Origin of the sequence: Pseudophaeobacter sp. EL27, assembly GCF_900313025.1 — a bacterium.
Lineage (GTDB): Bacteria > Pseudomonadota > Alphaproteobacteria > Rhodobacterales > Rhodobacteraceae > Pseudophaeobacter.
On record NZ_OMPQ01000009.1, the window covers coordinates 115,343 to 173,013 of the forward strand.

48 protein-coding genes and 1 riboswitch (2 of these 49 running past the window's edge) are annotated in these 57,671 nt (G+C 59.2%); of the genes, 16 read left to right on the forward strand and 32 right to left on the reverse strand.

The window, feature by feature from the left end:
* The 5 genes from ED661_RS08285 to bioB form a co-directional block, all read right to left on the reverse strand.
* Nucleotides 1-304, reverse strand: partial view of an ABC transporter substrate-binding protein gene (locus tag ED661_RS08285; protein WP_122073459.1) — the 5' portion only. The gene continues 656 nt to the left of window position 1, outside the view; only the first 304 of its 960 coding nucleotides appear in the window; it begins with the start codon at nt 302-304; its stop codon lies beyond the left edge, outside the window.
* Between the two features lie 426 nt (nt 305-730).
* The gene (gene bioA / locus ED661_RS08290) at nt 731-2,029 is read right to left on the reverse strand and encodes an adenosylmethionine--8-amino-7-oxononanoate transaminase (protein ID WP_122073460.1); all 1,299 of its coding nucleotides are present in this window, start codon (nt 2,027-2,029) and stop codon (nt 731-733) included.
* Nucleotides 2,029-2,652 carry a dethiobiotin synthase gene (bioD, locus tag ED661_RS08295; protein ID WP_122073461.1) on the reverse strand — a complete coding sequence of 208 codons (624 nt, stop codon included), beginning with the start codon at nt 2,650-2,652 and terminating at the stop codon, nt 2,029-2,031. The genes bioA and bioD overlap by 1 nt, the downstream gene beginning before the upstream one ends.
* Entirely contained in the window at nt 2,649-3,818 is a 1,170-nt protein-coding gene (locus ED661_RS08300) for an 8-amino-7-oxononanoate synthase (protein ID WP_122073462.1), read from the reverse strand. Before ED661_RS08300 ends, bioD begins: the two co-directional genes overlap by 4 nt.
* A complete protein-coding gene (gene bioB, locus ED661_RS08305; protein ID WP_122073463.1) occupies nt 3,815-4,855 on the reverse strand; it encodes a biotin synthase BioB in 1,041 nt (346 codons plus the stop codon). Before bioB ends, ED661_RS08300 begins: the two co-directional genes overlap by 4 nt.
* A gap of 204 nt (nt 4,856-5,059) precedes the next feature.
* A riboswitch (TPP riboswitch) is annotated at nt 5,060-5,186 on the forward strand.
* 122 nt (nt 5,187-5,308) lie between these two features.
* Here bioB and thiC point away from each other — a divergent pair.
* From thiC to ED661_RS08340, 7 genes are read left to right on the forward strand one after another with little or no spacing between them, the layout of a single operon-like run.
* Nucleotides 5,309-7,135, forward strand: coding sequence for a phosphomethylpyrimidine synthase ThiC (thiC, locus tag ED661_RS08310; protein ID WP_122073464.1), 1,827 nt, complete (start codon nt 5,309-5,311; stop codon nt 7,133-7,135).
* On the forward strand, nt 7,132-8,097 hold the full coding sequence (locus tag ED661_RS08315) for an FAD-dependent oxidoreductase (RefSeq protein WP_122073465.1): 966 nt from the start codon (nt 7,132-7,134) through the stop codon (nt 8,095-8,097). The genes thiC and ED661_RS08315 overlap by 4 nt, the downstream gene beginning before the upstream one ends.
* The gene (gene thiS, locus ED661_RS08320; RefSeq protein WP_122073466.1) at nt 8,094-8,291 is read left to right on the forward strand and encodes a sulfur carrier protein ThiS; all 198 of its coding nucleotides are present in this window, start codon (nt 8,094-8,096) and stop codon (nt 8,289-8,291) included. The genes ED661_RS08315 and thiS overlap by 4 nt, the downstream gene beginning before the upstream one ends.
* A 3-nt stretch (nt 8,292-8,294) precedes the next feature.
* The gene (locus ED661_RS08325; RefSeq protein WP_122073467.1) at nt 8,295-9,062 is read left to right on the forward strand and encodes a thiazole synthase; all 768 of its coding nucleotides are present in this window, start codon (nt 8,295-8,297) and stop codon (nt 9,060-9,062) included.
* A gap of 14 nt (nt 9,063-9,076) precedes the next feature.
* Nucleotides 9,077-9,667 carry a thiamine phosphate synthase gene (locus ED661_RS08330; RefSeq protein ID WP_122074070.1) on the forward strand — a complete coding sequence of 197 codons (591 nt, stop codon included), beginning with the start codon at nt 9,077-9,079 and terminating at the stop codon, nt 9,665-9,667.
* A complete protein-coding gene (locus tag ED661_RS08335) occupies nt 9,667-10,635 on the forward strand; it encodes a HesA/MoeB/ThiF family protein (RefSeq protein WP_122074071.1) in 969 nt (322 codons plus the stop codon). The genes ED661_RS08330 and ED661_RS08335 overlap by 1 nt, the downstream gene beginning before the upstream one ends.
* Nucleotides 10,632-11,369 carry a hydroxymethylpyrimidine/phosphomethylpyrimidine kinase gene (locus ED661_RS08340; protein ID WP_122073468.1) on the forward strand — a complete coding sequence of 246 codons (738 nt, stop codon included), beginning with the start codon at nt 10,632-10,634 and terminating at the stop codon, nt 11,367-11,369. The genes ED661_RS08335 and ED661_RS08340 overlap by 4 nt, the downstream gene beginning before the upstream one ends.
* Before the next feature lie 27 nt (nt 11,370-11,396).
* On the opposite strand, the gene ED661_RS08345 is transcribed toward ED661_RS08340, so the two are convergent.
* From ED661_RS08345 to ED661_RS08385, 9 genes are all read right to left on the reverse strand, one after another.
* Complete coding sequence (locus tag ED661_RS08345) at nt 11,397-13,868, reverse strand: response regulator (RefSeq protein WP_371412420.1); 2,472 nt, start codon at nt 13,866-13,868, stop codon at nt 11,397-11,399.
* A gap of 356 nt (nt 13,869-14,224) precedes the next feature.
* Nucleotides 14,225-14,758, reverse strand: coding sequence for a DUF2478 domain-containing protein (locus tag ED661_RS08350; protein ID WP_122073469.1), 534 nt, complete (start codon nt 14,756-14,758; stop codon nt 14,225-14,227).
* Nucleotides 14,759-14,833: 75 nt separating this feature from the next.
* The gene (locus ED661_RS08355; RefSeq protein WP_122073470.1) at nt 14,834-15,634 is read right to left on the reverse strand and encodes a peptidylprolyl isomerase; all 801 of its coding nucleotides are present in this window, start codon (nt 15,632-15,634) and stop codon (nt 14,834-14,836) included.
* Nucleotides 15,635-15,649: 15 nt separating this feature from the next.
* Nucleotides 15,650-16,381, reverse strand: a complete 732-nt coding sequence (narI, locus tag ED661_RS08360; protein WP_122073471.1) for a respiratory nitrate reductase subunit gamma — start codon at nt 16,379-16,381, stop codon at nt 15,650-15,652.
* Nucleotides 16,382-16,392: 11 nt separating this feature from the next.
* The gene (gene narJ, locus ED661_RS08365; RefSeq protein ID WP_122073472.1) at nt 16,393-17,106 is read right to left on the reverse strand and encodes a nitrate reductase molybdenum cofactor assembly chaperone; all 714 of its coding nucleotides are present in this window, start codon (nt 17,104-17,106) and stop codon (nt 16,393-16,395) included.
* Nucleotides 17,106-18,629 carry a nitrate reductase subunit beta gene (gene narH / locus ED661_RS08370; RefSeq protein ID WP_122073473.1) on the reverse strand — a complete coding sequence of 508 codons (1,524 nt, stop codon included), beginning with the start codon at nt 18,627-18,629 and terminating at the stop codon, nt 17,106-17,108. Before narH ends, narJ begins: the two co-directional genes overlap by 1 nt.
* A complete protein-coding gene (locus ED661_RS08375; RefSeq protein ID WP_122073474.1) occupies nt 18,626-22,354 on the reverse strand; it encodes a nitrate reductase subunit alpha in 3,729 nt (1,242 codons plus the stop codon). The genes narH and ED661_RS08375 overlap by 4 nt, the downstream gene beginning before the upstream one ends.
* A gap of 93 nt (nt 22,355-22,447) precedes the next feature.
* Entirely contained in the window at nt 22,448-24,055 is a 1,608-nt protein-coding gene (locus ED661_RS08380; protein ID WP_122073475.1) for an MFS transporter, read from the reverse strand.
* A gap of 67 nt (nt 24,056-24,122) precedes the next feature.
* Nucleotides 24,123-25,541, reverse strand: coding sequence for an MFS transporter (locus ED661_RS08385; protein WP_122073476.1), 1,419 nt, complete (start codon nt 25,539-25,541; stop codon nt 24,123-24,125).
* A gap of 225 nt (nt 25,542-25,766) precedes the next feature.
* On the opposite strand from ED661_RS08385, the gene ED661_RS08390 reads away from it, so the two are divergent.
* Entirely contained in the window at nt 25,767-26,492 is a 726-nt protein-coding gene (locus ED661_RS08390) for a helix-turn-helix domain-containing protein (RefSeq protein WP_348457064.1), read from the forward strand.
* A gap of 36 nt (nt 26,493-26,528) precedes the next feature.
* Here ED661_RS08390 and ED661_RS08395 read toward each other — a convergent pair whose 3' ends face one another.
* Both ED661_RS08395 and ED661_RS08400 read right to left on the reverse strand, forming a co-directional pair.
* Nucleotides 26,529-28,004, reverse strand: a complete 1,476-nt coding sequence (locus ED661_RS08395) for an ATP-binding protein (protein ID WP_122073478.1) — start codon at nt 28,002-28,004, stop codon at nt 26,529-26,531.
* Nucleotides 28,001-28,747, reverse strand: coding sequence for a response regulator transcription factor (locus tag ED661_RS08400; RefSeq protein WP_122073479.1), 747 nt, complete (start codon nt 28,745-28,747; stop codon nt 28,001-28,003). The genes ED661_RS08395 and ED661_RS08400 overlap by 4 nt, the downstream gene beginning before the upstream one ends.
* 302 nt (nt 28,748-29,049) lie before the next feature.
* Here ED661_RS08400 and ED661_RS08405 point away from each other — a divergent pair, with 302 nt between their 5' ends.
* The 5 genes from ED661_RS08405 (at nt 29,050) to ED661_RS08425 (ending at nt 34,196) form a co-directional block, all read left to right on the forward strand.
* Complete coding sequence (locus ED661_RS08405) at nt 29,050-30,294, forward strand: ABC transporter substrate-binding protein (protein ID WP_122073480.1); 1,245 nt, start codon at nt 29,050-29,052, stop codon at nt 30,292-30,294.
* A gap of 95 nt (nt 30,295-30,389) precedes the next feature.
* Nucleotides 30,390-31,262, forward strand: a complete 873-nt coding sequence (locus ED661_RS08410) for a carbohydrate ABC transporter permease (RefSeq protein WP_122073481.1) — start codon at nt 30,390-30,392, stop codon at nt 31,260-31,262.
* Nucleotides 31,255-32,154, forward strand: a complete 900-nt coding sequence (locus ED661_RS08415; protein ID WP_122073482.1) for a carbohydrate ABC transporter permease — start codon at nt 31,255-31,257, stop codon at nt 32,152-32,154. Before ED661_RS08410 ends, ED661_RS08415 begins: the two co-directional genes overlap by 8 nt.
* A 4-nt stretch (nt 32,155-32,158) precedes the next feature.
* Nucleotides 32,159-33,256, forward strand: a complete 1,098-nt coding sequence (locus ED661_RS08420; RefSeq protein WP_122073483.1) for an ABC transporter ATP-binding protein — start codon at nt 32,159-32,161, stop codon at nt 33,254-33,256.
* 1 nt (nt 33,257) lies between these two features.
* Complete coding sequence (locus ED661_RS08425; protein ID WP_122073484.1) at nt 33,258-34,196, forward strand: glucokinase; 939 nt, start codon at nt 33,258-33,260, stop codon at nt 34,194-34,196.
* A 2-nt stretch (nt 34,197-34,198) separates the two neighbouring features.
* On the opposite strand, the gene ED661_RS08430 is transcribed toward ED661_RS08425, so the two are convergent.
* The 5 genes from ED661_RS08430 to ED661_RS08450 all read right to left on the reverse strand — a co-directional run bounded on the left by ED661_RS08430 (nt 34,199) and on the right by ED661_RS08450 (nt 43,137).
* A complete protein-coding gene (locus tag ED661_RS08430; protein WP_162930085.1) occupies nt 34,199-38,983 on the reverse strand; it encodes a non-ribosomal peptide synthetase in 4,785 nt (1,594 codons plus the stop codon).
* Nucleotides 38,984-39,165: 182 nt separating this feature from the next.
* On the reverse strand, nt 39,166-39,954 hold the full coding sequence (locus tag ED661_RS08435; protein ID WP_122073486.1) for an SDR family oxidoreductase: 789 nt from the start codon (nt 39,952-39,954) through the stop codon (nt 39,166-39,168).
* A complete protein-coding gene (locus ED661_RS08440) occupies nt 39,954-40,892 on the reverse strand; it encodes an SDR family oxidoreductase (protein WP_122073487.1) in 939 nt (312 codons plus the stop codon). The genes ED661_RS08435 and ED661_RS08440 overlap by 1 nt, the downstream gene beginning before the upstream one ends.
* Nucleotides 40,889-41,791: a bile acid:sodium symporter family protein gene (locus ED661_RS08445; protein ID WP_122073488.1), complete on the reverse strand. Its 903-nt coding sequence runs from the start codon at nt 41,789-41,791 to the stop codon at nt 40,889-40,891. The genes ED661_RS08440 and ED661_RS08445 overlap by 4 nt, the downstream gene beginning before the upstream one ends.
* Nucleotides 41,788-43,137 (reverse strand): NAD(P)/FAD-dependent oxidoreductase, encoded by a 1,350-nt coding sequence (locus ED661_RS08450; protein WP_254054797.1) that lies wholly within the window; start codon nt 43,135-43,137, stop codon nt 41,788-41,790. Before ED661_RS08450 ends, ED661_RS08445 begins: the two co-directional genes overlap by 4 nt.
* Nucleotides 43,138-43,212: 75 nt before the next feature.
* On the opposite strand from ED661_RS08450, the gene ED661_RS08455 reads away from it, so the two are divergent.
* Complete coding sequence (locus ED661_RS08455; protein ID WP_122073490.1) at nt 43,213-43,857, forward strand: TetR/AcrR family transcriptional regulator; 645 nt, start codon at nt 43,213-43,215, stop codon at nt 43,855-43,857.
* A gap of 23 nt (nt 43,858-43,880) precedes the next feature.
* Here ED661_RS08455 and ED661_RS08460 read toward each other — a convergent pair whose 3' ends face one another.
* The 5 genes from ED661_RS08460 to ugpB form a co-directional block, all read right to left on the reverse strand.
* On the reverse strand, nt 43,881-44,834 hold the full coding sequence (locus ED661_RS08460) for a glycerophosphodiester phosphodiesterase family protein (RefSeq protein WP_254054798.1): 954 nt from the start codon (nt 44,832-44,834) through the stop codon (nt 43,881-43,883).
* Nucleotides 44,834-45,904 (reverse strand): sn-glycerol-3-phosphate import ATP-binding protein UgpC, encoded by a 1,071-nt coding sequence (locus ED661_RS08465; RefSeq protein ID WP_122073492.1) that lies wholly within the window; start codon nt 45,902-45,904, stop codon nt 44,834-44,836. Before ED661_RS08465 ends, ED661_RS08460 begins: the two co-directional genes overlap by 1 nt.
* Nucleotides 45,905-45,916: 12 nt before the next feature.
* Nucleotides 45,917-46,768, reverse strand: coding sequence for a sn-glycerol-3-phosphate ABC transporter permease UgpE (ugpE, locus tag ED661_RS08470; RefSeq protein ID WP_122073493.1), 852 nt, complete (start codon nt 46,766-46,768; stop codon nt 45,917-45,919).
* Entirely contained in the window at nt 46,768-47,649 is an 882-nt protein-coding gene (gene ugpA, locus ED661_RS08475; RefSeq protein WP_122073494.1) for a sn-glycerol-3-phosphate ABC transporter permease UgpA, read from the reverse strand. The genes ugpE and ugpA overlap by 1 nt, the downstream gene beginning before the upstream one ends.
* Before the next feature lie 103 nt (nt 47,650-47,752).
* Nucleotides 47,753-49,054 carry a sn-glycerol-3-phosphate ABC transporter substrate-binding protein UgpB gene (ugpB, locus tag ED661_RS08480; RefSeq protein ID WP_122073495.1) on the reverse strand — a complete coding sequence of 434 codons (1,302 nt, stop codon included), beginning with the start codon at nt 49,052-49,054 and terminating at the stop codon, nt 47,753-47,755.
* A gap of 135 nt (nt 49,055-49,189) precedes the next feature.
* Here ugpB and ED661_RS08485 point away from each other — a divergent pair, with 135 nt between their 5' ends.
* Complete coding sequence (locus ED661_RS08485; RefSeq protein ID WP_122073496.1) at nt 49,190-50,098, forward strand: LysR substrate-binding domain-containing protein; 909 nt, start codon at nt 49,190-49,192, stop codon at nt 50,096-50,098.
* Nucleotides 50,099-50,118: 20 nt separating this feature from the next.
* On the opposite strand, the gene ED661_RS08490 is transcribed toward ED661_RS08485, so the two are convergent.
* From ED661_RS08490 to ED661_RS08515, 6 genes are all read right to left on the reverse strand, one after another.
* On the reverse strand, nt 50,119-51,042 hold the full coding sequence (locus ED661_RS08490; protein WP_122073497.1) for a LysR family transcriptional regulator: 924 nt from the start codon (nt 51,040-51,042) through the stop codon (nt 50,119-50,121).
* A gap of 29 nt (nt 51,043-51,071) precedes the next feature.
* Complete coding sequence (locus tag ED661_RS08495) at nt 51,072-52,094, reverse strand: ABC transporter ATP-binding protein (RefSeq protein ID WP_122073498.1); 1,023 nt, start codon at nt 52,092-52,094, stop codon at nt 51,072-51,074.
* Complete coding sequence (locus tag ED661_RS08500) at nt 52,094-53,083, reverse strand: ABC transporter ATP-binding protein (RefSeq protein WP_122073499.1); 990 nt, start codon at nt 53,081-53,083, stop codon at nt 52,094-52,096. The genes ED661_RS08495 and ED661_RS08500 overlap by 1 nt, the downstream gene beginning before the upstream one ends.
* A 5-nt stretch (nt 53,084-53,088) precedes the next feature.
* Complete coding sequence (locus tag ED661_RS08505) at nt 53,089-54,033, reverse strand: ABC transporter permease (RefSeq protein WP_122073500.1); 945 nt, start codon at nt 54,031-54,033, stop codon at nt 53,089-53,091.
* The gene (locus ED661_RS08510; protein ID WP_122073501.1) at nt 54,030-55,010 is read right to left on the reverse strand and encodes an ABC transporter permease; all 981 of its coding nucleotides are present in this window, start codon (nt 55,008-55,010) and stop codon (nt 54,030-54,032) included. Before ED661_RS08510 ends, ED661_RS08505 begins: the two co-directional genes overlap by 4 nt.
* Before the next feature lie 206 nt (nt 55,011-55,216).
* Nucleotides 55,217-56,773 carry an ABC transporter substrate-binding protein gene (locus tag ED661_RS08515; RefSeq protein WP_122073502.1) on the reverse strand — a complete coding sequence of 519 codons (1,557 nt, stop codon included), beginning with the start codon at nt 56,771-56,773 and terminating at the stop codon, nt 55,217-55,219.
* 611 nt (nt 56,774-57,384) lie between these two features.
* Between ED661_RS08515 and ED661_RS08520 the strand changes: the two genes are divergently transcribed.
* On the forward strand, nt 57,385-57,671 hold the beginning of the coding sequence (locus ED661_RS08520) for a glutathione S-transferase family protein (protein WP_122073503.1). The gene runs 334 nt beyond the window's last position; only the first 287 of its 621 coding nucleotides appear in the window; it begins with the start codon at nt 57,385-57,387; its stop codon lies beyond the right edge, outside the window.

The window sequence follows — 57,671 nt, forward strand, 5'->3', positions numbered from 1 at the left end:
TGCCTTCGGCAACCTTGTTGGCATATTCATCAGAAACGTTTGAGGACCAGATTTCCAGCGTCGCGTGGATCTCACCATCGGCAATCGCCTGGAACTGGTTCATCATGCCGGCGGTGACATATTCCACCTTGTAACCAGCGGCCTTCAGCATCTCACCCGCGATATGGGTGGTCACGTGCTGCCCGGTCCATTCGTTGACCGCCAGCTTGATCGGCTGATCCACAGCCCCCATCTCTGCCGCCTGGGCCGTTCCTGCAACCAGTGAAGCCGCGCCAAGAAGGCATGCAAATGTTGTCTTTTTCATTGTTGATTTCCCTGTTTATATACCCCTGCTGATGCAAAGATCAGCTGGGTGGATTATAGTGGAGCCTGGCGGCTCAATCGGCCCAAAGGGCGCAGATGGTCTGTGCCCAGGAGTGTTGATCTGAGGCTTGACCTTAGCAATATCCCTGAGTGTGGCCGGGTATGCCACAAGTTTTTGAACGTTTTGCGACCCATTGTCGAGGGTTTGCGGCGCTTTCCGGTAAATTTCTTAATTCTTGGTTCAACTTTCTGAACGGAAAGCCAATAAACGAATCCCCGAGCACCTTCCGCCCCCTCCAACATTGGCAGCAAAGAATCCCGCAATTGAGGAAAGACTTGCCCCCACAGGAGGGGCAAGTCCCAGGCAGGGAACACCGGGCAAGGTTGCGACCTCGTCGGGGCCTGTTTCGCGTAGGAGTCGTGCCGGTTACAGCTCCTGCGCCAGATGCAGCATGCCAGCGGTAATCTCGCTCAGCTGCGCAGGCGTGGTTACAAAGGGCGGCATCGTATAGATGTTCTTGCCAAAGGGACGCAGGAACACGCCCATTTCATGGGCCAGCGCATGGGCCGTATCAGCCGAGACCACATGGTTCATTTCAATGACACCAATGGCTCCCAGCACCCGAACGTCATGCACATTGGCAAGGGCACGTGCGGGCTCCAGCTCCTGTTTCAGCTGGTCTGATATTGCCGCCACCCCTCCGCGCCAGTCCTGCCCGGTCAATAAATCCAACGAGGCCTTCGCCGCTGCGCAGGCCAGCGGATTGGCCATATAGGTGGGCCCATGCATAAAGATGCCCGGACTGCCATGGCCGATGCCCAGCGCGACGCGATCATTGGTCATGGTGCAGGCAAAGGAGATATGCCCCCCCGTCAGCCCCTTGCCAAGGCAGATGATATCCGGCTCTACGCGACAGAAATCTGTGGCAAACAGCTCACCTGTGCGGCCAAAGCCGGTGGCGATCTCGTCAAAGATCAACAGGATGCCCAGGTCATCACAAAGTGCGCGCGCCTGGTTGAGGTATTCGGGATGGTAGAAGTACATGCCGCCGGTGCCCTGGACCACAGGTTCCAGGATGAACCCGGCGATTTTCTCGGCATTGGCCTCCAGTACGGAACGCAGCTCACCCAAGCCGTTTTGTGCCGGATCTTCGTTCCAGTCCTGCCCCAGGGTGATTGGCGGGCGGGAGACAAAATGCTGCACGCTCAGCGCGCCCTGGAACAGGTGATGCATACCGGTGTCCGGGTCACAGACGCTCATCGCCTTCCAAGTGTCACCATGATAGCCCGAGCGCACGGTGGCAAACTGACTGCGCCCTTCAAACCCCTTGGCGTGCTGATATTGCACCGCCATCTTCATCGCCACCTCAACCGAGACCGAGCCAGAGTCGCAATAGAAGATCCGCGTCAGGCTGTCGGGTGAGATCTCCAGCAGCTTGCGTCCCAGATCGATGGCCGGGTCATGGGTCAGCCCGCCAAACATCACATGTGGCAGGCGGTCCAGTTGGTCATGGATGGCCGATGTGATCGCCGGGTTGCGATGACCATGCATCATGCACCACCAGGACGACATGGCGTCAATCAACCGGGTGCCGTCCTCAAGGGTGATATGCACGCCCTCGCTTTCCTTCACCACAAAGGTGGGGCCGGGTTTGGCGACATTGGTATAGGGATGCCAGAGATGCTGCTGGTCAAACTCCAGCTGGCTCAGATCCGATGCACTCATCACAACGCCTCCCTTATCAGATCCAGATTGATGTGTTCTGCAAAGGCCTCAGTCAAGGTTGCGCCGCCAAGGGTCTCGATCATCGGCAGCCGCCCCAAATGCGGCACTTTGCCAAACTGCAGGATGGTTTCCTCAACCTCGGGCTCAGCATCACCAATGAAGGCCACCCCCACCACGTCACAGCCCGCATCGCGCAGCACCTTGAGGGACATGAGTGTGTGGTTGATCGTCCCCAGCTGGGTCCGCGCGCAGAGGATAACCGGCGTGCCCCAGCGGGCAAAAAGATCCAGATAGAGCATCTCGCGGTTCAGCGGCACCATCAACCCGCCGGCCCCTTCGACCACCAGCGGGCCCTCGACCTGCGGCAGCGTGAGCCTATCGGGGTCAATCACCACCCCCTCGGCCTCGGCCGATAGATGTGGCGAGGCGGGCAATTGCAGCAGATAGCCCTCAGACAGCGGTGTGACACCGGAGAGCCGCGCCACGATCTGGCTGTCGGTTTCTTCTTCCAGACCAGACTGCACCGGTTTCCAGTAGCTGGCTGTTAGCGCCTGCACCAGACCGGCAGAAAAGATGGTTTTGCCGATGCCGGTATCGGTCCCAGTCACCACCAGGGCATTCATGCAACCTGATCCAGTGCATAGGGCCGCAGGTTTGACTGCGCCAGCTCACTCGCCAGTGTCTCAAACAGCTCGGTGATCACCGGTTTTGTCAGGGTGCCGGTCAGCGAAATCCGCAAACGCGAGGTCCCCTTGGGCACGGTAGGTGGGCGAATGCCGCGCACGTCAAAGCCCTGCGCCTGTATCCGTTCGGCCAAGGCCATGGTCGGCTTGTCCTCACCAATCACCACCGGCAGGATCTGGCTCCGATAGCCGCTGAGCCCGCAGAGACGGGTGGCCTCGCTATGGGCATGGGTAATCAAATCCCAGGCACGCGCGCGCCGCCCTGCATTTTCGGCCAGATCGCGCAGCGCCACCCGCACCAGAGCCGCATTCAGCGGCGAAGGCGCGGTGGCAAAGATAAAGCCACGCCCACGATTGACCAGAAACTCGATCAGCACCTGGGCGCCGCAGATCAGCGCACCAGACACGCCCAGCCCCTTGCCGCAGGTATGCAATGTCAGCACCCAGGGGTTCTGCGCATAGTCATGCGCCAGACCCCGGCCCAGATCACCAAACAATCCGGAGGCATGGGCCTCATCCACCACCAGAACCGCCGCCTCGCGTTCCGCCAGCGCCGCAAACTCCGGCAAGGGCGCCAATGTGCCCTCCATTGAGTAGACAGATTCCACCGCGATCCAGATCTGACCGCTGCCGCCTTCGGCGCGCCAGCTGGCGATCTGCGCCGCCGCATCTGCGGGGCTGTTATGAATGAAGCTGCGGCGTTCCGCTCGGCCCAGACGCATACCATCATGGGTGCTGGCATGGATCAGCGCATCATAGAGCACCAGATCGCCCCGCTGCGGCAGGGTCGAGAAGATCGCCTGATTGGCGTTGAACCCGCCGCCCATAAACAGCGCCGCCTCGGTGCCAAAAAACGCCGCCGCCTCAGCTTCCAGCACCACATGCTCATCCGCATTGCCGCGCAGCAGACGCGAGCCACCTGCGCCTACGGGCACACCGCGCTCCAGCGCCTCCAGCGCCGCAGTTTTCAGGGTCTGACTCTGTGCCAGTCCCAGGTAATCGTTTGAAGAAAAATCATGCCCCGCACGCGGGATCAACCGGCGAAACCGCCCCTGCTCACGCAGATCTTCCAGCCCGGTGGTATGGCGTGGGAAAACGTCGCTCATACCGAAGCCTCCTCGCGGGTTTCAGCAGAGCGCCCAGGGCAGATATTGGCCTGCGCCTCATCATGGCTGCCGTCAGACCCCACGCCCATGGCGGTGATGCCCAGCTTGTCGAACAGGATCTGGTCCTTGTCTTCCTCGGGGTTGTCTGCCGTCAGCAGCGTGTCACCAACAAAGATCGAATTGGCGCCGGCGAAGAAACACATGGCCTGCAGCTCATCGGTCATATCAGTGCGCCCAGCCGAGAGCCGCACATGGGATTTCGGCATCAGGATCCGCGCCAGCGCGATGGTGCGGACAAACTCAATCGGATCCAGCTTGGCCACATCGGCAAGCGGCGTGTCGGCCATCGGGATCAGCATGTTCACCGGCACCGAATCCGGGTGTTCCTCCAGCGTGGCCAGGGCCAGGATCATATCGATGCGGTCCATCTGCTGCTCGCCCATGCCAACAATACCTCCAGCACAGACCTTCATGCCCGCCTCGCGCACCCGGTTCAGGGTGTCGATGCGATCCGTAAAGGTGCGGGTGGTGATGATCTCGGAATAATAGCGTTCGGAGGTGTCGATATTGTGGTTGTAATAGTCCAGCCCCGCGTCGCGCAGCCGGAAGACCTGATTGTCATCCAGCATGCCCAGGGTCATGCAGGTCTCCATGCCCAGATCCTTGACGCCCTCGATCATCGCTTCCAGCGCCGCCATGTCGCGGTCCTTGGGCGAGCGCCAGGCTGCCCCCATGCAATAGCGTGTCGCTCCGCCCTCCTTGGCCTTGCGGGCCTCGGCCAGAACGCGCTCCACCTCGATCAGCTTGCTGGCCGAAAGTTTCGCACCATTGCGAGCCGACTGCGAGCAATAGGCGCAGTCCTCGGCGCAGCCGCCGGTCTTGATGCTCAAGAGCTTGGACTTCTGCACCTGATTGGGATCGTAGTGCTGGCGGTGCACGGACTGCGCCTCGAACAACAGATCCATGAAGGGCTTGTTGTAGATCTCTTCGGCTTCGGCGCGGGTCCAGTCGTTTCGAATAGGGGCAGCGTCCAGCATGGGCTCTCCTGAGGGGTCACAGTGTTGAAATTGAGGGCGCTGAGCCCGGTTGCGTTTTTATAGATAATTTAACCTCAACCACCAAGAGCTTATATTGCAGCGCGGCAATTTCACGCCTCAACCATCGTTACATACTGTTTATTATAGATTATTTTTATCTATTTAAATTCTTGTTGACCTTCCCCCCGCCGCTCCCCTAGGTCTTAGCCTACGCAGGGGAGTCCCACCGAGGGGACTGAGAGGCTGACAGGGCAGAGCAATCTGGCCGGTGACGCGACCCTTAGAACCTGACCCAGTTGACACTGGCGTAGGAAGCTAGGACGCATTGCTGCAGGACCTCGTACCCCCTGCCGCCCTCGCGTTCCGAACCGGGAGGGCTGTACATCCTCCCCGCGCCTCCCAGCCAAGCCTCATCTGGTGACTTTTTTGAGTATTGGCTCGAGGAGCACCAAAATGAACGTAGCTACCCCCAAGATCACCCCAAAGGTGACAACCGGCGCCCTGCCCGCATCGCGCAAGATCTATGTGCCGGGTGAAATCCACAGCGACATTCGTGTCCCCATGCGGGAGATTTCCACCCACCCAACGGCGGGCGAAGCGCCGCTACCGGTCTATGACAGCTCCGGCCCCTATACCGACCCCGAGCAGACCACGGACATCCGCCAGGGGCTGGCGCAGCTGCGCCGCGACTGGATCCTGGCCCGTGGCGATGTCGAGGAATATGAGGGACGCGAAATCACCGATGCGGACAATGGCTTTGTCTCAGGGGAGCGCCTGACGCCTGAATTCCCGGTCAAACCAAAACCGCTGCGCGCCAAGGACGGCAAGGCTGTCACACAGCTTGCCTATGCCCGGGCGGGCATCATCACGCCAGAGATGGAATTCATCGCCATTCGCGAAAACCAGCTGCGCGAGACCTCGCCCTGTCATCGCGATGGCAATGACTTTGGCGCCAATATTCCCGACTATGTGACCCCCGAATTTGTCCGTTCCGAAGTGGCTGCCGGGCGCGCCATCATCCCCGCCAACGTCAACCACCCCGAGATCGAGCCGATGATCATTGGCCGCAACTTTCTGGTCAAGATCAACGCCAATATGGGCACCTCGGCGGTCACTTCCTCGATGGAAGAAGAGGTCGACAAGCTGGTCTGGTCGATCCGCTGGGGCGCCGACACGGTGATGGATCTCTCTACTGGGCGCAACATTCACAACACCCGCGAATGGATCGTGCGCAACAGCCCCGTGCCCATCGGCACCGTGCCGATGTATCAGGCGCTGGAAAAGGTCAATGGCATCGCTGAGGACCTGACCTGGGAAGTCTTCCGTGACACATTGATCGAGCAGGCCGAACAGGGCGTTGACTATTTCACCATCCATGCGGGCGTGCGCCTGCACATGGTCCCGATGACCGTTGAGCGCGTCACCGGCATCGTGTCACGTGGTGGGTCCATCATGGCCAAATGGTGCCTGCATCACCACAAGGAGAGCTTCCTCTACGAGCACTTTGAGGAAATCTGCGACATCTGCCGCCAATATGACGTCTCCTTCAGCCTGGGCGACGGCCTACGTCCCGGCTCGATCGCCGATGCCAATGACGCGGCGCAGTTTGCTGAGCTGGAATGTCTGGGCGAGCTGACCAAGATCGCCTGGGCCAAGGACTGCCAGGTGATGATCGAGGGCCCCGGTCATGTGGCCATGCACAAGATCAAGGAAAACATGGATAAGCAGCTGGAATGCTGTGACGAAGCGCCCTTCTATACGCTTGGCCCCCTCACCACCGATATCGCACCGGGCTATGACCATATCACCTCTGGCATTGGTGCTGCGATGATCGGCTGGTTTGGCTGTGCCATGCTCTGCTATGTGACGCCAAAGGAGCACCTCGGCCTGCCGGACCGTGACGATGTGAAGGTGGGGGTGATCACCTATAAGATCGCCGCCCATGCGGCCGATCTGGCCAAGGGCATGCCCGGTGCACAACGCCGCGATGATGCCCTGTCGCGCGCCCGGTTCGAGTTCCGCTGGGAGGATCAGTTCAACCTCTCGCTGGACCCGGATACTGCCCGCGACTACCACGACCAGACTCTGCCCAAAGAGGCTCATAAGGTGGCGCATTTCTGTTCCATGTGCGGGCCCAAATTCTGCTCGATGCGGATCAGCCACGACATCCGCGCTGAGGCCCAGAAGGAAGGTATGGAGGCCATGGCCGCCAAATTCCGCGAAGGCGGCGAGCTCTATGTGCCTGCACCTGAAGGTAAAGCGCTGGAATCTGAGACATGATCACCATCGCGGGGGCGGGGCTTGCGGGCCTCGCCTCCGCTTACGAGCTGCTGCAACGCGGCGCTGAGGTCACCCTGTTTGAGCAAGGCGCAGGGCCCGGCGCGGCCAGTGTTGCGCGCTTTGCCGGGGGGATGCTGGCGCCCTACTGCGAGCGTGAAAGCGCTGAAGAAGAAGTGATCACCCTCGGCAGCCGCGCCTTTGAGTGGTGGGCCAAGATCACCCCCGTGCACCGGCGCGGCACGCTGGTGGTGGCACCCCGGCGCGACCGGGCAGAACTCACCCGGTTTGCCCGCCGCACCAGAGGCCATCAGCTGCTGGAGGGGGGTGAGATTGCCGAACTGGAACCCGCCCTGTCAGGACGTTTTGCCAGCGGTTTGTTTTTTGAAGATGAGGCACATCTCGATCCTCGGCGCGCCCTGTGCGATCTCAGCACCGCCGTGGAAAACCTTGGCGGAGAAATCCGCTATGACACTCCGGCCCCTACGCGGGTGGATCTCGATTGCACCGGCATGGCTGCCGCCCTGCCAAAGCTGCGCCCGGTGCGCGGGGAAATGGTGATCCTGCATTGCCCGGAGGTTGAGATCAGCCGCACCCTGCGGCTGCTGCATCCGCGTATCCCGCTGTATCTGGTGCCGCGCGATGATCAGCATTTCATGATCGGTGCCACCATGGTCGAGAGCAACTCATCCCGCCCGGCCTCGTTACGGTCGGTCACCGAATTGCTCAGCGCCGCCTTTGCCCTGCACCCCGCCTTTGGCGAGGCCAGCGTGGTTGAGCTGGGCGCCGGCCTGCGCCCCGCCTTTGCCGACAACCTGCCCCGCCTGTTTGAACGCGACGGCGTGCTTCACCTCAACGGGCTGTATCGCCACGGCTTTTTGCTGGCCCCTGCGATGGCGCAACGTGCCGCCGCGAGGCTGATGCCGCAAACTGCCCAAACCCCTGCCATGGAGCGCACCGGATGAAAATCACCGTGAATGCAAAACCTCATGATATCTCCGCCGCCACTCTGGACGCGGCCCTGACGGAGCTGGGATTGATCAGCCCGGCCTTGGCAACCGCCCTGAACGGCGCCTTTGTTTCGCGTGCGAAACGTGTTGATACACAGTTAACCGAGGGCGACCGCATTGAAGTGCTGGCGCCGATGCAGGGAGGCTGAGCCATGCAGTTCTACGGCACCGAACTGACCTCGCGCCTGTTTCTGGGCACCGCGCAATACCCCTCTCCCAAGGTGCTTTGTGAGGCGATCACCGCCAGCGGCACCGAGGTGATCACGGTCTCGCTGCGCCGCGAAAGTGCTGCTGGCGCAGGCACCGGGTTCTGGCAGATGCTGCGCCAGACCGGCGCGCGTATCCTGCCCAATACCGCCGGCTGTCATACCGTGCAGGAGGCGGTGACCACGGCCCAGATGGCACGCGAGGTCTTTGATACAGACTGGATCAAACTGGAGGTGATCGGCCATGCCGACAGCCTGCAACCGGATGTCTTTGCCCTGGTCGAGGCCGCGCGGATCCTCAGCGGGGATGGCTTCAAGGTCTTTCCCTATACCACCGAAGATCTGGTGGTGGGGGAACACCTGTTGGAGGCGGGCTGCGAAGTCCTGATGCCCTGGGGCGCGCCGATTGGATCGGGTCAGGGCTTGCGCAATCCCGATGGGCTGCGGGCCATGCGGGCCCATTTCCCGGACACACCTCTGGTGGTGGATGCCGGCATTGGCCGCCCCTCGGATGCGGCGGCTGCAATGGAGCTGGGCTTGGATGCGGTGCTGCTCAATACCGCCGTGGCCAAGGCCGGGGATCCTATCGCGATGGCGCAGGCCATGGCCCAGGCGGTGAGGGCTGGTCAGATCGGATATGCGGCCGACCCCATGCCGCGCCGCGATATGGCGGTGCCCTCGACCCCGGTTCTGGGGCTGGCGGACCTGAAATGAAGGAACAGCAGATGATGGAACAGTTTTATCTGATTGTAGGCCATGTCGGCCGGTTGGAGCTCTTGGTGCCACAGGGGGCCAAATTGGTGCAGCTGCGGATCAAGGATGAACCGGAGGCAGAGCTGCGCCGCCAGATCGCCCGCGCCCGCGATTTCTGCGCCGTGCATGGCGCCCAACTGGTGGTCAACGACCATTGGCAGCTGGCGCTGGATCTGAACTGCAACTTTGTGCACCTTGGCCAGGAAGATATGGAAACGGCGGATTTTGCCGCCCTGCGTGCCGCCGGCATCCGCTATGGGCTCTCGACCCATGACGAGACAGAGCTGGAGCGTGCCCTCAGCCATGATCCGGCCTATGTGGCGCTGGGGCCGGTCTATCCGACCCTGCTGAAGAAAATGAAATGGGGACCTCAGGGATTGGAGCGCGTCAGCCGCTGGAAAGAGATCGCAGGGAACACACCCCTGGTCGCCATCGGCGGGCTGACACCGGAGCGCCTGCCGGGTGTTTTTGCCGCCGGCGCGGATAGCGCGGCGGTGGTGACGGATATTCAGCTGGCCGATGACCCCGAGGCACGCTGCCGTCAATGGGCAAAGGCCTGCGCCTGATGTCACGCTATGCCCGCCAGATGGTCCTGCCCGAGGTCGGCGCTGCGGGTCAGGCCCGATTGGCCCGCGCTCATGTGCTGGTCATCGGCGCTGGCGGGCTGGGCGCACCGGTGCTGCAATATCTGGCGGGTGCCGGTATCGGCAGGATCACCCTGCTGGATCCTGACACCGTGGAGGAAAGCAATCTGCACCGTCAGGTGCTGTTTTCCATGGCAGATATCGGTCAGCCCAAAGTCAGTGCAGCCCGCAAGCATCTGCTGGCGGCCAACCCCGGTCTAACCCTGCACACCCATGTCGAGGCGCTCAGCGCGGCAAATGTTCAGCGTTTTTTGGCCTCGGTGGATCTGGTGGTGGATGCAGCCGATAGCTTTGCCACCTCCTACATCTTGTCGGATGCCTGTCTGGACCACGGCCTGCCGCTCATCTCTGCTTCGGTACTGGCCCAACGGGGCTATGTTGGTGGCTTTTGTAGCACCGCGCCCTCGCTGCGCGCCCTGTTCCCCGAATTGCCGGAAAGCGCCGCCAGCTGTGCGAGCGCCGGCGTCATGGGGCCTATGGTTGGTGTCATCGGAGCCCTGCAGGCGCAGATGGCGCTAAAGACCCTCTTGCAGCACAGCCCCTCGCCGCTGGGGCGGCTCATCCAGATCGAGATGACAGATATGAGCCTGAGCAGCTTTGACTTTCACACCGCCTGTGAGCCGGAAAACCCGCTGCGCTTTACCAGTCCCGAGTTGATCCAAACGCAGGCACAGGTGATCGATCTGCGCCCCATTGAGGAAGCTCCCCAGCCTGCCACCCCCAGTGCCCGGCGCATCCTGCCAGAGGACTTGGCCACGGCAGGATTGGTCCCGGAACACGCAACGGTGCTGTGTTGTCGATCAGGAGTGCGGGCCTGGCGCGCCGCGCGCAGCCTGCGGGCGCAGGGTTTTGAAAAATTGGAAATCCTTGCCCTCGGAGACCAGACATGAGCCGCATTCTGGTGGTGGCGGGCACTGATAGCAGCGGTGGCGCTGGTCTGAGCCGTGATATTGCCATGGCGCAGAGCCTGAATTGCTCTGTCTCACCTGTCGTCACCTCTGTAACCGTACAAACCAATCAAGCGCTGATCGCCAGCCATGCTATCCCGCCTAAGATCATTGCGGCACAGATCAAAGCCGCCTTTGATCCAGCTGGTCAGATCCCAAAGGCCATCAAAATTGGCATGATCGGCACCCCAGAGGCCGCAAAAAGCCTGGCCCGGTCTCTGCCTACCGGGGTTCCCATCGTGCTGGACCCCGTCCTCAAAAGCTCATCAGGGGGCGCCTTGATGTCTTTGGAGACACTCGCGCCACTATTGCCAATGGTGACGCTGCTCACGCCAAACCTGGAAGAAAGTGCCCGGCTCTGCGGCACCTGTTACAGCCCAGAGGACCCACCAGACTTCACCGTGATAGAGCTTCAGGCCCAGAGGATACTCGACAGGGGCGTCGCAGCCGTGCTGATCAAAGGCGGCCATGGCAAGGGCGCGCGCAGTACCGATCATCTGTTTACCACAAAAACCCACCGGGCCTTTACAGCGCCCCGCCTTGCCATCAACAAACGCGGCACTGGCTGTAGCCTGGCGACCGCCCTCGCCTGCGCCCTTGCCCAAGGGAAGTCTTTGGAAGAGGCTTGCGGTACAGCAAAGTCCCAACTCACCCAGTGGCTTGGCACTGTGGACTAAGCCGCCCCCCCTTTGCACCGCCAAGGGTCAGCCGGACAGGCCCGGCGTCTCGTCCTGACCGATCCGCAACATGGTCAAGGTTTGCAACAACACGGATTTGCTGATGGGTTTTTGCAGGAAGTAGTCCATTCCCGCCGCCAAGCAGGCCTCGCGGTCGGAGTCAAAGGCGTTTGCAGTCAGCGCAACGATCACCGGCTGATCCATATCAAGAGCCCGGATTTCCCGCGTCGCGGCCAGCCCGTCCAACTCCGGCATGGCCATGTCCATGAGGATGATTTCGGGGGCCTCTTGCTGACACATGTTGACCGCCTGGCGGCCATTATGCGCCTCAAGCAGGGTGATCCCCAGATCGGCCAGATATTTGCTGATCAGCAGGCGATTGGTTCTGTTGTCTTCCGCCAGCAACACCCGACAGCCTGCCAAAGCCGCCGTGTCCATTATCGCTTCGACCCGAGTAACAGTGCTGCAGCTCTCCGCCTGTTCCAATTGAATGTTCAAAATGAAGCATGATCCATTTTCCTTAACTCGGCACAGATCAATGCCACCGCCCATGCGTTTGGCCAGGATGCTGGAAATCGTCAGCCCCAAACCAGTGCCGCCAAAGGCCCGCGTGGTAGCCGCATCCGCCTGCTTGAAGCGGTCAAAAATATACTCCGCCTGACTGTCGGAGATGCCAATTCCAGTGTCTTCCACAGCAATCGTCAGGCGGTAGGGATCCTCATCATCGCAACTGACCTTGATATCTACGCCACCTTCAGAAGTGAATTTCACGGCATTGCCAATGAGGTTCACCAGAATTTGCCGCAATCGACCATCATCCCCATGCACCCGTTCCGGCAGGTCTTGGGCAAAATTCACCGAAACCCACAGGCCTTTTTCACGGGCTTTGGGCCGCAACAGATTGACCGCGCCAGCCACACAGTTGCGCAGATCAAAATCAACCGGGCTGATCGCCAGGCGCCCCGCTTCGAGACGGGACAGGTCAAGAATGTCATTAATGATCTTCAGCAGCGCATTTGAGGAATCCTGAATGGTACTCAGATATTCCTTCTCCTCCGAGCCAAGATCAAATTCCGACATCAGCTCCGCCATGCCCAGGATGCCATTCATCGGCGTTCTGATCTCATGGGACATATTGGCGAGGAATTCTGATTTGGCCCGATCAGCGCTTTCGGCAGCGGTCTTGGCGTCATTCAGATCATTGTTGCGCTGCAACAAGGCCGCATTGGCCTCGATCAGTTTTTCGCGCAGATGCACATCGCGCGTGACATCCAGATTGACCCCAATCATCCGCAACCAGCCATCGCTATCGGCATAGGCGGTGCCCATGCTGCGAATATGGCGTATTTCGCCGCTGGCCAGAACGATGCGGAATTCCGAGGTATAGCTGCCCCCGGCATGAGAGGCCTTACGGTGTTCAAAAACCGCCTGCTCGCGATCATCCGGGTGCAAACAGCGTTCCCAGGTTCCAATCTCAATCGGATCATTGAGTTTGAACCCATAGATTTCACGCAGGTTCGGATCCCATATGGTATCGTCGGATTTTGTGTTCAGCTCCCAAATGCCGATCTTGGATATATCCACCGCGATCTCAAGCCGACGGGACAGGGTTTCCAACTGACGTTCGCGCCGCTTCAGCGTCCAAATGACATCGCGCCGCGCCGCCGACAAACGGCCCGCTGTGTAAATAGGGACAACAATCAAGACACCCGCCACAAAGATCACCAGACGCCAGGGCCAGGGGTTAACCTTGCGGGCTGACCAGCCCCCCTTGGGCCGCGCTACAATCTGCCAGGATCCAACCGGCAGCGGGATATCCAGGGTCACCGGGTTATCCGTGAGAATGGACGGGTCGCCAAAGAACTGCGCCCCCTCGGCCCCCATTCCGTCCAGCCCAATCAGTCCAACTTCGATCCCCAGATCAGGAGCGTTGAATCCATGTACCTGATACAGCGGTTCGGCTTTCATCACCGAAGACAAGATACCCCAGAACCGGCGGTTTTTCCCGGATCCGGTGAACACCGGAAACCGACCAATAAAGGCCTCGCCGCCCTGTACCAGTTGCACCGGCCCGGCGAGGACCATTTCTCGGCTATCACGCACCTTATAGGCCGCTTCTCGTTGAGCGTCGTTCTTATTGTAGTCCAGCCCCAGGGCCGCCGTGTTGCCTGGCAGCGGATAGATCATCGAAATCACCAGATCCGGTGCGGCAGCAACATGGCTGATGCCGGACCGTGTTCCGAGGACCATTTCCCCCAGCTGGGTAAAGCGTTCCTGCGTCATATCCGGTTCGGTAGAAAGCACTGCAACCAATCCGCGCACCAGTTGGATATCCGCGTTCAGCGCGCCTTCAAGACTGGATTGCAGCAAACTTGCTTCGCGGCGTACATCTGCCCGCAGCGCTTGGTTGTGAATGGTCTGGTTTTGCCGTTCCGAATAATATCCGGCAGCGACAACCATGACCAAAGCAATCAAAACGGGGATATAGGCGCGTTTCAAGAGCCCACCGATAGGTTTTGTCGAAGGACCTCTCACGGAACAAACACCACGCAACCTCTCCCGTTCGACCCTACCTATAGAAGGCCAAACCCATTCACCAATACCTTGTCATACCCTCTGACATTTGCCGCACAGGTGTTCACATTCGCTTAACAAAGCGCGCATGCCGTGATTATCTTTGCAGATTTTCAGCCACCGCAGCCTGTCCCAGCTTCACTTATCATAAGAGACCAGCAGATTCTCCGGTGAATTTACCATAAAATACAAGGAGAAGGCCATGACTTACGCTGTGCAAAGCAAAGCCAGGCGCGCAGGCAACAGCAGCATGGGTCGCTAAATCACCGGCATCTGCGGTATCAAGCGGCGCTCATGGTGTGTGATAGGGGCTGACAAAGCTGAGCCCCGGCCCAGGCCTCCAGGGTGTCAACATCGGGAGCAAGCGCGATCCCAAGGTCTCCGACATACTCAAAAAAGGCCTCACGGTTGAGCTGGTTCAAGCCGACAAGAACCGGAACCTCCAGCGCCAAAGCCTCGCCGATCACCGCCCGAAATCCGCGTCCCTCAGCTTCGTGTTTGCCAAATTTGTTGATGATCAAGATCTCCGCCCCGGCTTGCAAAGCGCGTTCTGTCAGTGCAACGGCCTCCTCCAGCGCGGCTGGATCCAGGCGGCATCCGCGGGCATTTTCGCCCAGGGATTGCGAAATGCGGATCACGGGCCCCTTTGGCAGCACCTGCACATCCATGTCACACCGGCAGCTGTCGCTGCGTTCTGAGTTGACCTGTACAACGCCGCTGGGGGAATGACCGGCGGCCAGGAGGCGCTGGCTCAGTTGATGGAGGATTTGATCGGTGTCTCCGCGGCCCTGCGCCATTGTATAGGCAATCTGCATTGTCTTCTTCCTTGCACTGATCGCATGGGGCAGAGCCGCTGCCTGCCCCGTTGTTTTCCTCTTCCGACCTACGCCTCAGGTCACCGGCTGCAGATCCGCGCCGGTGATCTCGGCTCCCGCGGCCAGTTCCTGCACAAAGGCCTGCGCCGAGCGGGCCCAGGCGGCTTTTTCCATGGCGATGGTGATGGCGCGTTTGGCGGCTTCAAAGGGCAGCTCCTGCCCCTTTGCCACTGCATCCATCCGCACCAGATGATAGCCATGGCGGGACAGGATCGGCACTGGCGTGATCTCACCCTCTCCCAGGTGATGCAGAAATTTTTCAAACTCAGGCACCGTGTCGCCTGGCCCCAATTGGCCCAGGGCACCGCCCGCAGATTTGGAACCGCAATCGCTGTCAGTCTTGGCCAGCGCCACAAAATCCTTGGGGTTGGTCTTGAGGCGATCATTCAGCACATTCGCCTTTCTCAGCGCCTTTTCCTTTGCCTCCTTGTCGCGGGGATCACAGGCACAAAGAATATGCGAGACCTCCCACAGAGGTGGTGAGCGGAACCGTGAAGGATCCCGCGCCCATTCTGACTTTACCTCTTCTTCCGTCGGGGCCTCGACCTCGACAGAGGTTTCGAGAAGGCCCCGGATCAGGGCCTCCTCATCTGTTTCAAAGCGGCCCGGCTCGACCTCGGCGGGCTCCGGGGTCAACCCTTGGCGGCGCGCCTCCTGCAACAGCAGGGTGCGCACGGCAACCGCATTGGCGGCCTTGCGCCAGGCGATGCCGGGTTTACCCGTTGGGGCTTCATGGTTCTGCGTCTCTGCCGCAACCACGGCATGGGGCACACATTCACCATTGACGATGAGGTCGGGGAAAAGGCCTGCTTTCATCCTATCTACTCCAGCTTACTTGTTGGCGGACCGGCCGGGGGCAACCGGACCAGCACGGGTTGGCAGAGGTTCAGAGCGGCGCGACCGCACCACCTGATAGCCAGGGCGGAAGATATAGCGCACCGGCACCGACAGCATGTGAACCAAGCGGGTAAAGGGGAAGACCAGGAAGATGGTCAGGCCCAGGAACAGGTGCAGTTTGAAGACAAAGGCCACATCCGAGATATAGGAGGCCGCTGCGCCATCAAAGAAGATGATCCCCTGCGCCCAGGACATGAACTTGACCATTTCATGGCCGTCCAGATGCCCCAGCGAGGCAAAGACGGTCAGCAATCCGAGAACCAGCTGCGCCAAGAGCATTGCCAGGATAACGATATCCGCTGTGCTGGAGGTCTTGCGAATGCGCGGATCGGTCCAGCGACGATGAAACAGCATACCGCCGCCCACCAGCGCCATCACGCCGGCGATGCCGCCAACGACAACCGCGCCAACCTGTTTGAAACCATGGCTGATGCCAAGGGCGTCAAAAATGGCAATCGGTGTCAACAGGCCGACAAAGTGACCAACAAAGATCACCAACACGCCGATGTGGAACAAGACCGAACCCATGATCAGCTGCTTGCGGCGCAGCATCTGGCTCGAGGAGGTTTTCCAGGTGAAAGGATCTCGCTCATAACGCGCGATCGACCCGACAATCGCCACAGTAAGAGCGATGTAAGGATAGATACCAAATAGGAAATTATGCATGAGAGCCTCCGTTATTCAGCCGCCACACCGGTGGAACCGGGTGCAGGATTTTGGGGTTCATCCATGCGCGACAGCATATCGCGCACTTGGGGACAGCCCGCATTGGGATCGGGACCAAAGAGCACTTCGCTCTCCTCCCAGACCTCATCCAGGGCTTCCAGATCATTGGGGTCCACTTCCGGCTGCTCCAGCAGCTCGGCCACGGCCTCCTTGTCGGCCTCGACGCCTGCCAGCTGTAAAAGAGCGGCGAACACAGCACCATATTGGCTCTCACGACGGGAAAGCCGTTCGCTCAAAGCACTAAAGATATGGGCTGCGTCCGCCAAAGTGTCCTGTACTTCGGCAAAGGGACGCGTCGACAGGAATTCCAGTAATACAGGCAGGTGATCCGGCAGCTCGGTGGTGTTTGGCTCAAACCCACCATCACGGTAGGTCTCAATAAGCGAAACCATTGCGCCGCCCCGGTCACGGCTTTCGCCGTGCACGTGTTCAAACAGGTTGAGGCTGAGGGTGCGCGAGCGATCAAAGAGCATGACGTATTTCTCTTCGAGATCGTAGATGTCCTCATCGCGCAGCGCATCCACCAGTGGGCGCAGCTCGCGCCGTGCCGCAGCTGTCAGCCGGGTGTCGGAGGCGAGCACGCCTCCGATTTCCGACATGGCGCCCTGAAGCTCCCGGGTGGGGTAGCTCAAGAGCAATGAGATTGCTTTGAGAGTACGGTCCATTAGCGCAGCTCCTCAGGCATTTTCAGGGGTTTCTTGGAGCCGCCAAAGAGCGATCCCTTGCTGATACCGGGCGAACAGCCATTGGTATCGGTAAAGCCGCAGCCGCCGCGCAGGTCGTAGGCTTCCTCAACCTGTTCCCGGTGGGTGGTTGGGATGACAAAGCGATCCTCATAATCCGCCAAGGCCATGATTTTATACATGTCCTCGATCATTGCGGAGTCCAGACCAACCTTGGCAGCAACGGCCTCGTCACGCACACCATCGATGGTTTTGGCGCGCATATAAGAGCGCATCGCCAGCATCCGTTCCAGCGCCAGTGCCACGGGCTCCTCGTCGCCTGCGGTCAGCATATTGGCGAGGTAGCGCAGCGGGATACGCAGATTGCGCACGTCCGGCATGGCGCCGTCCATGCCAATTGCGCCGGCTTCGGCCGCGTTCTGGATCGGCGACAGTGGCGGGATGTACCAGACCATCGGCAGGGTGCGATACTCGGGGTGCAGCGGGAAGGCCACTTTCCATTCCATCGCCATCTTCCAGATCGGGCTTTCCTGCGCCGATTTGATCCAGTCCTCGGGGATGCCATCTGCACGCGCCGTTGCAATGACTGCCGGATCATTGGGATCCAGGAAGACATCCAGCTGGGCGTCATAAAGATCTTTCTCGCCCGGCGCATTGGCCGCCGCGTCGATCTTATCCGCATCATAGAGCATCACGCCCAGATAACGGATCCGGCCAACGCAGGTCTCGGAGCAAACTGTTGGGTTGCCGCTCTCAATCCGGGGGTAGCACAGGGTGCATTTCTCGGATTTGCCGCTCTGCCAGTTGTAGTAGATCTTTTTGTAGGGACAGCCCGAGACACACATCCGCCAGCCACGGCATTTTTCCTGGTCAATCAGGACGATGCCGTCTTCTTCGCGTTTGTAGATCGCACCCGATGGGCAGGACGCCGCACAGGCCGGGTTCAGACAGTGCTCACAGAGACGGGGGAGATACATCATGAATGTATTCTCATACTCCCCGTAGATCTCCTTTTGGATGCCCTCAAAGTTGTAGTCTTCCGACCGTTTCGAGAATTCACCGCCCAGGATCTCTTCCCAGTTTGGCCCCTTGTTGATCTTCTCCATCCGCTCGCCGGTGATCTTGGACCGGGGACGTGCGGTGGGGAAGGCCTCCAGTTCGGGGGCCGACTTCAGGTGGTCATAGTCGAAATCAAACGGCTCATAGTAGTCGTCGATCTCGGGCAGATCCGGGTTGCCAAAGATATTGGCCAGGATCCGCCATTTGCTGCCCTGTTTGGGCTGCAGCTTACCCCCGCGGGTCCGCTCCCAGCCGCCATTCCAGCGGTCCTGGTTTTCCCAGTCGGTGGGATAGCCTGTGCCGGGCTTGGTTTCGACATTGTTGAACCAGGCGTATTCGACACCGTCGCGGCTGGTCCATACGTTTTTGCAGGTCACGGAACATGTGTGGCACCCGATACATTTATCGAGGTTCAGCACCATACCGATTTGAGCGCGTACTCTCATTCTGCTGCCTCCTTCTGGGTCGCTTCGCGGTCGAGCCAGTCGACCTTTTTCATCTTGCGCACGACAACAAACTCATCGCGGTTGGCCCCCACGGTGCCGTAGTAGTTAAAGCCGTAAGACTGCTGCGCGTAGCCACCGATCATGTGGGTGGGTTTGAGAACAGTCCGGGTCACAGAGTTGTGGATCCCGCCACGGTGACCGGTCTTTTCAGAGCCGGGCGTGTTCACGATTTTCTCTTGGGCGTGATACATGAAGGTGGTGCCATCCTTCATCCGCTGCGACACCACCGCCCGCGCAGTCAAAGCGCCGTTGGTGTTGTAGAGCTCGATCCAGTCGTTATCCTTGATGTTGGCCTTTTTGGCGTCGTTTTCAGACAGCCAGACCACCGGGCCGCCGCGGTTCAGCGTCAGCATCAGCAAGTTGTCGGAATAGGTCGAGTGGATGCCCCATTTCTGGTGGGGTGTGATGAAGTTCAACACCAGGTTATCGCCATCGTCCTGCACATCCTTGGTGATGGTTTTCAGATCCACCGGAGGTCGGTAGGACATGAAGCCTTCGCCAAAGGCGCGCATCCAGAGGTGATCCTGATAAAGCTGCTGACGACCTGTCAGGGTGCGCCATGGGATCAGCTCATGCACGTTGGTGTAGCCGGCGTTATAGCAGACCTTCTCGCTTTCCAGACCGGACCAGGTCGGGGAGGAGATGATCTTGCGCGGTTGCGCCGCGATATCACGGAAGCGGATCTTCTCGTCTTCCTTGGGCAGCGCCAGATGGGTGTGATCCAGCCCGGTGTTCTGCGACAGAGCATCCCAGGCTTTCACCGCCACTTCGCCGTTGGTTTCCGGCGCCAGCATCAGCACGACCTCAGTCGCGTCGATGTCGGTGACGATCTTGGCACAGCCCTTGGCCGGGCCCTCTTCCCATTCACCGTTCAGCTCGCGCAGATGCTGCACTTCGTGCTCGGTGTTCCAGTTGATGCCTTTGCCGCCATTGCCCAGTTTGTCCAAAAGCGGACCAAGCGCCACAAAGCGGTCGTAGATCGCTGTGTAGTCACGCTCGACGGGCACATAGTTTGGCGCGGTCTTGCCTGGGATCAGGTCGCATTCGCCCTTCTTCCAGTCTTTGACCTGATCCTGGGCCAGTTCTGCCGGGGTGTCGTGCAGCAGAGGCAGCGCAACAATATCGGTTTCCTGACCGAGGATCTCGGGGGCAACTTCCTGCACCTTCTTGGCGATGGATTTGAAGATCTCCCAGTCGGATTTGCTCTCGTAAGCCGGATCCACAGCCGCCTGCAGCGGGTGGATGAACGGGTGCATATCCGAGGTATTGAGGTCGTTCTTCTCATACCAGGAGGCAGTTGGCAGCACGATATCGGAATACACCGCAGTGGTGCTCATCCGGAAGTCGATGGTGACCAGCAGATCGAGTTTACCCTGTGGGCCTTCCTCGTGCCATTTGGCTTCTTTCGGCAGTTGACGGCCTTCTTCGCCAAGATCCTTACCCATGACGCCATGATCAGTCCCCAAGAGGTGCTTGAGGAAGTATTCATGGCCCTTACCGGAAGACCCCAGCAGGTTAGAGCGCCACACAAAGAGGTTGCGCGGCCAGTTTTCTGGCGCATCCGGGTCTTCGCAGGACATTTCCAGCTCGCCGCTCTTCAGCTGCTCCGCCACATAGGTCGGAATATCCTTGCCAGCCTCTTTGGCCTGTTTGGCCACTTCCAGCGGGTTGGTTTTCAGCTGTGGTGCAGAGGGCAACCAGCCCATGCGCTCGGCGCGAACGTTATAGTCGATGAGGTTGATGTCCCAATCACCCTCAGGGGCTGTTGGCGACAGGATCTCATCCGCCTCCAGGGTCTCATAGCGCCACTGATCAGAGTGGGCATACCAGGCCGAGGTGGAGTTCATGTGACGGGGTGGACGACCCCAATCAAGGGCAAAGGCCAGCGGCTGCCAGCCGGTTTGTGGCCGCAGTTTTTCCTGGCCCACATAGTGCGCCCAGCCACCGCCGGATTGACCCACACAGCCACACATGACCAGCATGTTGATGACACCACGGTAGTTCATATCCATGTGGTACCAGTGGTTCATCGCAGCGCCGATGATGACCATGGACTTGCCTTCGGTCTTTTCAGCGTTCTGCGCAAACTCGCGAGCAACGTGGATGATCTTATCCCGGCTGACGCCGGTGATCTTTTCAGCCCAGGCAGGGGTGCCGGGCATCTCATCGTCGTAGTCTTTGGCAACCCAGTCACCGCCCAGGTTCCGGTCGAGACCGTAATTGGCACAGTAAAGGTCAAAGACCGTGGCGACCTGGATTTCGCCTTCAGCGGTTTTGATGGTTTTGACCGGAATATTGCGTGTCAGAACATCAGGATGGTCTGCATCTGTTGCAAAGGCTTCGGTTGCTTCGCCACCAAAGTAGGGGAAGTCCACACCCAGCACATCATCATGGTCTTCTTCCATGATCAGCGACATTTTCAGGGTGGTGTCGGCATCCTTGGCTTTTTCCTGCAGGTTCCATTCACCATCTTCGCCCCAGCGATAGCCGATCGAACCATTTGGCGCGACCAGACCACCTGTGGCCTCGTCCCAGGCGATGGTTTTCCATTCCGGGTTATTCTCTTCACCCAGTTTGCCATCCAGATCATCGGCGCGCAGGAAGCGGCCCGGCAGCATCCGCCCGTCTTTTTCTTCCAGCTTCACCAGCATGGGGAAGTCGGAATACTTGCGGCAATACTCTTCAAAATACTCGGCCTGACGGTCGAGGTGGAATTCGCGCAAGATCACGTGGCCAAAGGCCATGCCCAGCGCCGCATCGGTACCCTGTTTGACGTTCAGCCAGACATCGCCAAACTTGGCGGCCTCGGAATAATCGGGGCAGATGACAGCGGATTTGGTGCCACGGTAGCGGGCTTCGGTATAGAAATGCGCATCTGGTGTCCGGGTCTGTGGCACGTTGGAGCCCCAGAGCAGCAGATAGCCGGAGTTATACCAATCAGCGGATTCAGGCACGTCGGTCTGCTCGCCCCAGATCATCGGCGAGGCAGGTGGCAGATCGCAGTACCAGTCGTAGAAGGACATGCAGACGCCGCCCATCAGGGACAGATAACGCGAACCCGCCGCGTAAGAGATCATCGACATCGCGGGGATCGGCGAGAAGCCAAAGATCCGGTCAGGGCCGTAGGTCTTGGTGGTGTAGGAGTTCGCCGCCGCAGTGATCTCGGTCGCTTCATCCCAGGTGGCGCGCACAAAGCCGCCCTTGCCGCGGGTCTCAACATAGGAGGCACGCAGGATGGGGTCATTCTGCAGCTTGGTCCAGGCCTCAATCGGGCTCATGGTGGCGCGCATCTTGCGCCAGATCTTCATCAGGCGGCCACGGACCAGCGGGTTTTTCACCCGGTTGGCGGAATAGAGATACCAGCTGTAGCTGGCACCACGGGCACAGCCGCGTGGCTCATGGTTGGGCAGATCTGGACGGGTGCGGGGATAGTCGGTCTGCTGGGTCTCCCAGGTGACGATCCCGGATTTCACGTAGATTTTCCAGGAACAGGACCCGGTGCAGTTCACCCCATGGGTGGAGCGCACCACTTTGTCATGGCGCCAGCGATTGCGGTAGGTATCTTCCCAGTCGCGGTTTTCACGGGTGACCTGACCATGACCGTTGGAGAATGTTTCGAGTTCTTTGGACTGAAGGAAGTTTAGCCTGTCGAGCAGATGGCTCATGGGGTCTCTCCTTGAGAAAGCGGCGGATTAGCGGGCAGTTTGGCGGGCTTGCCCCGGCCAGCCAGTGGCCGGGGCATATCGGTTTCGATCAAATCAAGGGTTCTTGATGTAGGCGCCGGGGCGCAGGTAGAACCACCAGTTGATCGCGATGCAGACCCCATAGAAGACTGCAAAACCGTAGAGCGCGTACTCTGGTGTTGCGGCTTTGATCTGCTCACCAAACACTTTGGGGATGATGAAGGCGCCGTAGGCAGCAACAGCGGCGGTCCACCCCAGGACCGGGCCAGCCTGCTCTTTGTTGAAGGCCACGGCGATGGTGCGGAAGGTGGAGCCATTGCCGATACCGGTGGCGGCAAACAGGATCAGGAACAGCACCATGAAGGGGAAGAAATACTGCTCAGGTGTTGCCGAGACATAGGCCTGCTTGAGGAAGTAGGCGACGCCCAGGGCCGAGGCCACCATGACAATCGAGATCCACTGCGTAACCCGGGCACCGCCCAGTTTGTCAGCAATCATGCCACCCACGGGACGGATCAAGGCGCCGATGAAGGGCCCCATCCAGGCATACATCAGGGCAGATGGGCCGTTCGGGTTGGCCAGATCATGTGTCATGATGCCGTCAACCTCAACGTGCTGGAAGCCAAAGACCACTTTGATCGCCAGGGCAAAGGTCGCCGCATAACCGATGAAGGACCCAAAGGTCATGGTGTAGATCACGGTCATCGCCCAGGTGTGCTTGTTGCCAAAGATCTTGTACTGACGGGTCAGGTTCTGACCAACCTGACCAGGGATCAGCTTGAGCATGAACACGGTCAGCGCGATCACGATGGGCAAAACGATCCATTTGGAGATCATGAAGCCGGAGCCACCCACCTTGGCAGGCAGCATCAGCCACAGACCAATCGCAGCCGCAACAAATCCGATCAGCAGCATGAAGGTGATGGTCGAAAACGCGCCAACGGGGCTTGGGATGTCAGGGCTGACGTGCTCATCCCGAATGTTGTTCATCCCAAACCATCCGGCAAAGGCCAGCGGGATCAGGGCCAGCAACCAGACGTATCCCGCGTTGTGGATATAGGTCTCGGTGCCCGATGGGATCTTACCAATCAGGGTGCCGGAGGTGTTTTCCAGGATCATTGGCTCGCCGCCGAACAGACCAAAGGTCATCACCAGTGGGATAACGATCTGCATGGTGGTCACACCAAAGTTGCCCAGGCCCGCATTCATGCCCAGCGCATAGCCCTGCACCTTTTTGGGATAGAAGAAGGAGATGTTGGACATCGAGGAGGAGAAGTTACCGCCACCGATACCCGACAGGAAGGCCAGGATCTGGAACTGCCACAGGGGTGTATCAGGGTTCTGCAGCGCAATACCTGCCCCAACGGCGGGGATCATCAGCAGCGCTGTGGTAAAGAAGATGGTGTTTCGACCACCCGCGATGCGGATAAAGAAGGTCGATGGAATACGCAGTGTCGCGCCGGTCAGACCGGCGATGGCCGCGAGGGTGAACAGCTCGGATTTTTCAAAGCTGAAACCAAGGTTGATCATCTGAACGGTGATGATGCCCCAGTAGAGCCAAACCGCAAAGCCGCAGAGCAGCGAGGGGATCGAGATCCACAGGTTCCGGGTGGCGATTGCCTTACCCGTAGAGGCCCAATAGCTCTCGTCCTCTGGAGTGTAGTTTCTTAGGTCTTGTCCCACGTTTTTTCCCTCCTCATCATGAGGTTGCGACGGGCCGGGGAAGGCCCGTCATTTTAGAATTCAGGATTTAGGATTTCACATCGTCGGGATGCTTGGCGTTCCACTCCTCGACCACGGCGACCGACTGGGCCAGCGCTGTGTTGGCGCGTGCTGCCCGGACCCGCAGGGCCTCCAATGAGGCTGCTTCGAAGTTGGCCTTCTCCTCTTCTTCCTGCTCCTCTGTGAAGCGCACAAAGAAGGCGAGAACCGAGGCACAGGCGACTGTGACACCGATGACAAAGAAGACATCAGGCCATTCCATCGAGCCCTTGAACAGGAAGCCCGCAGCCACCGCACCGGCGTTACCGCCCGCACCAACCACACCGGCTACCGCGCCAAGTGCTTTTTTGTTGATGAATGGAACCACCGAATAGGTTGCGCCCTCGGCCATCTGAGTGAACAGCGAGAAGATGATCAGCATGGGCAGCGCCAGGAACAGCACCTGCATCTGGCTGAACACCATCAAGGCACAGCCTTCGCCCAGCAACACGATGAAGAGCCAGAAGCTGCGACCTTTGAGGCCCCACAGCGCACCAAAGTTGTCGCCAAAGATGCCGCCCAGGGTCCGGGCAAAGATGTTCATCAGACCAAAGGAGGCCGCAACACCGCCCGCAGCCACCAGGCTCAGGTCGAAGTAGTCATAAAAGTAAAGCGCCGCGACGTTGTTGACGGTCAGCTCGATGCCAAAGCAGGCGCCGTAGATCATGAACAGGATCCAGACCCGGTAGTCTGCCATGGCGCGGAAATAGTCAGCGGTGACCGATTTCTTGGGCGGCAGTTTACCCTGTTCACGCAGCTCCTTGTAATTCCCTTCGGGAGCATCCTGGGTCAGGAAGTAATAGGCGATACCAACCACAAAAATCACACAGCCAACAACCATCATCGACAGGCGCCAGCCAACGGCCTCGGAAAACCCAAAGCCAACCACAAAGACCGAAAACACCATGGGCATGGCAAATTGGGTGACACCGCCACCTAGGTTCCCCCAACCGGCGGAGGTCGCATTGGCGGTCCCCACCACATTGGGCGCAAACATCACGGTGGTATGGTACTGGGTGATTACAAAGGCCGCGCCGATGATGCCGATCAGCAGGCGGAAGAACAGGAAGGTCTCAAAGCTGTCCGCCAGGCCGATACCAGCCACCGGGAAGGCGCCAAAGATCAGCAGGTAAGTATAGGAAAGCCTTGGACCAATCCGGTCACAGAGCCAGCCGATAAAGAAGCGCGCAAAGACCGTCACCGCCACCGAGGCGATGATCGACCAGCCCACTTGTGATTTGGTCAGTTGCAGCTCGTCGCGCACGATGATCATCAGCGGCGCAATACCGAACCAGGCGAAGAAGCAGGAGAAGAACGCAAACCAGGTCATGTGGAAGGTGCGGATCTGCACCATCTTCACGTTGAAGAAGTTCCCCCAGAGACTGGTTGCCTTGTTTTGAATTTCCATCGGTGTCCCTCCGAATTTTACGAAAGACCCGCTTAGGCGAGTTTGGATGCAGACCTGCGCCCTTATTGCTCAAGGCAGTTTGATCCAGATCATGAAAACAAAATAAATGTAGCAAAATAAATGACTTAACAAAATTTGTCAGTTCAGATTCATCTATTGATCAAGGGAAGTCCGGATATATCGCAAGCGGGGAGTTGACATTTATCAAGTGGATAGGCGATCAACATGCGAACAAATACTCAGCTGGTGACGCTAGGCATGCCCGATTCATACACAAAAGAAATTCGGGATCTGCACCTGTTTTCCGACATGGAGGACCAGCATTTTCAGAGCCTTATCCGGGCGGCCTATGTGCAGAACTTTCCGCCACAGATCGAATTGATTTCAGAGGGCGACCCCAGTGATTTCCTGCATATCCTGCTTACCGGGTCTGTAGATCTGTTCTCCAGCTGGAACGATCGTGAAACCAGCATGGCAACAGTCCGGCCCATCACAACATTTATTCTGGCGGCCACCGTGCGTGATGCGCCCTATCTGATGTCGGCGCGCACCATGGAGAAAAGCCGGATCATGCTGATCCCCAGCCAGAACGTGCGTGAGGTGTTTGATCAGGACGGCGGATTTGCCCGCGCCATCGTGGATGAGCTGGCCCAGTGCTACCGTGGCGTGATCAAGAACACCAAGGATCTGAAACTGCGCACCTCGCTGGAACGGCTGGCCAATTATCTGTTGCGTCAACAGCATCGCTGTGGCGGTGGAGCAGTGTTTACGCTGGATGCGGAAAAACGTCGGCTGGCTTCGGTTCTGGGGATGACCTCTGAAAACCTGAGCCGCGCCTTCAAGGGCCTGCGCCCCTACGGGGTCACCGTGACCGGCAGGCAGATCACTGTCACCAATCAGCAAGACCTTGAAAGCTTCGCCAAGCCTGATCCGCTGATCGACCAACGATAGAGCAGCCTCCATCCCCTCAGTCTCAATATACCGGAGCTAGTGGCGCGGAATTTCAAGCTGCGCCCGCAGCCCCTGCCTGCCCTGCTCAAACCGCAGTGCCCCGCCATGTTGTTCGGCAACGGTGGCAACAATGGTCAGCCCCAGACCAAAGCCATCTATGGCACTGCTGTTGGCGCCACGCTGAAACGGCGCCAGCACCTCTTCGATCTCGACCACGGTCAATTCCGACCCCTCATCCTCGACGGTGATCAAGGCGCGCTGCGAGTCTGCTTCCAGCCGCACCACGGCGCGGCGTCCATACTTCAAGGCATTGTCCACCAGATTGGTCAGCGCGCGCTGCAACAGGATGGGCCGGGCCGTCACCAGAACCCGGCGCGCATCCGGCAAAGCGCCCTGCCCTGCGCGCGCCGAAAACAGCGATTGCCCGCCCTGCACCACCTCTGGCTCCCTGCGCTGATAGCTCACCGGCCTGTCCAGATCCTGATAGTCCGCCACCAGGGCCTCTACCAATGCCGTCAGCGAGATCTGACGAGGCACCTCGAGGCTGAGTTCCGAGCGCGTATAGGTCAGCACGCTCTCGATCATGCCGGTCATACCATCGATATCGGCTTCCAACTTGTGGCGCAGGCTCGGATCCTGGATCAGCGCCGCGCGCAGCCGCAGCCGGGTGGCAGGCGTGCCCAGATCATGGCTGACCCCGGACAGCACCGTGGCGCGTTTCTCAATCTGCGCCCGCGCCCCGGCCAAATGATCATTCACCGCCGAGACAACCTCTTGCAACTCCGCCGGACCGGGTGAGGCATAGCTGTCCGGCCCGCCCAGCACCCGTGGTTGACGCAGCAACCGGGCAAAACCGCCAAAGCTGGCGCTGGTCTCGGCGCTCTGGCTCAGCACAATCGCCAGCCCCACCGCCGCCAAAACTGCCGCCAGCAGGCGCAGATCAGTTGGAGCCGCCTGACAGCCCCAATACTGTCTCCCCTCAATCCGCACCCACCCCCTGTCGCCATATTGCGCAAAGACCTCCGGATCGCTGCAATGGCGCGCCAGAAGCTGGGTGACCGCCCCCAATTGCTGCGCCGCAGTTTGTTGCGGCGCGGTCACCAGATCGGCCACAGCATAGCGCAACCGGTCGGACACGATCATCAACCGCAGTACCGTGCCGAGGCCTGGCCCCTGGTTCGATCCCCGGTTCGATCCCTGCTCTGATCCCGCCTGAATCGAAATTTCAGTGACAATGCCGCCGCCCTGGACCACGGGACGTTTGTGCGGCGCCGCCTCACCCTCCTGACCTGATGAGGGCTGCGGGTTGGTACGGATCGCCAGCCCCTCGGGCAAAGGCGCAGTGCTTTGCAGGCTTTGATACAGCAGAACGCCCGCCATCTGGCTGCGTTGCAGATACTGATCCCAGGCCCGCGTGGATTGCAGCCACAACACCGCCGCCCCCAATCCAATGGCAAAACCTACCAGGATCCACAGGCGTGCCTGCGCCTTTAGGGTCCAGCCCCTCCTCACGCGGGGCGCTCCTCGGTGACATCCACCGCCAGCACATAGCCAATGCCCCGCGCGGTGCGCAGCATCTTGGGGTCTTTGGGGTCGCTCTCAATCTTTGACCGCAGCCGCCCCACCAACATATCGATTGCCCGCCCAGAGCCGTCACTGTCCCCACTGCCACCACTAGTGAGACCTTCCAGCAAGGCCGCCTGGATTTCCTCACGCTTCAGCGGGATATGGGGGTTGGCCAGAAACACTTTGAGCAGGCTGCTTTCGCGCTGCGACAGCGCCACCTGAAAGCCTTCGGGCGACAAGGCCTCGTCACGCTTGCCATCATAGCTCCAGCCAGCAAAGCGAAAGAGCGCCAGCCGGCGCCGATAAACCAGCGAAGCACTGCGGCTGGCCCGCTGCAGAACGGCCCGCACCCGCGCCAGCAACAGATCCGGGTTGAAAGGCTTGGCCACATAGTCATCTGCCCCGACTTCATAGCCCGCCATACGCTGGTGGTCCTGCGACAGGGCTGAGACCAGAATGATCGGCACATCCTGCTCGGCACGCAGCCGGGCGCAGATCTCAACGCCGCTCTCGGAGCCCAGCATCACATCCAGCAGGATCAGATCCACCCGGCCCGCCTGCATGCAGGCCCGGATCTCTGCCTCACTTTGGGCCGCATGGGCGATAAAGCCGTTTTGCTGCAAGAACTGCGTCAGCATGGCGCGGGTCTCCGCGTCGTCGTCCACCACCAAGAGCCGGGGTATCGTCATCGGTTCTGTCTCTGCCTGTGCTCATATGTGTCGGCCAGCATCTGGCCCCTGTCAGCAAGACTGCCCCATTTTTGCTGCCAAAGGTACAGCTAGGTAACAAGTTGTAACGGAAGCCGCAGATTTCTTACCCCTCCCCGCCGGACAGGCCTGTTCAACCATTGCGACAGCCCCCTGTCCCGGCGCAGGCTAATGGCAATACAGTCGCCCAAGCGGCGATTTTGCGTTCAGGCCTGCCACAGAAGCAGCCAGCGCAATCCACAAGAGCCCCCTGGCTCTTGGTTGACACTCGGGAGGAAGACATCATGAGACGATCCGTATTTACCGCAGCATCCACGCTGGCACTTGTGGCAGCATCCATGGCCCAGGCCGGCCCCGAAGCAGAGGTGCTGCATTGGTGGACCTCGGGCGGGGAGGCCAAATCCGTCGCGGTGCTGCAGCAGGAGTTTTCCGCCAATGGCGGCACCTGGACCGATATGCCGGTGGCAGGCGGCGGTGGCGACGCTGCGATGACCGCCCTGCGCGCCCGCGTGCTGTCGGGCAATGCTCCCACCGCGGTGCAGCTGAAAGGCCCTGCCATTCAGGAATGGTATGAGGAAGGCGTTTTGGCCAATATCTCCTCAGTGGCTGAAGCCGAGGGCTGGGACAAGGTCCTGCCCGCCTCGATCGCGGCCCATATGAAATGTGAGGGCCAGTGGTGCGCCGCGCCGGTCAATGTGCACCGGGTGGATTGGCTCTGGGCCAATGCCGAGATCCTGCAGGCCAATGACATCGCGATGCCAAAGAGCTGGGAAGAGTTCAACGCAGCCGCTGACAAGCTGATGGAGGCCGGGGTGATCCCGCTGGCCCATGGTGGCCAGGCCTGGCAGGATGCCACGGTGTTTGAGGTTGTCGCCCTTGGCCTTCTCGGCTCCGAAGGTTTTGACCAGGCCTTTGTCGATCTGGATCCAGAAATGCTGGGATCAGACAAGATGGTCGCGGTCTTTGACCAGATGCGCAAGATGCGCGGCTATGTGGACAGCAATTTCCCCGGTCGCGACTGGAACCTCGCCACCTCGATGGTGATGAACGGCGAGGCCGCTTTTCAGATCATGGGGGATTGGGCAAAGGGTGAGTTCCTGGCCGCCGGCAAGGTGCCGGGCGAAGATTTCCTCTGCGCCTCGGCACCGGGTGGAGGGTTCCTGTATAATGTCGACAGTTTTGCCATGTTCGATGTGGATGGTGACGACAAACAGGCAGGTCAGGAGCTCCTGGCCAAGCTGATCGTCGGGCAGAACTTCCAGAAGGTCTTTAACCTCAACAAGGGGTCTATCCCGGCGCGGGTTGATGTGGCGATGGAGGAGTTTGACTCCTGTGCCCATCTGTCAGCCGCTGAGATGACAACCAGCTCCAAAGAGGGCTCGCTGTTGCCCAGCTATGCCCATGGCATGGCGATGCGGGGCGCCCAGTCCGGGGCCATCACCGATGTGGTCACGGCGCATTTCAATTCCGACATGTCCTCGGCTGATGCGGTCGACATGCTGGTTACCGCAGTGGCAAACTCGCACTGAGACAGCTGATCATCCCGACCCACGCTCCACTCACATGAGCCGTCCTGCCCCGGTGTTTTATCGGGGCGGGGCAAACCCCAAAGAGGCACGACCCTATGCGCGCATGGCTGGAACGTCAGATCCCCAAGATGGTGCTGGCCCCCTCGTTTGTGGCGATCCTCATCTTTGTCTACGGCTTTATTGGCTGGACGGCCTGGATCTCCCTGACGCGATCAAAACTGTTGCCGAAATACGATCTGCATGGGCTGATCCAGTATAAGCGGCTGTTGGCGGCGCCACGCTGGGACACTGCCATGGACAACCTATTGCTCTTTGGCGCCCTGTTCATCTGTATCGCCATGGCGCTAGGGCTGCTGCTGGCGATCCTGCTGGACCAGCGCATCCGCGTCGAAGGCGTGCTGCGCACCATCTACCTCTACCCCATGGCTCTGTCGATGATCGTCACCGGCACTGCCTGGAAATGGATCATGAACCCAGGTCTCGGCATCGAGGCCATGGTGCGGGGCTGGGGCTTTGAGAGCTTTCGTTTCAACTGGGTGATTGATCCCGAAATGGCGATCTATGCGGTGGTGATTGCCGCCGTCTGGCAGGCCTCTGGCTTTGTAATGGCGCTGTTTCTGGCCGGGCTGCGCAGCGTCGACGGTGAGATCATCAAGGCCGCCCAGATCGATGGCATTCCCGGCTGGCGGATCTATACCGCCATCATCCTGCCTTCGATGGCGCCGATTTTCCTGTCGGCTTTTATCGTGCTGGCGCATCTGGCAATCAAGAGCTTTGATCTGGTGGTGGCCCTCACCGGCGGTGGGCCGGGTTATGCCACCGATCTGCCCGCCACCTATATGTATGCCATGGCCTTTTCGCGCGGCGACATTGGTCAGGCAGCCAGTTCTGCCATGGTGATGATGGGCGTCGTTTTTGCCATTGTCGTTCCCTATCTCTATTCCGAACTGAGGGCGAAACATGTCTGACCTCTCCCCCACGCCAGCCACCCTTTCCGCACAGGCCCGGCCCGGACAGATCGCCCTGCGCTGGCTGTTGTTTTCCCTCTTGGGCCTGTTTGCGCTGTTCTATCTGCTGCCGCTCTTTGTCATGGTGACCACCTCGCTCAAGAGCCTGGAGGAAATCCGCAGTGGCAGCCTGGTGGCCCTGCCCCGCGAGGTCACCTTTGACGCCTGGCGCAGCGCCTGGTCCGGGGCCTGTACCGGCATCCAATGCGAAGGCCTGCGCCCCTATTTCTGGAACTCGGTGCTGCTGGCGGTGCCGGCGGTGCTGATCTCGACCTTTCTGGGCGCCGCGAATGGCTATATCATTGCCCAATGGCATTTCCGCGGCGCCAATCTGATCTTCTCCGCCATGCTGTTTGGCTGTTTCATCCCCTTTCAGGTGGTGCTGCTGCCAATGGCCCGGATGCTGGGGCTGATGGGGCTGGCGGGGAGCATTCCGGGGCTGATCTTTGCCCATGTGATCTATGGGATCGGCTTTACCACGCTGTTTTTCCGCAACTTCTACGTCACCATCCCCAGCGATCTGGTCAAGGCCGCCAAGGTCGACGGCGCGGGATTCTTCCGCATCTTCTGGTCGATCTTTCTGCCGCTGAGCCTGCCCATTATCGTTGTCACGGTGATCTGGCAGTTCACCCAGATCTGGAACGACTTCCTGTTTGGGGTGAGCTTCAGTCAGGCCGGCACCCAACCCGTGACTGTGGCGCTCAACAATATCGTCAACTCGACCACCGGCGTCAAAGAATACAACGTCGACATGGCCGCCGCGATCATCGCAGGCCTGCCAACCCTCTTGGTCTATGTGGTTGCTGGAAAATACTTTATTCGCGGCCTCACCGCCGGCTCTGTCAAAGGCTAATGCTATGATCCCAATTCTGGACATCAGAAACCTCAACAAAAACTACGGCGCGGTGGAAATCCTGAAGGAGGTCAATGTTGCCATCGATCCCGGCGATTTCCTGGTGTTGGTCGGCCCCTCTGGCTGCGGGAAATCCACCCTGCTCAATTGCATTGCCGGACTGGAGCCCATCTCTGGCGGATCGATCAGCATTGGTGGACGTGACATGACCCAAGTCAGCCCCAAAGATCGCGACATCGCCATGGTGTTCCAGTCCTATGCGCTTTACCCCACCATGACGGTGGCGAAAAACATCACCTTTGGTATGAAAGTGCGCGGTATTGATGCCGCCACCCAGGCCCGCAAACTGGCCGAGGTGGCACAGCAATTGCAGATCGAACCGCTGCTGGATCGCCGTCCCGGACAGCTGTCGGGCGGTCAGCGCCAGCGGGTGGCCATGGGGCGCGCTCTGGTGCGCGATCCCAAACTGTTCCTGTTTGATGAACCACTCTCCAATCTGGATGCCAAGCTGCGGGTCAGCATGCGCTCCGAGATCAAAAAGCTGCACCAAAACCTGGGCGCCACCATGGTCTATGTGACCCATGACCAGATCGAGGCCATGACCCTGGCCACCAAGATCGTGGTGATGAAGGGGGGCGTGGTGCAACAGATCGGCACCCCGGCAGAGATCTACAACCACCCGGCAAACCTCTTTGTCGCTGATTTCATGGGCTCACCCGCGATGAACCTGATCCCGGCCCGCACGCAGGCGATCGCAGATGGCATCCAGATCGAGATCGCCCGCACTGAGGGCGCGCCGATAGTCCTGCAAAGCCCGCTTGTGCAGGACCTGCCGCAGGATGTCATCCTTGGCCTGCGCCCCGAAGACATTGCCGAGACCGGGTTTCGCAGCGGTGCTGCGGTGCAATCGGCCCAGTGCCGCATTGATCTGGTCGAGCCTGCCGGAGCGGATACCTATGTGGTCTCTGAACTGGGCGGTAAACAGGTCACGGCCCGGCTACATGCCGAAACCAAGGCCCAGCCCGGTGCTATGCTGGATCTGGCTTTTGATCTGGCCAAGGTGTCCTTCTTTGCGCCCGACACCGGCGAGCGGTTGAACTGATATGATGCGTCTGGTTGCTGATCTTGGCGGCACCAATTGCCGCCTGGCGCTGGTCCCGGCAGCGGGGCAATCGCTCAAATCGGTGCAGAGCTACCGGAATGAGGATTTTGCCAGTTTCTCTGATCTTTTGGAGCGATATCTGGCCAGTTTTGGCACGCCCGGGATTGCTGAAATGGTTGTTGCGCTTGCCGGTCCGGTCAATGGCGCCGCTGCCAGTCAAACCGCAGAAATCACCAATCGGGGCTGGCAGCTTTCCGCACCGGATCTGTCCCGGGACATGGGGGGGATCCCGGTTCATTTTTTGAATGATCTTAGTGCGTTAGGTCACAGCCTTGTGGATCTGACCCATAATGATCTTGCTGAGGTTTACCCTGTGCGGGCAGTAGATCCTCTGTCGCAGAAGCTGGTCATCGGGATTGGCACTGGCTTCAATGTTAGCCCGGTGATTTCCACCCCTGAGGGTGTAACCTGTCTGAAATCCGAATACGGCCATGTCGCGCTGCCGCTGGACCTGCATCAGGCGTTGGTGGCGCAGATTGGTTCAAAAGCAGAAGATTTCACCACTGTGGAGTGCTGTTTCTCCGGCCGTGGGTTTACGGCCCTGCATGCAGCCTTTGCGCCACATGCCCCGCCCCGCAGTGCCGCCGAGATCATGGCAGCGCCTCTACACGTCGAAGGCACCGGTTTTGTCACCTTTTATGCGCAATTGCTCGCTCTACTGAGCCGCAATCTGTTGAAGGGGTTTTTGCCCCTGGGCGGGCTGTATTTTGCCGGCTCCGTGGCGCGAAGCCTGCTGACAGGCCCTGGCGGATCCGCATTTGTCGCAGCCTATTGCCAAGCGGATCCGAGGTTTCCCGACCTCACAGCCCCGGTGTTTTGCATCCTGGAGGACGCCGCCGCGCTGAAAGGCTGTGCCGCTCTACGCTTTCCTGCGGCCTAATCTCAGCCCTTTGGGCTGCCCTGGCTCGCCGAGATACCTTCCTCCGACTTGGCCAACCACTCCAGAACCTCAGCCGAGCAGTTCCCCGTGTCTTTAGCCTTGCGCAACAAGTTCAAAGCCCCTTGAAACTGTCCGGTCTTGGCCAGGCTGATCCCCAGTGCAGTTGTGCTATCCGCTCTTGCCCCAAAAGTCTTTTCAACCTGCAACAACACCTCAACCGCTTCTTGTGCACAATCAACCTGGTGCAGAAGTTCACCGTAGATGGCTTCAAGGTCATGCAACAGCCTGCCGCTGGCCTGTGTTTGCGCGCGCGCTTTCTCAAGCTCCGGCAAAGCAGCCCGCGCCCCCTGTAACCGCAGCAATGCCTGAGCGCGCGCCGCATGCCAGACCAGGGCGGGAACGCCTTTGGGAGGATCAGTCGGGGCGGCCTCGATCCAATCGGCCAGTAATCCAGAGCAATCCTTCCCCATAGAGATGGCCAGACTATCGGCAACCAAGCTCGACCAGGGGTGATCAGGATGCTCGCGGCTGATCCCGCAGATCAGATCTAGCGCCGCCTTTGGTTGGACCTGGGCCAGAAGATACGAAACCCGGCGTCGGTCTTTGGCCCCCGGCAAAGGCGTGACAGTGCAATCGGGCCCTCGCAGCCCCAGCAACGCCGCCATTGTTGCAGGAGCCTGCCGGTGCAACATTTCGTTATGAGCAGCAGGCACCATACGAACGGCGACCTCCCCCTCGACAAAATCTTCCCAGCCAAAAGCAATCATCGCGATGGACAACAACCCGCTGCGATCCCCACGCACCAGCTTCATATCTCCCTGCCAGGGCTCAAACACATGGGCCCGACGCAGGTTCTCCGCCTGTATCCCCTGTTCTCCCCAGACGGGGTCTCCCTGTCCGACCTTGTGAAACACCGGTGCGTTATCGATGATTGTCAGGCTGGCGGGCGGAGACTTTAATGCCGCAAGCTGACGCGCTGTTTCAAAGGCTTCAGCTCCTCCATATGAAAATCCGGTCAGATGCAGTTTTGATCCGGGAAATCCATGTTCCAGAACGCGTGCAAAACACCGCGCCTGGTCAGCAAAACTGCGCTGCGGCTCCCCAGGGGCTTCGATGGGACGCTGCAACATGTAGCAGCTCTGATCCTGCGGCGCTTCCAGCATCATATTGGTCAGATTTGGCCCGGTTGGGATCAGTCCAGGCAGGAACAACAAGGGCTGCGCACAACTACCCTCTTTGGCGCAAACAATAATCTTGTGTAAATCCTGCGGTGCCGTCTTGGCCAAAAGCGCATTTAGCTCCCGCGGAGTGGGATCGCCAAAGGCCTCTGCAACGGGGAGATGGCAGCCGGTGAGGCCTCGGATGCGGCCCAATAGAGTGATCAGCAGCAGCGAATTGCCGCCGGCCGCAAAAAAATCTTGATCAAGGTTGGCAGGTGGGCAGCCAAGTGCCTGCTCCCAGCCCTGAAGGACCGCCGGGGCCAAACCGCCTTCAGCTTCGCGGCCTTCGGCATCCTCCGGCACAGGAGCCGCATCAGTGAAAGTACCTTGCGTTTCAATAGCCTCCCTGGCCCGGACTAGCATCGCCCTGCGGTCCAGTTTACCTGCCGTATTCAGCGGCAGCACCTCACAGGTAACAATGAGGCCTGGCACCCAGGCCGCAGGCAGGTTGGCCTGCAGATACCGTCGCACCTCTGGTTCTGTGGCGCCATCCTGGGGCACATAGAAAGCAACCAATAGGGTTCGATCCGTTATCTCAGCCGCAAAAACCGCCGCCCCGGTGGCAAGCTTTCTGGCGAGAAGCAGGTTTTCCACCTCGCCGGGTTCCACCCGTTGGCCGCTGATTTTCACCTGGTCATCCAGCCGCCCCAGACAGCTGATCGTTCCGTCATCCAGCAGCCGCCCCACATCCCCCGTCCGATACCAGCGCTTGGTCTGTGAACCGAGATCAACCTGGGGAAAGCTCTGTTCTGTGCGCTCCGCAGATTTGTAATAGCCACTGGCCAACCCGGCTCCGCCGATCCAGATTTCCCCTGTCATGCCCGGCCAGACAGGCCGCTGCTGCGCATCCAGAACCGCGAGGCTGTAGCCAGGAAACGGTTGCCCAATCTTTGAACCAACTGGGGCTTTTTCCCTGTCTTCGCCCCCCTGTGGCAAGACCTCTTGCCAGGTTGAAAACACGGTTGCCTCGGTTGGTCCGTAAACATTGAACAGCTGCCCAACCCTGGGCAGGATCTGCTTGGCCACCTCTGGGGGCAGCGCTTCCCCCCCAATCAAAGCCTTGAGCTGTGGCATATCCGGCAGGCCTGCTTCAATCAGCATCCGCCACAAGGACGGCGTGGCAAAGAAATGCCGCGGTTTGCTGGCCTGCATCGTCTCAACAACATGCCAGGGATCACGGCGAAGCCCTGCCTCAATAATCACCAACTCACCGCCAGACACCAGCGGCATCAAAACCTCGTAGATGATGCTGTCAAAGGTGGTGGCGCTGGCCGACAACACTCTATCACCCCGGGTTGGCGCAAAGACCTGGCGCACTGCGGCCAGATAATTTGCCAGGGCCCGATGCGGGATGGCGACGCCCTTTGGCTCACCGGTGGAGCCAGAGGTGAACATGACATAGGCCAGGGCCTCTGCGGCGGGCGCATCGGGCGCGATGAAGGTGCCTGCTATGGCGCCCCCCTCGTCGGGGGACAGACTGGGGCGTCCCAGGGCCTGCGCCAGTTCCGCCTCTGCAATCAGATGTTTGGGATCGGCCTGCTTGAGGATCCGCGCGATCCGCTCAGGTGGATCCTCTGGCGAAACGGGTACAAAGGCGCGTCCCGCACGTAAGATGCCTAAAAGCGCCGCAACAAATTGCGCGCCGCGCGGCAGGGCCAAGGCAACCAGATCACCCGCGCCCCCTGGTGCATGCATAATCGCTTGCGCCCAGGCTGCACTGGCCGCGTCAAGCTCTGCATAGCTCCAATGCAGATCACCACAGTGCAGCGCAGGCTGATCTGCGTAGCGCTCAAAACTCTGGGTCAGCAATCGCGCCAGAGAGGGGGCTTCTTTGGGCGCAGGACAAGACAGAATGCGCGGGCTCGCCCTTTCGGCGTTAAGTTTGGTCAGCAGCGTTTCAGCCGCCGTATTGGGGCTCTGAAGAGCGGCTGAGAGCATATCGGAAAACTGCGCGGTGATCCGCGCGGCAGTCTCAGGGGTAAAGCGCGCTGCATTCCAAACCAGCTCCCCCTGGAGCCCGGTCTCTGTCTTTTCCAGGTTCAAAGCCAGGGTGAAAGGCGTTGATCGCCCCGACAACGACAGGGGCTGAACCGTACAGCCGTGCAGATTGAGCCTGCGGGTGGAAAAGCCCCGATAATTCAGCACGGCCTGATAGGCCGCTGCTGTGTTCTGAACCTGCGCTTGTGTGGTGGCTAATGCCTGAGACTGGGAGGTGGTTGCCTGCTCCAGAGCCCGCGCCAGCGCTGTCTGTTCCGTTTGGCAAAGATCGCCAAACTCCATTCCTGGCGCTACGGGGGTACGAATTGGCAGGGTCTGCACAAAGGCACCAAGCATCTGTTGCACCCCCGGTGCATCGCGGGTCATCGCTGTATTCCCAATGCAAAAATCCCGCTGCCCGGAGATTTCAAACAGAGCAAGCCGATAGGCCGCCAGCAACACCGAGATGGGCGAGACATGCAATTCAGCGGCAAGGGCTTCGACCTTGGACCAGGTCTGCGCATCGATCTCAATCGGGGTGCTGTTGCCCCGGTAGCAGGGCAGCTTTGGTGGTGCAAAATCAAAAGGCAAACCCAGCTCGGGCACTGGTTCGGGGTGTTCCCCCCAGGCCGTCTGCAAGGGTGTTGGCAAAGCGTGAGCGTAGTCGCCAAAGTCATGGTTCGGGCGCACGGCTAGGCCAGTGTCAGGCTGCGGAGAGGGGGCGTCGGAATGGCGCTCCATCCGGGCTATAACCGAAGCAGGCAAGGAGGCGGAAGAGGAGCGGATGAACCGCAGATTATGCGGCAGCGGATCTGCGCGTTTTTCCAGATGCTGGATCAGGACAAGATGAATGGTGGGAACGGCGGAAAACCAGGTGACGCCGTGCCGCTGCAGGCTCTCGACAAAGGCCTCTGGCTGGAACTTCCCCGCCAGCACCACAGCCCCGCCGGAGATCAGCGCCGCCCCCAGACTGGCCATCAGCCCATGGATATGGAACAGCGGCATGGCACAGAGCGAGATATCCTCGGCGCTCAGCGCCAGCGATTGGGCGATGTTGGTGCATGAGGTGGCCAGGTTCTGTTGTGTCAGCGCCACCATCTTGGGGCGGGCGGTGGTGCCAGAGGTATGCAGGATCAGCCCTGTTGCCGTCGGATCGGACTGCGCCGGCAGGCTGCCCTCATAAGGGCCTGCCTGAAACAGGCGGTCGTCGAGTTCAAGACTGGCCAGTCCCGCCGCTGCAACCGCTGCATGGGCGGCAGGGCTGGCGCCCTCTCCCAACAGGACCAGCCCCGGTTTCAGATCGCTGAGGTAGAACAGGAATTCATCCGTGGTGTAATCCGGATTCAATGGCGCTGCGATATGGGCGTGCAGACAGGCCAGAAACCCAAGCGTGGCATGGCGGGCCTTTGGCGCGATGTTCGCAACTGCCGCCCCCGGCGCGACCTTTGCCGCATCGATCGCCAGAATGATCTGATCCAAGGCAGCAAGGCTATCGGCACCTGTCACGGAGCCGATAGCCTTGCAGATCAAAGCAGGACGATCCAAACGCTGCGCAAGAACCGCGCGCAACTGCGCTCCAAAATGTACCACAGAGCCCCCCAAGAAACAGAAACGACGCGATGCTGCACGAGGCAGCAAAAAGACAGGATTTCAATTATTCGCAAGGCTTTGGGAAAGCAAAGACTCCGTTAAGAAAGGTAAAGAAACTGGCGTTCTAACCCGCCTTCAAAGGATGCGGGAACCAAATCCCTTAAGAAGCTGCTAGGTCGGTTTCAGCGGCCAGCCTTGATCTGGCGCTCCATCAGCCGCTCAAATAGCGCCGGGGACAATCGGTTGATCAGCCAGGCCAGCCGCGCAATCCGCCCCACGGGGATGTAGTTTTTCCCGCCTGCGAGCCCCTTGAGGATCTCCTGCGCCGCATCATTCGGGCTCATGTAGTCCACACCATCCGTTGCCGAGCCAGGGCGGGCAATGCCATCGGTTTTGGCTTCAGATCGACCGATATTGGTGGCCACAAAACTGGGGGCAGCTATTGCCACCCGCACCCCATGTGGCTTTTCCTCTGACCGCAGCGATTTGAAGAACCCCTCCAGCGCGTGTTTGCTGGCCGCATAGGCGGTGCGTTGAAACAGCGGACTGAACCCCGCCACCGAAGAGATCGCCAGATGGGTGCCCCTGACCCGGCGCAGATCAGCCTGTAGGGTCTGAGCCATCTGTACGGCGGCAAAATAATTGATTTCAAACACTTTTCTATGGGCCTTTGCACCCAGATCAGCGCAGGCGCCAATCCAGGTGATCCCCGCATTATAAACAACCAAGTCAATCGATGGCTGCTCCAGCCGGATCTGAGCACAGAGCGCCGCCATGGCACCGGCGTCTGTCAGATCACAGGCCAAGACCTTTCGTCGCTCCAGCGGTGGCAGTGCCTCGAGTGCCGGTCCCGGCAGATCAATCAGCACAGTACACCAGCCCGCCTGCCGCAGCCCCGCATCCAGCGCCAGTCCCAAGCCACCTGCCCCGCCGGTGATAATGGCTGTCTTTGCCTGATTTTGAGTGGTCATCACAGCCCCGCCGCCTTTTTCCAAAGCGCAAAAACCTCGGCGCTGGTCAGGTCTGGCACATAGCCAAACCGGGCCTTTAAGGCGCTATTGTCGAGCACCGGGCGATATTGCAAGAACCGCACCTGGCTGGGACCATAGCGCGACAGTTTCAGCGGATGCGCCACTGCAAGGGCCAGCTTGAGCAGCCAGATCGGCAGACGCAGCACCGGTTTGTTCAGTGCCTTTGACAGATCTGAGACCCCTAGCGCCCCATCGCCGGCAACATTGTAGATGCCAGCAGGTCCCACCTGGATGGCGCGCTTCAAAATACGCGCCAAATCCCGGGTCCAGATAAAAACAAAGGGGCTTTCACAGCCCATCAACGCCAGCAAGCGGGGTTTGTGAAACAGGGCGGTGATCTGGTTTTCCAGCCCCGCCCCCAGCACGGTGCCCACCCGCAGCACAACCTGCTCCAGATCGGGGGCCTCACTACGGGCCTGGGCCAGCATTTCTTCGACCTGTCGTTTGTGGTCCGAATAGGCGAACTCTGGATTGCCGCGGATTGGATCGCTTTCGACCAGAGGAACCGAATTATCCGGGTGATAGCCATAGGCCGCCCCAGAGGAAGTCACCACCAGACGTTTGACCTCATGGGTGCGACAGGCCGCCAGCACGTTGCGCGAGCCGATCACATCGACCTGATGGGCAAAGTCGCGCGTTGTCGGCGACACAATCGAGGCCAGGTGGATCACCACATCCGGACGCTCGCGTCCAATGAGCTGATCGGGGCCCTCTCCCCGCACATCCAAGACTTCAAACCGGATCCCCTGCGGCAGGTCGGCGGGAGGGCGGATATCTGTTGCCACCACCTCATAGGGGCTGTCCTCACCCTGCGCCAGCTCTCGCAACAAGGCTGAGCCCACATCCCCGGCCGCACCGGTAATCAGGACTTTTGTCATCGCTTTGCCTCCCGTCGGGACATCAGCTGAGCCAGCCCCAGGCCGGAAATGGCATGCCAGATGCCCCAAAGGGCCGCCACCACGGCCATGCCGCCCAGCCCGTTGAAAAAGCCAAAGATCAGCACCAACCCGAGTCCAGAGTTCTGAATACCGGTCTCAATGGTGACGGCACGCCGGTCATAGTCCGACAGGCCCGCCAGCGTCGCGCTGCCATAGCCTGCGGCCAGGGCGATGGCATTGTGCAGCACCACCAGCCCACCAACATAGGGGGCGAATTTCAGGAAAAACGACCAATTGGCCGCAAGCGCCAGAATCACAAAGGCCAAAAAGATCAGCATCGACAGGTTCTGCATCGGGCGGCGCACCCGATCCGCAAATCTGGCCTGTCGGCTGTTGAGATAGATCCCCAGGATCAGCGGCAGCACCAACATCAGGGACACCGTGATGGCGATCTGCAGCGGATCGATCTCAACCCGGTTCAGGATCTCCCGCGTGGGCGCATAGAGCTGCCCCCAAAAGGCGATGTTGAGCGGGGTAATCAGGATCGCCCCCACCGTGGCAAAGGCGGTCATCGACACCGAAAGCGCAGAATTTCCGCCGGCGCGATGGGTGATGAAGTTCGAGATATTGCCGCCCGGACAGGCCGCAACCAGGATCAGCCCCAGCGCAATCGAGGCCCGTGGCTCGACCATCAGAACCAGCAGGAAGGTCAGCGCAGGCAGCACAATGAACTGCGAGACCAGCCCGGTCAGCACCGGTTTGGGCGAACGCATCAGCCGGGCAAAGTCGCTGAGCTTCAGATCCAATGCGATGGAAAACATCACAATCGCCAGGATCGCATTCATCACCAGCAGGCTGGCGGCGCTGAAGTTCAGAACAACTGTATCAAGCTCCGTCATGATGTGCCTCCTTCCAGGGCTTTGATCCAACCGGTGACGGCCCGGCGGTAGGTGGCCTTGTCGACGTAATAGGCCATTCGCGCCAGTTTGAGGTATTTCATGCCGCCCGTGGCGCGCTCAAAACCGGCAGACTTCTCCTGTCTAAGCTTGGCTGCCCCGTGGTTGCCCTCGGCCAATCCTTTGATGTAGCGGGCCACCATTTCGGCCTGCTCGTGCCGCCCCTGCCAGCCCAGGCCCGAGGCCTCGACCATGCCCAGCACAAAAAGATCATCGCGGTTTGGGTGCATGCAGTTGAGGTAGAGATGCGGTGCAGCGCCTTGCCAGTTGAGCAATTCTTTATCGATAAAGGGATAGTGCAGCAGATAGCCGGTGGCGGTCAGGATCATGTCGTAGTCCGCCTGGCTGCCATCGGTGAAATGCACCGTCTTGCCGTCGATATGGTCGATATCCGGGCGCACCTTCAGATCACCATGGCCGGCATGGAACAGGATCAGTGAGTTCACCACCGGGTGGCTTTCATAAAGCGCGTAATCCGGCTTGGGGAAGCCGTATTTCTGTGGATCTCCGACAAACCACTTCAGGATCATGCCATCGACGCGACGCTTGAGCCACATGGGCAGGCGAATGGCGCCGCCCATGGTGTCGGCGGGCTTGCCAAAGACATATTTGGGCACAAAGTAATAGCCACGCCGCATCGAGATATCGCAGCTCACCCCGTGGTGAATGGCATCCACCGCAATGTCGCAGCCGGAATTGCCCGCCCCCACGATCAGCACACGTTTGTCCGCAAACTGTCGCGGGTCGCGGTACTGGGCGGCGTGGATCATCTCACCGTCAAACTTGCCTTTGAAATCAGGCTTGTTCGGCTCGGCCAGGGTGCCATTGGCAATCAAAACCCCCGCAAAGACATCGCTGTGGTCCTGCCCCTCCCCATCGCGCCAGGTAACGCGCCAGCCCGCGCCGCTATCGCCCAATGGGTCACAGGACAATACCTCTGCGTTGAAGGTAAAGTCCGCGTAGAGATCATAGTGGCGGGCAAAATCACGGAAATAGCGCCGCATCTCCCGGTGCGAGGGGTATTCCGCCACCTCGTCCCCCATCAGAAAGTCGTCAAATTGAGTCATCTTTTTGGACGAAATCAGATGCGCACTTTCATACATCGTGGAATGCGGCGCATCGATATCCCAGAGCCCACCCACATCGGAATGCAGCTCAAACCCCTGAAAGGCGATGCCCTGTTCCTTCAGAACCTTCGCCATGGCGAGCCCCATAGGCCCCGCACCAATCAAAGCAAATCTGCCCGCCGCAGCGCCGTTTTGCGCCACGCTTGCCTGTGCCGTCATCATTTTTCCTCCCTCAAGCACCCTGGGGTGCGCTTTTAAATTGAACGACTGTTAAAAATAGGGCAAGATAAATCTGTAATGACTGAGAAATCACAAGAAAAACAACGACAACGCGCACCAAGCAAACGCTCTCTCGCCACACGGGAGCGTATTTTTGATGCCGCAGAGCAGCTGTTTGCGGAACGGGGATTCGAAGGCGCGTCGATTCGAGACATCGCAAAGGCCGCCGATGTGCAGGGGGCGCTGGTCAATCATCACGGCGGCAGCAAAGAGGTGCTGTTTGCCACCGTGGTTGCCCGACGGGCTGATGAACTGGCCCGGATCAGACAGGAGGCGCTGGCGCTGGCAAAGGCGGCTGGCCCGCTGACCCTGCGCCAGATCCTGACCTGTTTTATTGCCCCATTTATCGACAAGACCCTCAACGGCGGTGCAACCTGGTCGGCCTATGGCCGGCTAATCGCTCATGTCTCCTCGGACATCCGCTGGCAGCATATTGCGCAGCGCTGCTTTGACCCCACCGTCAAGGTGTTCCTGACTGAAATCTCAGCGGTCCTGCCAGAGTCCTCGCAGCAAAAGATCAGTACCCATTTTGTCTTTATGGTCTCTGCCATGCTGGCGCTTTGCACCTCGCGCTGGCGCATCGCGGGCCTCGCCGAGGCAGAGACCGCGGAGGATCTGACTGAGGAACTGCTGGCCTTCTGCGAGGCGGGATTTAAATCCTAGGTTTGGGCCAGTCCTGCCTGTGCCTAAACCGCAATCGCCGTTTCTTCGGTCCAGACATGGCCCTGTGCCAGCAGCCTGCGCTGCACCCGGCCCGGGTAATCCGTGACAATGGCGTCAACGCCTAACCCGATCATCCGGTCGATATCCGCCACCTCGTTCACCGTCCAGACCGCCACCCGCAGGCCCAGCTCCTGTGCCCGCGCCACCTGATCCACCGTCACATCCAGATAATAGGGACACCAAAGCGCCCCACCGGCCTGCGCCACCAGATCCGGCGCACTGGTCCCGGCCTTGGTGAGTTCAAGACTGGCAGCTGCGTGGTCCTCGCCAATATCAGCGGCGTTTTCAGGCAGCTGCGTCAGAAAGGAAGTTGGCATTTCAGGGGCTTGGCGCGTGCATTCCGCCAGCAGATCCCAATCAAAACTGTGCATCAGGGTGCGCGTGGTCAACCCCAATGCGCGCACCTCTGCCACCACAGCCGAAACCACTTTGGCGCGGGCCGTTGCATCCTTCAGCTTTGCCGGATCCGATTTGATCTCCAGCATCAGATGCACGTCGCCGTAGCCCGGCTGGGCAATCAATTCACACAGATCGCTGAGACGCGGAATGCGGGCCCCATAGAGAAAGGCCTGATCGGGAAAGCGCTGGCCATAGTCGCTGCGCCCATCAAGCCCCCCGACATCCATCACCGTCAAATCAGCCCAGTCCAGATCCGAAACCCTGGGTTCCACCCCCTGCAGCCAATTGCCCGCACCGTCGCGCACAATCGAGCCGGTGAGGCTGTGATTATGGGTGATCACCGGCACACCGTCGCGGGTCATCACCACGTCAAACTCCAACAGGCGCACACCGCAGTTCAGGGTAAAGGCAAAGCCCTCCATGGTGTTTTCCGGCATGACACCACGCGCACCCCGGTGCCCAATCACCCGGATCAGACCCGCGCCTCCGGTAAAGGCCGCCAATTGGGGGTAGTTCATCACAGTCCCAGCCGTTTTTCGGACTTTGGGTCAAACAGATGCAACAGCTCTGGTGCAGCCGAGAAACAGTGCTGGCTGCCTGGCTCGGCCGTAACATGTCCGGGGATGGAGGCCACCATCGCGTGCTGGCTGCCGCTGAGGGTGCCGTGCAGCAGGGTATTGGCGCCCAGTTGCTCGACCATATCGACATTGATGACAATCGGCCCCTCTTCATCCGGGACCAGATGTTCGGGGCGAATACCCAATAGGACCGCAGTGGACTGCACCGTGGCATCCGACAGCTGCGGAGCGGCCATTTGGACGCCCGTAGACAAGACCAGTGCATCAGGCTCTGCAGTGGCCGGGATAAAGTTCATCGCCGGGCTGCCAATAAAGCCGGCCACAAAGACCGAAGCTGGCCGGTCATAGAGCTCGATCGGGGTGCCGAACTGTTCGACGTAGCCACCGTTCAGCACCATCAGCCGATCCCCCAGCGTCATCGCCTCAACCTGATCATGGGTAACATAGATCGAGGTCACACCAAGGCGCTGCTGCAGCTTGCGGATTTCCAGACGCATCTGCACCCGCAGCTTGGCATCCAGGTTCGACAAGGGCTCGTCAAACAGAAAGACCTGCGGATCGCGCACAATGGCGCGCCCCATGGCCACCCGCTGACGCTGCCCCCCGGACAATTGTCGGGGTTTACGGTCAAGATACTGGCGGATCTCCAGAATATCGGCAGCCTCTTCGACACGGCGGTTGATTTCAGCCTTGGAGAGTTTGCGGATTTTCAGCCCATAGGCCATGTTTTGACGCACCGACATATGCGGGTAGAGCGCGTAGTTCTGGAACACCATGGCGATATCGCGCGCCGAGGGTTCCAGCTCATTCACCCGCTGCCCTGCAATAGCGATCTCGCCAGATGTCACGGTTTCAAGCCCGGCAACCATGCGCAGCAGGGTGGATTTCCCACAGCCCGAGGGGCCGACGATGACGATGAACTCGCCATCTTTGATCTCGCCCTCAACATGGTGCAGCACTTCGGTGGGACCGTAGGATTTGGTCAGGTCGGTTAGTTTAATCTCAGCCATTTGAGGGGCGTCCTATTTATCGGTTTCCGTCAAGCCCTGCACAAAGAGCTTTTGCATCGAGATGACGACAAAGATCGGCGGGATCATCGCCAGCAGCGCCGTCGTCATGATGATATTCCATTGCGGGCTTTGCTCGGCCGCCTCCAGCATCTGTTTGATCGACATGACAATCGTGGTCATCGAGGTATCGGTGGTGATCAGCAGCGGCCAAAGGTACTGGTTCCAGCCAAAGATGAAGAGGATCACAAAGAGCGCCGCAATATTGGTGCGCGACAGCGGCAGCAGGATATCCCAGAAGAACCGCATCGGCCCTGCCCCATCAATGCGTGCGCTTTCCAGCATCTCGTCTGGGACCGTCAGAAACACCTGGCGAAACATGAAAGTCGCAGTGGCCGAGGCGATCAGCGGGATCGACAGCCCCCAGTAGCTGTTGAGCATGCCAAGGTTGGCGACAACTTCAAAGGTCGGCAGGATCCGCACCTCGACCGGCAGCATCAGGGTGATGAAGATCATCCAGAAACAGGTCATGCGGAAGGGAAAGCGGAAATAGACAATGGCAAAGGCCGAGAGCAGCGAGATAGCGATTTTGCCCAGCGAGATCATCATCGCCATGGCCAGACTGTTGAGCAGCATCAACCAGACCGGCGCGCTCTGACTGCCGCTGAGACCTGAGCCAAACAGCGTCTGGCTCAGGTTGTCCCACAGATGGGTGCCGGGCCAAAGCGGCAGCGGCACCTGGTTCATGCGCAGCTCATCATGGGTGGCGGCGACAAAGGTGATCCAGATCGGCAGGGCAATGGCAATGACGCCAAGCACCAGCACAAAATGGGTGAGCAATGCGGTAAGGGGGCGACGTTCAACCATCAGTATTCCACCTTTCTTTCAACATAGCGGAATTGGACAACAGTCATGGCAATGACCAGCACCATCAGGATCACCGACTGCGCCGCAGATCCGCCTAGGTCCAGCCCCACAAAGCCATCATTGAAGACCTTGTAGACAAGGATCGTGGTTGAGGTACCCGGCCCGCCCTGGGTCACTGCGTGGATGATGCCGAAGGTCTCGAAGAAGGCGTAGACCATGTTGATCACCAGCAGGAAAAACGTGGTGGGCGAGATCAGCGGCAGGATGATGGAAAAGAACCGACGCCCCGGGCCGGCACCATCAATGGCAGCGGCCTCGATGACGCTGTTGGGGATCGACTGCATCGCCGCAAGGTAGAATAAAAAGTTATAGGCCACCTGTTTCCAGGCCGCAGCCAGGATCACCAGCCCCATGGCCTGATTGCCATTCAGGTAGTGGTTCCAGTCAATGCCAACAAATTCAAGGAAGTAGGGGAATATCCCCAGGGTTGGATTGAACATGAAGACCCAGAGCGCGCCGGCCAGAACCGGGGCCACCGCATAGGGCCAGATCAACAGGGTACGGTACACCATGGCGCCGCGCACCACCCGCTGCGCAAACCCTGCCAGCACCAGCGCCACGCCCATCGAGAGCCCTGCGACCAGAAGTGAAAAAATGCCGGTGCGCCAAAAGGCATCCAGATAGTGCTGGTCGTCCCAGAGAACCTGAAAGTTCTCAAACCAGACAAATTCGGATCCCAGGCCAAAGGCGTCCTCGATCAGGAATGACTGATACATCGCCTGACTGGCGGGCCAGATGAAAAACACCAGCGTGATTGCCAGCTGCGGTGCCACCAATAGATAGGGCAGTGGCGAAGAAGGAAAATGGACGCGTTTCAGCATGGAGTGCCCCGTGTAGTGCCCAGTAGTGATGCGCCATTTCACTGGCGCGCAAACGAGACCATGCCGCCCAAAGGGCGGCATGGCTCAGATCCTTAAGCGGAGCTTATTTGGCGGAACGCTCAAACTTGCGCAGCAGGGTGTTGCCACGCTCAGCCGCTGCGTTCAGCGCCTCAGTTGCCGATTTATCGCCCGCCCAGACGGCCTCCAGCTCTTCGTTGATCACATCACGCACCTGAACAAAATTGCCAAAGCGCAGGCCACGGCTGTTCGGAGTTGGCGTGTTCAGGCTCAGCTGCTGAATGGCAGTGTCGGTGCCGGGGTTGCTCTCGTAGAAACCCTGCTCCTTGGACAGCTCATAGGCGGCTGTGGTGATCGGCACATAGCCGGTCTCCTGGTGCCACCAGGCCTGCACTTCTGGTGAGGACAGATAGGTCAGGAACTGGGCTGTGCCCTTGTATTCTTCTTCCTCATGGCCTTCGAGCACCCAGAGGGTGGCGCCGCCAATGATCGAGTTCTGTGGAGCATCAGCGACAGCTGTATCCAGCGGCAGCATGGTCTGACCAAATTCAAACCCGGCCTGGCTCTTGATCGAACCGTAGTAGGCAGAGGAGTTCATCCACATGCCACATTCGCCATTGGTGAACATCGGCAGGCTGTCGCCGCGACGGCCACCGTATTTGAACAGGTTGCCTTCGGTCATGGCAGCGATGCCATCCAGACGGGCTGCAACGGCTTCGTTGTTGAAGCTGAACTCGGTGTCGAACCCGGCAAAGCCGTTTTCTTTGGTGCCCATGCCGATGTTGTGCCAGGCCGAGAAGTTCTCAACCATGACCCAGGACTGCCAGCCAAAGGAAACACCGCAATCCATACCGTTGTCGACCAGTTTCTGGGCGGTTTCCTGAACCTCATCCCAAGTGGTGGGAACGGAGGCACCGGCCGCATCCAGCGCGGTTTTGTTGTACCACATAACCGGCGTGGAGCTGTTGAAAGGCATCGACAGCAGTTCGCCTTCGGGGGTCTCGTAGTAAGACACAACCGCAGGCAGGAAGGCGTCGCCGTCAAAGGCTTCGCCAGCGTCTTTCATCAGTTTCTCAACCGGGTAGATCGCGCCTTTGGCAGCCATCATGGTGGCGGTGCCAACTTCAAAAACCTGCACGATCTGCGGATGCTCTTTGGCACGGAAGGCCGCAATCGCCGCGGTCATGGTTTCGGTGTAGTTGCCCTTGTAGACAGGAACAACTTTGTAGTCACTCTGCGTGGCGTTGAAATCTTCGGCAATTTTGTTGACGCGTTCGCCATTGGCGCCGCCCATTGCGTGCCACCACTGGACCTCGGTTTCAGCAAAGGCAGTACCTGCGGTCGAGGCCAGAATGGCCGACGTGCAAAGAAGTGATTTGATAGACATATGAGTTCTCCCCGTTCATCTGATGCCCAAAGAGTGAGCAGAAATGGGCATAATGCAAGTGAAAGTTTTTTGACATCAAGCATAACATGATGTTATGTGATTGCAAAATATCTTTGAAAATTTGGGGCTAAACCATTGAAATTTAAACTAAGGCAGCTAGAGGCCTTTCAGGCCGTTGCGCAGACCGGATCAGTCACCCGAGCCGCAAAATCTTTGGGCATATCCCAACCCGCCACTAGCCGCCTGTTGTCCGACTTTTCCAACTCGGTCGCGATTGAGCTGTTTCAGCGCAAAGACGGCATGCTGATTCCCACCAGCGAAGCGCGCTACCTGCTGTCAGAGGTCGGTCGGGTCTTCGACAGCCTGCGCCATCTGGAGGAACTCAACCGGGACTTGACGGACCGCACCGCCGGACATCTGCGTATTGCCTGCCTGCCGGGCTTTGCCAGCTCCCATTTGCCACAGCTGCTGGCCAAGTTTCTGCAGCAGCGTCCGGGGGTGAATCTCACGCTTGAGCCGGACCGCCCGGAGCGGATCCTGGAGTGGATCATAGGCGAGCAATATGACTGTGGCATAACAGATGGATTCTCTGGCCATCCGGCGGTTGAACACATCGATATCGCCATCAAAACGGTTTGTATTTTCCCGCGCGGCCACCGCTTGGCCAAGCTGGAGCGTATTTCGCCACTGGATCTGGCGGATGAGCGCATGATCCACACCCGCAAGAGCAGCACGTTTTTCAAAAGCCTGTCGCAGTCCTTCTCGGACCATGGTGTGCTGCTGAATTCCTGGGTCGAGGTGCGTCAGTTCTCCACCGCCTGCCTGATGGTGGCCGAGGGTCAGGGGGTTTCCGTTGTCAGCGCCCTGGATGCGGATCAGTTCAAGTCAAAGAACGTCGAGATGCGCCCCTTTGAACCGGAACTCTCGCATTGGCTGTCGATCCTGCGCCCGGCCTCCGGCAGCCGCTCACTGCTTTCACTGGATTTTGTCGATACCTTTCTGGAAAGCCTGGCGCCCTATACGGTGAAGACCGCAGCCCCTTGATCGAGCCGATAGCGCCTCAGCTATTGCTCTGACACCCCAATTGCCGCCTGCATATCGCCCCAGAGACGGTTCAGCGTTGGTTTGCTGTTTTCCTTGTCACGGTACAGCCGGATTTCCAGCGGATGGCGGTGCTCTGCGCCGCCGACGATCTGCATCTGCCCCTCCGCCAGCTCCTGCTTGCACAGCTCCTGTGGCAGCCAGCCCAGGCCAAAGCCCTCCATCACCATGGCCTTGACCGAGATCGCCAGAACGCTTTGGTTCACCACCAGCATCTTAGGTCCATCTAAGTTCTGCCGCAGTGCATGTTCCACCACCGAGCGCAGCGCCGAGACCGTGCCGTAAGACAACAGCGGTACTGGTTTTTTTGGCGTGCTTTCAAAACGATGCAATGGCCCGTCTGGGCCGACCTTTGACACCGGCACAAACAGATCTTCGCTCAGGGTGATATAGTCGCAATTGCCCAGCGAAAGGGGGGCCAGTGCATCCATGGCAGGGTGCCAATAGGTCAGGATCACGTCACAGTACCGCTGCTGCAGCGCCGAGACAAACTGATCCACCGCCCAGCCGGTGGAATTCAGATCAATCTCCAGCCCACCCTCATCAACCAATGGGGCGATATGGGTCTTGTAATGGGTCATATAGAGCGATTGCGAGGTGGCAAAGCGAATGACGTTTTCCCCCGCCGCATCAATGATCTGACAGCGCTCCAGGGTCTCATCATAGGTGCGCAACATCACCCGCGACTGCGCCAGAAACACCTCCCCCGCCGGGGTCAGCGACAGCGGCAAGGTTTGCCGGTTGATCAGCTTGACGCCGAACTCTTCCTCCAGCGCACGAATGCGCCGGGAGAAGGCCGGTTGGCTGACATTACGCTCCTCTGCCGCGCGCGAAAAATTCTTCTGCGCGACCAGGGCCTCAAAATCTCTGAGCCAGGCTATGTCCACTGTAGCATCCCGTTCAGCATGTCCGGGCCCTACCCGTCCAGCCGCCCTTCTTCGACAGCATGACAGGCCACCAGCGCCCCATCTGGCTGCAGCTGGGGGCGGGGTTGCTCACTCTGGCACCGGCTATTGGCATGGGCACAGCGACTTTCAAACGGACATCCCTGCGGCAGGTTGATTGGTGTCGGGATTTCACCGCGCAATCGGATGTGGTTGGGATGATCATCTTTTAACTGCGGAACCGCAGAAAGCAAAGCACGGGTATAGGGGTGTTTGGGGTTTTCAAACAGGGTTGCCGTATCGGAAAGCTCGCAAACCGAACCCAGATAGAGCACCGCCACCTTGGTACCAAAGTGCTGCACCACGCTCAGATCGTGGGTGATGAACAGATAGGTGAGGCCGCGCTCGTCCTTGGCCTCCAGCATCAGGTTCAGCACCTGCGCCTGAATGGAAACATCCAGCGCCGAGATCGGTTCATCCGCGATGATGAACTCAGGATCTACCGTCAGGGCACGGGCAATGGCGATCCGCTGACGCTGACCACCGGAAAACTCATGCGGGTAGCGCCCGGCCCAACTGGGGTCCACCCCGACCGAACGCATCACATCCGCCACCTTGTCGCGCACCTCGCCTTTTGACAGGGCGGGATTGTGGTAGCGCACCGGTTCTTCCAGCGCCTGCTGGATGGTCATGCGCGGGTTCAGCGATGCATAGGGGTTCTGAAAGATCATCTGCATCTTTTTGCGCAGCGGCATCATGGCGCGCCGCGAGCGATCATCAATGCGCTCCCCGGCGTAGTGGATTTCACCGCCACTGGGGGTCAGCAGCCCCGCGATCAGCCGGGCAACGGTGGATTTACCACAGCCGCTTTCGCCAACAACACAAAGCGCCTCGCCGGGGGCGACCTCCAGCGAGATATTGTTGACCGCATGCACTTCGCGCTTTTCCTGCACCAGCTTGCCACCCTTGAACTTCAAGGTTTCCAGAAAGCCACGGTCCAGTTCAAAGCGTTTTTCAAGATTGCGAATTTCCAACAGGGGCTGAGGCGCGCTCATCAGTTCATCTCCTCAACTTTGTCGCTGTGCAACCGGTTCACCTCGTGGCAGGCGACCTCAACATGGGTATATTGCACTGGCTTGGGGGCCTCCGTGAGGCAATGATCCTGCACATATTCGCAGCGCGGGCTAAAGGGGCAGCCCTTAGGGATCGCCGTCAGCGAGGGCATATTACCCGGGATCTGCTTCAGCCGTTGCCCCGGTTTTGTCTGCTGCGGCAGCGCGTTGATCAACCCCTGCGTATAGGGGTGCTGCGGGTCGTTGATGATTTCCCGCGTGCGCCCGGCCTCGATGATGCGCCCGGCATACATCACCAGGGTGCGCTCGGTCATCTGGCTGACCACGCCCAAATCATGGGTGATCAGGATCAGGCCGACCTTGTTGGATTCACACAACTCCAGCAAGAGCTCCATGATATCGGCCTGAATGGTCACATCCAGCGCCGTTGTTGGCTCATCCGCGATGATCAGCTGCGGGTCCAGCAGCAGCGCAATGGCGATGATGATCCGCTGGCGCATCCCGCCTGACAGCTCATGCGGGTATTGGTCCAGACGCTCCTCCGGCGAGGGAATATAGACCTCGCGCAGTTTGACGATAGCGATCTGCTCGGCCTCGGATTTGCTCAGCTTGCGATGGGCCTGCAGAGTTTCCACCATCTGCTGACCAATGGTCAGCACCGGGTTCAGCGTCACCATCGGATCCTGAAAGATCATCGCCATCTGGTTGCCGCGAATGCTGCGCATTTTGGCGTCGGACATCTCGGTGATGTCTTCGCCCAGGAACTGGATCTTGCCGCTGTCGATATAGCCGGGGCGGCTCAGCAGGTTCATCAGGGCAAAGCCAGTGATGGATTTGCCAGCGCCGGATTCCCCGACGATGCCCAGACGTTCGCCCTTGCCTAGATCAAAACTGATCTGATTGAGGGCAGTTACGGTATTGTCGCGCATGGCGAATTTCACGCTTAGATCGCGCACGGAAAGCAAGGACATTGCGCTTATCCCTTATAGAGTTTGGGGTTCAGGGCATCACGTAGCCAGTCACCCAAGAGATTGATCACCAGCACCAGCACCACCAGTACCACGCCGGGAATGGCGGTGATCCACCAGCTGCCCGAGAAGATATAGTCAAAGCCGGAAGAGATCAGCGACCCCAGCGAGGGCTGGCTCGGCGGCATACCAAGGCCGAGGAAAGACAGCGAGGCCTCGGAGATGATGGCATTGGCCACCTGCACGGTGGAGATCACAAAGATCGGCGACAGCGAGTTTGGCAGGATGTGCCGTACCATGATGCGAATGGGACCAAAGCCCAATACGCGGGCGCTGTCGACATATTCCTTCTTTTTCTCCGCCAGCACGGTGGCACGCACGGTGCGAGCATACTGCGGCCATTCCGCGACGCCAATCACCGCGATCAGGAAATAGATGGCATATTGGTTGAAGGTCTCAGAGCCAAACATCGCCTGGGTCACCGCCAGAAAGATGATGGCGACCATCAGGGTCGAGAAAGACAGCTGGATATCGGCCAGCCGCATCAGCAGGCTGTCGATCCGCCCGCCCACATAGCCGGCGATCAAGCCAATCGAAATCCCAAGGAAAGCCTGCAGGGCAACGGCGCAGATGCCGATCAGTAGTGACAGCCGGGTGCCATAGAGGATGGTGGACCATAGATCGCGGCCCTGATCATCGGTGCCCAGCATGAACTGCGGGTCGGCCCCTGACACCCAGACGGGGGGGTATTCGCTGTTCATGATGTCGATCTGCGCCGGATCATAGGGATCAAAAGGCGCAATCAGCGGCGCCAGAAAGGACATCACCGTGATCACCGCAAAGACCAATAGCGAGACAACGGCCACCGGATTGCGCCGAAAGCTGTAAGCGATGTTGGAGTTCCAGATCTGCGCCCAGCGCGATGGTTCGGAATTGGTGCTCAGGCTGCTCATGCGCCCATCCTCGCAAGATTGACGGTGGGATTGACCAGCCCGTAGATCAGGTCAACGATTGTATTAGTGACAACAAAGATAAAGCCGACGACGATGAGATAGGCGACGATCAGCGGGGTATCGACGCGGTTCACCGCCTCCAGGAACATGAAGCCCATGCCCGGCCACTGAAAGACGGTCTCGGTCAGGATGGTATAGGCCACCATGGTGCCGATCTGCACGCCGCCCACAGTGATCACCGGCAAAAGCGTGTTTTTCAGCGCATGGACAAAATAGATGCGCCAGGGCCGGATGCCCTTGGCCTTGGCGTATTTCACATATTCGCTCTGCAACACTTCCATCATCTCGGCCCGGATCAGGCGGATAAAGAGCGGCAGCATGATCGAGGCCAGCGCGACCGAGGGCAGCAGAATATGCATCCAGCCGTCCACACTGGCAAAATTGGTGTCCCAGAAGCCAAAGACATGCACCACATCACCGCGCCCATAGGAGGGGAACCAGCCATATTCGACGGAAAACACATAGATCATCAGGATCGCCGTCAAGAACACCGGGATCGAAATCCCGATGATCGAGATCCCCATGACCAGGCGGCTCAGGATCGAATTGGGGTAGATGGCGGTAAAGACGCCCACCGGGATCGACAACCCGATAATGATGATCGAGGCTCCCACAACCAGTTCCAGCGTTGCGGGCAGTTTTTTCAGGATCACATCCAGCGCCGGTTCCTTGAAGAAGTAGCTGGTGCCCAGATCGCCCTGCAGTGCATTGCCGGCAAAGCGCAGGTACTGCGTCATAAAGCTGTCGTTCAGCCCCAATTCATCGCGCAGCTCCTGCCGGACCTCTTCGCTCACGGATTGTCCAACCAGCTCGCGGAGCGGATCACCGAGATTGTCCTGAATGGCAAAGCCGATCAGCGAGATGACAAACATCACCGCGATGGCCTGGAACACGCGTTTCACAAGGTAAGCAAACATGCTTTTACACCTTCTTCCTGGGATAGTGGGGCCTGGGGTCGTAGGGCCTGGAACAAATAGGGCCTAAAACAAATAGCAAAGGGCATCAAACCTTCCCTCCCTGCGCAGTCAGGAAGAATACCCTTGGCAAATTGTTTTTGAAAAATGCCGGAGAAGAGGCCGGAGCAAGCCACGCTGGCCTGCTCCGGTCTTTGATTGGGCTGTCCTTAGTCGACGACGAGGTCACCGAAGTAAGGGAAGTTCAGCGCGTTCACGATGGATTCCGCGTGCACACCCTTGCGTGCGCCCCAGGCCAGGTTCTGCCAGTGCAGCGGGATGAAAGCCGCCTCATTGTAGAGGATGGTTTCCAGCTCTTTCAGCATCACCGCACGCTTACCGGCATCGGTTTCCGCATTGGCCTTGGCCATCAGCATGTCCGCCTCTGCGTTGCAGAAGTTGTTGGCATTGTACTGACCATTGCCGGAAGCCTCGTCAAAGCAATGGCTCAGGAACTGGTGGAAGTTGGCCGAGTCTTCGGTATCCGAGTGCCAGCCGATCATCATCATGTCTGCTGCGCGCTCATCAAAGGCGGGCCAGTACTGGGCCTTCGGCATGGTCTGCAGGTCAACTTTGATGTTGATCTTTGCCAGCATCGAAGCAACAGCCTGGGCGATCTTGTCATCGTTCACATAGCGGTTGTTTGGCGCCATCATCGAGATTTCAAAACCATCAGCATAGCCAGCTTCGGCCATCAGAGCCTTGGCTTTTTCGACGTCAAAACGAGGGGCCAGGTCTGGGTTATGACCCAGGTAGCCTGCGGGGCTGTACTGGGCGCCAACGGTGCCAAAGCCGCGCATGATGCGATCCACGATACCAGCGTTGTTGACAGCATAGTCGATGGCCTGACGGACGCGGGCATCCTTGAAGGCTTCAACACGGTCCTGGTTCATCTGGAATGTGATGATACGGGTGCCGGGCATGGTGATCAGGTTGGTGCCGTCGTTGTCCTCGACACGGGCCAGATCGGTTGGCGGCACAGGCGCGATGAAATCAACGTCGCCAGAGAGCAGCGCAGCCACACGGGTGGGGCTTTCCTTGATCGGGGTCAGGATGATCTGATCCACGTTGCCGGCAGTTTCGGTGTCCCAGTAGCCTTCAAAACGGTCAAAGACCATCTTTACGCCCTGCTCACGCGAGGTGACGGTAAAGGGACCGGTGCCGGAGATATTGCGCGACGCAAAACTGTCGCCATGCTTGACCAGCTCAGCACGGTCTTTGCCGTCTTCGGTGGTGCCGGAATAGAATTTGCTGTCCATCGGGAAGATATAGGTCACCGTGTGCAGCACCAGCGGATAGGGCTCGGAGGTGATCAGGTCAAAGGTGTGATCGTCGATCACTTTGACATCGGTGAACTGGCTGAAGATGCCTTTGAAGTCGGGGCTTTCTTTCAGACGATCAAAAGTCCAGTCAACGTCTGCTGCGGTCAGCATGTTGCCAGAGTGGAATTTTACACCGCTACGCAGATGAAAACGAGTGGTCAGCTCGTCGATCTGTTCCCAGCTGGTTGCCAGGCGTGGCTCAAACTGCAGATCCTGGGTCCAGCGCACCAGCGGATCAAAAGACATATGCGAGAACTGCAGCGTGCCACCGGACAGCTGCTCATGCGGGTCCAATGACACCGGATCGGCGTCATAGGCGACTTTGACTGTGACTTCGGCCTGAGCCACGGCGCCAAAGGCGAGCGACATCACACCAGCCGCAGCGATGCGGATAAATTTGTTCATCTTTCCCTCCATGTCGGTGGCCTTGGTTGGCCTCCTGAAACAGTGGGCATTACCTAAGCCATGGCGCCGACCAGGGGCCAATGCCAATTTCAAATCACTCATGCAAAACGGGAATAGAACCTATCTCATCCGCGCATTAATGGCCAAGCTCTACCAGTCAAAACCTTAATCAAGACACTGATATTATGTAATTTTTTAAACCCCTCCTGGTTCATGTGTCGATATCATTTCCCAGAGGAACCAAAACCAGGAGCTGCTGGGATCTTTTGGTTGACCAAAGGAAAACCACTTTCAGGTCCTTCAATCCGGGACCATTGGCAGCAGCCTATCACTGCTGGTTCTGGCCAATCTGTCCGCCGTGGTGGCGCCCAAACTGGATGTGATGCAGCGCCCATGTGCCGGGGGTGGCGGGCTATGTCATCAACCAGATGGCCCCTGAGGATGCCAAAGATCTGGAGCGCGTTTCGCTATTTTGCGGACCACCCTCGGCGGGTTAATGCCGCAAACCACTGTGACCCAACGTGACTCTGGTGCCGAACAGCAAAGAACTTCAACTTCTGAGGGAAGGACCGCGAACCGGATCAACGATCCTACTGGCTCAGGAGGCCTGCATGTTTACCGTACATCATCTCAACAATTCACGCTCGCAGCGGGTTCTCTGGTTGCTGGAGGAGCTGGGCCTGCCCTATGAGATCAAACACTACCAGCGTGATGCCGTAACCAACTTGGCCCCCCCTGCCCTGATCGCCAAACATCCCTTGGGCAAATCCCCCATGCTTGAGGTGGAGGGACGGATCATCACCGAAAGTGGCGCAATTGTTGAATATCTCTGCGCTGGTTTTGGCCCGCAACTGGTGCCCGACCGCGACACCGACGCCTACATCAGCCATCTGGAGCT

Coding starts and splice junctions, on each gene's coding strand:
- bioA (WP_122073460.1), bottom strand. CDS start 2,029: ATGAGTGCATCGGATCTGAGCCAGCTGGAGTTTGACCAGCAGCATCTC.
- bioD (WP_122073461.1), bottom strand. CDS start 2,652: ATGAATGCCCTGGTGGTGACTGGGACCGATACCGGCATCGGCAAAACC.
- ED661_RS08300 (WP_122073462.1), bottom strand. CDS start 3,818: ATGAGCGACGTTTTCCCACGCCATACCACCGGGCTGGAAGATCTGCGT.
- bioB (WP_122073463.1), bottom strand. CDS start 4,855: ATGCTGGACGCTGCCCCTATTCGAAACGACTGGACCCGCGCCGAAGCC.
- thiC (WP_122073464.1), top strand. CDS start 5,309: ATGAACGTAGCTACCCCCAAGATCACCCCAAAGGTGACAACCGGCGCC.
- ED661_RS08315 (WP_122073465.1), top strand. CDS start 7,132: ATGATCACCATCGCGGGGGCGGGGCTTGCGGGCCTCGCCTCCGCTTAC.
- thiS (WP_122073466.1), top strand. CDS start 8,094: ATGAAAATCACCGTGAATGCAAAACCTCATGATATCTCCGCCGCCACT.
- ED661_RS08325 (WP_122073467.1), top strand. CDS start 8,295: ATGCAGTTCTACGGCACCGAACTGACCTCGCGCCTGTTTCTGGGCACC.
- ED661_RS08330 (WP_122074070.1), top strand. CDS start 9,077: ATGGAACAGTTTTATCTGATTGTAGGCCATGTCGGCCGGTTGGAGCTC.
- ED661_RS08335 (WP_122074071.1), top strand. CDS start 9,667: ATGTCACGCTATGCCCGCCAGATGGTCCTGCCCGAGGTCGGCGCTGCG.
- ED661_RS08340 (WP_122073468.1), top strand. CDS start 10,632: ATGAGCCGCATTCTGGTGGTGGCGGGCACTGATAGCAGCGGTGGCGCT.
- ED661_RS08350 (WP_122073469.1), bottom strand. CDS start 14,758: ATGCAGATTGCCTATACAATGGCGCAGGGCCGCGGAGACACCGATCAA.
- ED661_RS08355 (WP_122073470.1), bottom strand. CDS start 15,634: ATGAAAGCAGGCCTTTTCCCCGACCTCATCGTCAATGGTGAATGTGTG.
- narI (WP_122073471.1), bottom strand. CDS start 16,381: ATGCATAATTTCCTATTTGGTATCTATCCTTACATCGCTCTTACTGTG.
- narJ (WP_122073472.1), bottom strand. CDS start 17,106: ATGGACCGTACTCTCAAAGCAATCTCATTGCTCTTGAGCTACCCCACC.
- narH (WP_122073473.1), bottom strand. CDS start 18,629: ATGAGAGTACGCGCTCAAATCGGTATGGTGCTGAACCTCGATAAATGT.
- ED661_RS08375 (WP_122073474.1), bottom strand. CDS start 22,354: ATGAGCCATCTGCTCGACAGGCTAAACTTCCTTCAGTCCAAAGAACTC.
- ED661_RS08385 (WP_122073476.1), bottom strand. CDS start 25,541: ATGGAAATTCAAAACAAGGCAACCAGTCTCTGGGGGAACTTCTTCAAC.
- ED661_RS08390 (WP_348457064.1), top strand. CDS start 25,767: ATGCGAACAAATACTCAGCTGGTGACGCTAGGCATGCCCGATTCATAC.
- ED661_RS08400 (WP_122073479.1), bottom strand. CDS start 28,747: ATGACGATACCCCGGCTCTTGGTGGTGGACGACGACGCGGAGACCCGC.
- ED661_RS08405 (WP_122073480.1), top strand. CDS start 29,050: ATGAGACGATCCGTATTTACCGCAGCATCCACGCTGGCACTTGTGGCA.
- ED661_RS08410 (WP_122073481.1), top strand. CDS start 30,390: ATGCGCGCATGGCTGGAACGTCAGATCCCCAAGATGGTGCTGGCCCCC.
- ED661_RS08415 (WP_122073482.1), top strand. CDS start 31,255: ATGTCTGACCTCTCCCCCACGCCAGCCACCCTTTCCGCACAGGCCCGG.
- ED661_RS08420 (WP_122073483.1), top strand. CDS start 32,159: ATGATCCCAATTCTGGACATCAGAAACCTCAACAAAAACTACGGCGCG.
- ED661_RS08425 (WP_122073484.1), top strand. CDS start 33,258: ATGATGCGTCTGGTTGCTGATCTTGGCGGCACCAATTGCCGCCTGGCG.
- ED661_RS08435 (WP_122073486.1), bottom strand. CDS start 39,954: ATGACCACTCAAAATCAGGCAAAGACAGCCATTATCACCGGCGGGGCA.
- ED661_RS08440 (WP_122073487.1), bottom strand. CDS start 40,892: ATGACAAAAGTCCTGATTACCGGTGCGGCCGGGGATGTGGGCTCAGCC.
- ED661_RS08445 (WP_122073488.1), bottom strand. CDS start 41,791: ATGACGGAGCTTGATACAGTTGTTCTGAACTTCAGCGCCGCCAGCCTG.
- ED661_RS08450 (WP_254054797.1), bottom strand. CDS start 43,137: ATGATGACGGCACAGGCAAGCGTGGCGCAAAACGGCGCTGCGGCGGGC.
- ED661_RS08455 (WP_122073490.1), top strand. CDS start 43,213: ATGACTGAGAAATCACAAGAAAAACAACGACAACGCGCACCAAGCAAA.
- ED661_RS08460 (WP_254054798.1), bottom strand. CDS start 44,834: ATGAACTACCCCCAATTGGCGGCCTTTACCGGAGGCGCGGGTCTGATC.
- ED661_RS08465 (WP_122073492.1), bottom strand. CDS start 45,904: ATGGCTGAGATTAAACTAACCGACCTGACCAAATCCTACGGTCCCACC.
- ugpE (WP_122073493.1), bottom strand. CDS start 46,768: ATGGTTGAACGTCGCCCCCTTACCGCATTGCTCACCCATTTTGTGCTG.
- ugpA (WP_122073494.1), bottom strand. CDS start 47,649: ATGCTGAAACGCGTCCATTTTCCTTCTTCGCCACTGCCCTATCTATTG.
- ugpB (WP_122073495.1), bottom strand. CDS start 49,054: ATGTCTATCAAATCACTTCTTTGCACGTCGGCCATTCTGGCCTCGACC.
- ED661_RS08495 (WP_122073498.1), bottom strand. CDS start 52,094: ATGAGCGCGCCTCAGCCCCTGTTGGAAATTCGCAATCTTGAAAAACGC.
- ED661_RS08500 (WP_122073499.1), bottom strand. CDS start 53,083: ATGTCCTTGCTTTCCGTGCGCGATCTAAGCGTGAAATTCGCCATGCGC.
- ED661_RS08505 (WP_122073500.1), bottom strand. CDS start 54,033: ATGAGCAGCCTGAGCACCAATTCCGAACCATCGCGCTGGGCGCAGATC.
- ED661_RS08510 (WP_122073501.1), bottom strand. CDS start 55,010: ATGTTTGCTTACCTTGTGAAACGCGTGTTCCAGGCCATCGCGGTGATG.
- ED661_RS08515 (WP_122073502.1), bottom strand. CDS start 56,773: ATGAACAAATTTATCCGCATCGCTGCGGCTGGTGTGATGTCGCTCGCC.